We start from the raw sequence: 55,314 nt of genomic DNA on the forward strand, positions 1-55,314 counted from the left end.
AGCACGAGGCATACCCGCCAATCCCGCCGTGCCGGCGCCTCGCATGGCCTGCAGCAGGAAAGTCTCAGCCTGGTCCTGGCGGTGCTGGGCCAGCAGCAGCAGGTCGGCGCCGGCAGCGATCGCCATGTCGTGCAGCGCACGGTGCCGCCCCTCGCGGGCCCAGGCCTCGATGCTGTCGCCGCGCGTCGGCGCACCGCTCAGCCGCGTACAGGCAAAGCCGGCGCCGAATTCGCGCGCCACGCGTTCGCAATGCGCGGCCCAGTCATCGGCCTGAGGCTGCAGGCCGTGGTGGACATGAAGTGCAACGACCCTGGCACCCACCGCCGCGCGGGCGGTGGCATGCAACAGGGCCGTGGAATCGAGGCCGCCGCTGAACGCGACGGCGACCGCATCACCGGTTCTTGGTGTCGCTGAAGCGGCCATAGGCCTGGACGCGCTCATAGCGGCGGTCCAGCAGCTCGCGGGTCTTGAGGTCGCTGACCTGGCGCAGCGAGTCGCTCAGCGCGCGCTTCAGGTTGGACGCCATCTGCTTGGCATCGCGATGGGCACCACCCACCGGCTCGTTGACGATCTTGTCGATGAGTCCGAGAGCCTTCAGCCGGTGGGCCGTGATGCCCAGGGCCTCGGCCGCATCCGACGCACGCTCGCTGCTCTTCCACAGGATGGAGGCGCAGCCCTCGGGCGAGATGACGGAATAGGCCGCGAATTGCAGCATCAGCACCTGGTCGGCCACGCCGATGGCAAGCGCCCCGCCCGAGCCGCCTTCGCCAATGACGGTGGCGATGATGGGCACTTCCAACTGCGCCATCTCGAGGATGTTGCGGCCGATGGCTTCGGACTGGCCACGCTCCTCGGCGCCGATGCCGGGATAGGCGCCCATGGTGTCGATGAAGGTGAAGACGGGCAGGCCGAACTTCTCGGCCAGCTTCATCAGGCGCAGGGCCTTGCGATAGCCCTCGGGGCGCGGCATGCCAAAGTTGCGCAGCGTGCGCTCCTTGGCATCGCTGCCGCGCTGGTGGCCGATGACCATGCAGGCCTGGCCGTTGAAGCGCGCGATGCCGCCGACGATGGCCGCGTCGTCGGCGAAGTGGCGGTCGCCATGGAGTTCCTGGAACTCGGTGAAGACTTCGGCGCAGTAGTCCAGGGTCTGCGGGCGCTGCGGGTGGCGGGCCACCTGATAGACCTGCCAGGGCGCGACGTTGGAGTAGACGTCCTTGGTCAGCTGCTGGCTCTTCTTGGAGAGGCGGTCGATCTCTTCCGAGATGTCGACGGCCGACTCGCTCTGCACATAGCGCAGCTCTTCGATCTTGGTCTCGAGCTCGGCAATGGGTTGTTCGAACTCTAGGAAGTGCTTCTTGCTCATCAGTCGTCCTGATATCAAACGCCCGCCGTCTTTCTACCGCGCGGAGGCGGTAGGACGTGGGCTAGTAATCCACCGGCAGTGGATCCAGGCTGCGCCAAATGTACCAAACCGCAACCGAGCGGTAAGGTGCCCAGGCGTCGCCGACTTCGCGGGCCTCGGCTCGTGACACGGGCTCGCCGGAGAAGTAGTTCTGGCTGATGCCCTTCAGCAGGCCGATGTCGTCCAAGGGCATCACATTGGGGCGCATCAGATGAAAGATCAGGAACATCTCGGCCGTCCAGCGACCGATGCCGCGGATGGCGACCAGTTCCTCGATGATGGCTTCGTCGTCCATCTGCGCCCATTGGCGCACATGAACCTGGCCGGAGTCGAAATGCTTGGCCAGGTCCGCCAGGTACTCGACCTTGCGCGCGGACAGGCCGGCGGCACGCTGCTCCTCCACGCCCAGGCCCAGCACGGCGGCGGGCTGGAATTTGGGCATCAGTGCCATCCAGCGGGTCCAGACCGACTGGGCCGCCTTGACGGAGATCTGCTGGCCGACGATGGAACGGGCCAGCGTCGCGAAGGCATCGCCGCGGCTTTGCAGGCGGGCCTCGCCAAACTGCGGGATGAGCTTCTTCATGACCCGGTCGCGCTTGACCAGATGCTTGCAGGCCTCGTCCCAGTAGGCCGGGATCACTTCGGGCGCGACCTCGGCAGGGGTCTTCGATGCCATCAGCTCTTCACCCACGTCGTGCCGCCGGCACCGTCCTTCAGCGTGATGCCCTTGGCCGTCAGCTCGGCGCGGATGGCGTCGGCGCCGGCAAAGTCCTTGGCGGCCTTGGCGGCGGCGCGCGCCGCGATGCGCTCCTCGATCCAGGCGGCCTCGTCGCCCGAGCCGCCCTGCAGATAGGCGCGCGGGGCCTGCTGCAGGATGCCCAGCACGCCGGCCAGTGCCTTGAGCAGGCCGGCACGCTGGGGCGAGCGGTCGCGGTTGACCTCGTTGACGAGGTCGAACAGCACGGCGATGGCGCCGGGCGTGCCGAAGTCCTCGTCCATGGCCGTCTTGAAGGCCGCGGCGCTGGGTTCTGCCCAGTCGATGGCGACATCGGCGGGCGGGACGGCGTCCAGCGCCGTGTAGAGCCGCGTCAATGCCGTGCGTGCGTCCTCGAGGTGGGCGTCGCTGAAGTTGAACGGGCGGCGGTAATGGGTGCGCAGCATGAAGAAGCGCAGCGTCTCGCCGTCGAACTTCTGCAGCACGTCGCGGATGGTGAAGAAGTTGCCCAGGCTCTTGGACATCTTCTCGCCGTCGACGTTCAGGAAGCCGTTGTGCAGCCAGTACTTCGCGAAGTCATAGCCGGCACCCTGGCTCTGGGCGATCTCGTTCTCGTGGTGCGGGAACTGCAGATCGGTGCCGCCGCCATGGATGTCGAAGGCCTCGCCCAGCAGGGCGCAGCTCATGGCCGAGCACTCGATATGCCAGCCCGGGCGGCCTTCGCCGAAGGGCGCGGCCCACTTGGCGTCGGCCGGCTCCTCGGCCTTGGCGGCCTTCCACAGCACGAAGTCCAGCGGGTCGAGCTTGCCGTCGTCCACGGCCACGCGCTCGCCGGCGCGCAGGTCATCGATGCTCTTGCCGCTCAACTTGCCGTAGCCGTGGAACTTGCGCACGGCATAGTTCACGTCGCCACCTTCGGCGCGATAGGCCAGGCCGCGTTGTTCGAGGCGCTCGATCAGCGACAGCATCTGCGGCACGTATTCGGTCGCGCGCGGCTCGTGGTCGGGGCGCAGCAGGCCGACGGCGGCGAAGTCCTCATGCATCGCAGCCGACATCTCTTCGGTGAGCTGGCGGATGGTGATGCCGCGCTCGACGGCGCGCTTGATGATCTTGTCGTCGATGTCGGTGATGTTGCGAACATAGGTGACGTCAAGCCCGCTGGCGCGCAGCCAGCGGTAGATGACGTCGAAGGCCATGTTCATGCGCAGATGTCCCATATGACACAGGTCGTAGACCGTGATGCCGCAAACGTACATGCGCACTTGGCCAGGCACGAGCGGTTGGAAGTCTTCGAGAGTGCGGCTGAGGGAATTGAAAACGCGCAGGGACATGGAGAAACGGGCGGTAGCCACCAACAAGAAGCCCCGCACCGGGTCCGGCCAGGCGGGGCTCATAGAATGAATTCAGTATAGCGGCCGACCTTTGTTGCCGTCCTTTCTGCCGCCCCCCGCGTCAACCCTCATGCGCCTGCCCCTCCCCCGCCTCCTGCTGCCCGTCATGTTGGTTCTGGCGCTCACCGCTGCACCCGCCCGGGCTGACGATCTCGCCAGCGCCCAGCGCCTGTGGCTGGCCGGCCAGAAGACCCAGGCCGTCGAGCAGATCGAGCAGGCCCTGACCCGCCAGCCCGACGACCTGCAACTGCGCTTCGCCCTGGGCGTGATGCGCATGGAGCTGGGCGACCGCGCCCAGGCCATGTCCATCTTCACGCGTCTCACCCAGGACTTCCCCGACCTGGCCGACCCCTACAACAATCTGGCCGTCCTGCATGCCGCCGCAGGCGAGCTGGACGAAGCCAAGACGGCGCTGGAGCAGGCCCTGCGCGTGCACCCCGACCACGCCCAGGCACAGGAGAATCTCGGCGACGTGCTGGTGCGCCTGGCCCTGCGTGCCTACCAGCGCGCCCAGAAGGCCTCGCTGATGCCCAGCGACGCCCTGGCCGGCAAGATCAACCGCACGCTGGCCCTGACCCACGAACTGCGCACCCGCTAACCCCCCGCCTCCCATGACCAAGTTGCTTCCCCTTCTCCTCGCCGGCCTGCTGGCCACGCTGGGCGCCCAGGCCCAGACCGTCAAGCTGCAGACGACCGAGGGCGACATCCGCATCGAGCTGAATGCCGAGAAGGCGCCCAAGTCGGTGGCCAACTTCGTGCAGTACGTGAAGGCCGGCCACTACAACGGCGTCCTCTTCCATCGCGTCATCCCCAACTTCATGGTCCAGACCGGCGGCTACGACGCCAAGCTGAACCAGCGCCCCACCAAGCCGCCCATCCCGCTCGAGTCGCACAACGGCCTGTCCAACCTGCGCGGCACGGTCGCGATGGCCCGCACAGGCGACCCCAATTCCGCGACGTCGCAGTTCTTCATCAACGCCGTCGACAACTTCTTCCTGGACGGCGAACCCACCGACCCGAGGACAGGCTACGCGGTGTTCGGCCAGGTCGTCGAAGGCATGGACGTTGTCGACAAGATCCGTGCCGCCGAGACTCGCGCGGCCGGCGTGCACGAAAACCTGCCCATCAAGCCCATCTTCATCACCAAGGCTCTCGTCGAGCCCGTCAAAAAATGAGCCAAGTCAAACTCACCACCAACCACGGCGACATCCTCATCGAGCTGGACGCCGAAAAGGCGCCCCTGTCGGTCGCCAACTTCCTGCAATACGTCCGCAGCGGCCACTACGACGGCACGGTCTTCCACCGCGTCATCAAGGGTTTCATGATCCAGGGCGGCGGCTTCGAGGTCGGCATGAAGCAAAAGCCCACCGAGGCGCCGATCCAGAACGAGGCCAACAATGGCCTGAAGAATGCCCACTACACGCTGGCCATGGCGCGCACCAATGCGCCCCACTCGGCCACGGCGCAGTTCTTCATCAACACGACCAACAACGGCTTCCTGGACTTCAAGTCCGAGAGCCCGTCGGGCTGGGGCTATGCCGTCTTCGGCAAGGTCATCGAGGGCAAGGAAGTCGTCGACAAGATCGAGAAGTCCAAGACCGCCGGCCGCGGCGGCCACGGTGACGTGCCCGTCGAGGACGTCATCATCGAAAAGGCCGTCGAGGTTTGATCCACACGCTGACGGCCCCGGCGCAGTGGCAGCAGGTCGACCTGCTGTCCGACCTGCACCTCGGGCCCGACACGCCGGGCACCCTCGCCCGGCTTGAACGGCATCTCGCCGAGACACCGGCCCAGGCGGTGCTGCTGCTCGGCGACATCTTCGAGGTCTGGGTCGGCGACGACGCCCGCCACGAGCCCTTCGAGGCCGGCGTCGTGCGCCTGCTGCGCGAGGCCTCGAAGCGGCTCGACCTCTTCTTCATGCACGGCAACCGCGACTTCCTGGTCGGCGCCGAGCTGCTGCTGGACGCCGGCATGACCGCCCTGCCCGACCCGACCGTGCTGGACGCCTTTGGCCAGCGCTGGCTGCTGGTGCACGGCGATGCCCAATGCCTGCACGACACCGCCTACCAGGCCTTCCGCAAGCAGGTGCGCTCCCCCGAATGGCAGGCCCAGCTGCTGACCCAGCCCCTGGCCGCACGCCAGGCTCTCGGCCGGCAGATGCGCGAAGGCAGCAAGGCCGCCCAGGCCAAGCAGCTGATGGCGACCGACCTGGACGCCGAGGCTTGCCGCGCGCTGCTGCGTGAGGCCGGAGCCAAGACCATGATCCACGGCCACACCCACCGCCCCGCCGAGCATGATCTGGGCGATGGCCTCCAGCGCGTCGTGTTGTCCGATTGGGACTTTGACGCCACGCCGCCGCGCGGCGACGTCATCCGCCTGTCGGCTGCCGGCCTGCAACGCCTGCCGCTGTGATCCTGAAGGCCATTCGCAACTGGCGCGAGCAACGCGCCGTCGAGCGCCACACCATTCCCGATGCGTTGTGGCGGCTGACGCTGCTGCGCTACCCCTTCCTGGCCCAGCGCAGCGAGGATGACCTGGCCGAGCTGCGCCGCCTGTCCAGCCTCTTCCTGTCGACCAAGGAATTCCACGGCGTCGGCGGCTTCGAGGTCAGCGACGAGGTCGCCGTGGCCGTCGCCGCCCAGGCCTGCCTGCCGGTGCTGCGCCTGGGCCTGTCCTGGTATGACGGCTTTGTCGGCATCGTCATGCACGAGGGCGAGGTCGTTGCCCAGCGCCGCTTCGAGGACGAGGATGGTGTCGTCCACGAATACGACGAGGAACTTGCCGGCGAGGCCATGGAGGGCGGCCCGCTGATGCTGACCTGGAACGCCATCGCCGTCAGCGACGACCCGGCCGAGTTCGGCGCCGACGCCGTCTACAACGTCGTCATCCACGAGTTCGCCCATGTCATCGACATGCGCGATGGCGTCGCCGACGGCGTGCCACCTCTCGACGCCGAAGCGCGCGAGCGCTGGATTGCTGTCATCGACGCCGAGTGGGAGAAGTTCTGCACCCGCATCGACGCTGGTGAGGAGACGCTGATCGATCCCTACGGCGGCGAAGCCGTCGAGGAGTTCTTCGCCGTCGCCGCCGAAGCCTTCTTCGTCGCCCCGGCCGCGCTGCGGGCCGAGGAGCCGGCGATGTACGAGTTGCTGGCTGGCTTCTTCAGGCAGGACCCGGCAGGCTGAAAGAAAAAGGGACGCCGAGGCGTCCCTTGCTTCATGCCGTGGCGGGTTCCGCCTTGGGCTTGCCGTCCTTGCTGGGCTTGGGTGGCGTGGGGTGGATGTCCAGCACCGTCTCGCCCTTGTCGTCCACGTCCACGCTGAGGCGGCCACCGTCGACCAGCTTGCCGAACAGCAACTCGTCGGCCAGGGCGCGGCGGATGGTGTCCTGGATCAGGCGCTGCATCGGCCGCGCGCCCATCAGCGGGTCGAACCCCTTCTTGGCGAGATGCTTGCGCAGCGCGTCGGAGAAGCTGACCTCGACCTTCTTCTCCTGCAGCTGGCTTTCCAGCTGCAGCAGGAACTTGTCGACCACGCGCAGGATGATTTCCTCGTCCAGCGGGCGGAAGGACACGATGGCGTCCAGGCGGTTGCGGAACTCCGGCGTGAACAGGCGCTTGATGTCGGCCATCTCGTCGCCCTGCTGGCGTGAGTTGGTGAAGCCGATGGTGGCCTTGTTCAGCGCCTCGGCGCCCGCATTCGTCGTCATGATGATGATGACGTTGCGGAAGTCGGCCTTGCGCCCGTTGTTGTCGGTCAGCGTGCCATGGTCCATGACCTGCAGCAGCACGTTGAAGACGTCCGGGTGGGCCTTCTCGATCTCGTCCAGCAGCAGCACGGCGTGCGGCTTCTTGGTGACGGCCTCGGTCAGCAGGCCACCCTGGTCGAAGCCGACATAGCCCGGAGGCGCACCGATCAGGCGGCTGACGGCGTGGCGCTCCATGTACTCGGACATGTCGAAGCGGATCAGCTCGATGCCCAGGATGTAGGCCAGCTGCTTGGCGACTTCGGTCTTGCCGACGCCCGTGGGGCCGCTGAAGAGGAATGACCCCACCGGCTTGTCCGGCCGGCCCAGGCCCGAGCGCGCCATCTTGATGGCGGCGGCCAGCGCATCGACGGCCGGATCCTGGCCGAAGACGACGCTCTTCAGGTCGCGGTCCAGGGTCTTCAACTTGCTGCGGTCGTCGCTGTTGACCGAGGCGGGCGGGATGCGTGCGATCTTGGCGACGATGTCCTCGACCTCGGCGCGGGTGATGGTCTTCTTCTGCTTGCTCTTGGGCAGGATGCGCTGGGCGGCGCCGGCCTCGTCGATGACGTCGATGGCCTTGTCCGGCAGGTGGCGGTCGTTGATGTACTTGGCCGACAGCTCGGCCGCGGCCTGCAGGGCGCCCAGGGCGTACTTGACTGAGTGATGCTCCTCGAAGCGGCTCTTCAGGCCCTTCAGGATCTCGATGGTCTGCTCGACCGAGGGCTCGGCCACGTCGACCTTCTGGAAGCGACGGCTCAGGGCCGCATCCTTCTCGAAGATGCCGCGGTATTCGGTGAAGGTGGTGGCGCCGATGCACTTCATCGCGCCGGAGCTCAGCGCCGGCTTGAGCAGATTGCTCGCGTCCAGCGTGCCGCCCGAGGCCGCACCGGCACCGATCAGCGTGTGGATCTCGTCGATGAAGAGGATGGCGTTGGGCTGGTCCTTCAGCGCCTTCAGCACGGCCTTCAGGCGCTGCTCGAAGTCGCCGCGGTACTTGGTGCCCGCCAGCAGCGCGCCCATGTCCAGGGAATAGACGATGGCGTCGGCGAGGACCTCAGGGACTTCGCCTTCCGTGATGCGCCAGGCCAGGCCCTCGGCGATGGCCGTCTTGCCAACGCCGGCTTCGCCGACCAGAAGCGGGTTGTTCTTGCGGCGGCGGCACAGCACCTGCACCACGCGCTCGACCTCGAACTCGCGGCCGATCAGCGGGTCGATCTTGCCGTCCTTGGCGCTCTGGTTGAGGTTCTGGGTGAACTGCTCCAGCGGCGAGGCCTTGGCATTGCCGCCCTCGCCTTCCTCGCGCTCGCCCTCCTGGCCGCCGGGAGCCTGCCCTTCCGGGTTCTTGGGCGGCTCGGGATCGGTCTTCTTGATGCCGTGGGCAATGAAGTTGACGACGTCCAGGCGGGTGACGCCCTGCTGGTGCAGGTAGTAGACGGCGTGCGAGTCCTTCTCGCCGAAGATGGCCACCAGCACATTGGCGCCGGTCACTTCCTTCTTGCCGCTGCCGGTGCTCTGCACATGCATGATGGCGCGCTGGATGACGCGCTGGAAGCCCAGCGTCGGCTGGGTGTCCACCTCGTCGCTGCCGCCCACCATCGGCGTGTTTTCCTTGATGAACTGCGTCAGGCTCTTGCGCAGGTCATCCAGGTTGGCCGCGCAGGCGCGCAGCACCTCCGCGGCGCTGGGGTTGTCGAGCAAAGCGAGCAGCAGGTGCTCGACGGTGATGAATTCGTGCCGCTGCTGGCGCGCTTCGACGAACGCCATGTGCAAACTGACTTCAAGCTCTTGCGCAATCATGCGGCCTCCATAATGCACTGCAGGGGGTGGCCGGCACGCCGTGAGGCGGCCAGAACCAGCTCCACCTTGGTCGCGGCGACGTCCTTGGTGAACACACCGCAGACCCCGCGACCCTCGTGGTGGATTTTGAGCATGATCTGCGTCGCCGTATCGAGGTCATGCCGGAAAAATTCCTGCAGAACCATGACAACAAACTCCATCGGCGTGAAATCGTCGTTCAGCAGCAGGACCTGGTAGAGCCGCGGGGGCTCGGTTTTCTGGGTCTGGCGCTCGACGACGACCGCACCTTCGCCCTCGTCCTTGCCGGGCTTCAGGGGAGGCACGGGCGGGGGCGGAGCCGACTGGTTTCGCGGTAAAAAAACGGGGAGCACAGGCATGTCGGGATTCTATCGACGAGGGGTTTCCCTCGCCGACTGCGGGCAAGTGGCGACGCCACCCGAAATTGCAAGCAGCTTCGGGTGAACCCGGCCGGGAAGGTCCCGAATTGACGCTTTTGTTCACGCAACCAGAATCCACGTCCGCCTCCTCGGGAGGTGCCACAAAGAATGGAGACAAGATGATGGCGCTGGGCAAAGTCAAGTGGTTCAACGATGCCAAGGGCTTTGGTTTCATCGAGCCGGAGACCGGCGGCGATGACGTCTTCGCTCACTTTTCGGCGATCCAGATGGAGGGTTTCCGGACCCTGAAGCAAGGCAGCCAGGTGCAGTTCGACCTGGTGCAGGGCCCCAAGGGCCAGCTCGCCCAGAACATCACGCCGATGGAAGCCGCTCGCAGCATGGAGCAGCCCCAGGCTTCCTGAGCAGGACACCCCCGAAAAGCCCCGTGAGCCGCAAGGCCACGGGGCTTTCGCGTTCAAGAACCCCGCAGGCCGCCGAGCCGGCTTGCTAGAGTTACGTGTTGCGCGCAGCCGCCCCGGCCCTGTGTGCCGCACGGATTTCTCACTTACCGGACCACGCTCATGACCGCCGAAAAGACGCCCCAGATTGTTTACACCCTGACCGACGAAGCCCCCCGCCTGGCCACGGCCTCGCTGCTGCCGGTCGTCCAGGCCTTCGCGGCGCAGGCGGGCATCGACGTCGTCACCAGCGACATCTCGGTGGCCAGCCGTATCCTGGGCCAGTTCCCCGAGCTGCTGACCGAAGCGCAGCGCCAGCCCGACAACCTGGCTGCCCTGGGCAAGCTGACGCTCAAGCCCGAAGCCAACATCATCAAGCTGCCCAACATCAGCGCCTCGGTGGCCCAATTGAAGGCCGCCATCAAGGAGCTGCAGGACAAGGGCTACAAGATCCCCGACTACCCCGAGAAGCCCGAAACCGACGAGCAGAAGGACATCCGCGCCCGCTACAACAAGTGCATCGGCTCGGCCGTGAACCCGGTGCTGCGCGAAGGCAACTCCGACCGCCGCGCGCCCAAGGCCGTCAAGGAATACGCCCGCAAGAACCCGCACCGCATGGACGACTGGAGCCAGGCCTCGCGCTCCCATGTCTCGCACATGCACGATGGCGACTTCTATCACGGTGAAAAGTCCATGACGCTGGACCGCGCCCGCGACGTGAAGATGGAGCTCATCACCAAGAGCGGCAAGACCATCATCCTCAAGCCCAAGGTCTCGTTGCTGGACCGCGAGGTGGTCGACTCCATGTACATGAGCAAGAAGGCCCTGCTGGCCTTCTATGAAAAGGAGATCGAGGACGCGCGCAAGACCGGCGTGATGTTCTCCCTGCACGTCAAGGCCACCATGATGAAGGTGTCCCACCCCATCGTGTTCGGCCATTGCGTGCGCATCTTCTACCGCGACGCCTTCGAGAAGCACGGCAAGCTGTTCGACGAACTGGGCATCAACGTCAACAACGGCATGGTGGACCTGTACACCAAGATCGCCACGCTGCCGAGCGCCAAGCAGGACGAGATCAAGCGCGATCTGCACGCCTGCCACGAGCACCGCCCGGAGCTGGCCATGGTGGACTCGGCCAAGGGCATCACCAACTTCCACTCGCCCAACGACATCATCGTGGACGCCTCCATGCCGGCCATGATCCGCAGCGGCGGCAAGATGTATGGCGCCGATGGCCGCCTGAAGGACGTCAAGGCCGTGATGCCCGAGTCGACCTTCGCCCGCATCTACCAGGAGATCATCAACTTCTGCAAATGGCATGGCGCCTTCGACCCGCGCACCATGGGCACCGTGCCCAACGTCGGTCTGATGGCCCAGCAGGCCGAGGAATACGGCTCGCACGACAAGACCTTCGAGATCACCGAAGACGGCGTGGCCAACATCACCGACCTGGAGACGGGCGAGGTGCTGCTGAGCCAGAACGTCGAGCAGGGCGACATCTGGCGCATGTGCCAGTGCAAGGACGCCGCCATCCGCGACTGGGTCAAGCTGGCCGTCAACCGCGCCCGCAACTCCGGCATGCCGGTGGTCTTCTGGCTGGACAGCTATCGCCCGCACGAGGCCCAGCTGATCCGCAAGGTCAAGATGTATCTGCACGAGCACGACACGACCGGCCTGGACATCCAGATCATGAGCCAGGTGCGCGCCATGCGCTACACGCTGGAGCGCGTCATCCGCGGCCAGGACACCATCAGCGCCACCGGCAACATCCTGCGCGACTACCTGACCGACCTCTTCCCCATCATGGAGCTGGGCACCTCGGCCAAGATGCTGTCCATCGTGCCGCTGATGGCCGGCGGCGGCATGTACGAGACGGGTGCCGGCGGCTCGGCGCCCAAGCACGTGCAGCAGCTGGTGGAGGAGAACCACCTGCGCTGGGACTCCCTGGGCGAATTCCTGGCCCTGGCCGTCAGCCTGGAAGACCTGGGCCTGAAGAACAAGAACGCCAAGGCCAAGGTGCTGGCCAAGACCCTGGACGCCGCCACCGGCAAGCTGCTGGACAACGGCAAGGGCCCCAGCCCCAAGACCGGTGAGCTCGACAACCGCGGCAGCCACTTCTACTTGACGCTGTACTGGGCCCAGGAACTGGCCGCCCAGACCGAGGACGCCGACCTGGCCGCCCGCTTCAAGCCGGTTGCCGCGACGCTGACCGCCAACGAGGCCAAGATCGCCGCCGAGCTGAAGGAAGTCCAGGGCAAGCCCACCGACATCGGCGGCTACTTCCTGCCCGACACGGCCAAGCTGGACAAGGTCATGCGTCCCAGCGCGACCTTCAACGCCGCCTTGCAGGCCCTGGCCGGCTGATCCACCGCTGCCAAAGCAAAGGGGCGCCAGCGGCGCCCCTTTTTCTTCTTAGCAGCAGCGTTGCCATTTCACGCTCGGGGGAAGTCCGTAATACAACAGCAAGCCAACGGCCTGATTAATTTCATACAGTCTGATACCAGGCGTTGACCTCCTGCAATGCCACCCATCGGGCGCCGAGTGAAGCACCACAAGCGTCCCCAAACCCCGGCCCTAAGCCGGGGTTTTCCTTTGGGGGCTCAATGCGGCAGGGGCTTGCGGAACGGATCCGGCAGGGGATTCGGCTTCAAGGCGCTTCGCACCCGCTCGACGGTCTCCGGGGAGTCCTTGTCGTCGACCGCCACGATCAGCCGCAGCCAGATCGCCCGATCGAGGTCGGTCTCTCGGCGCGTCCAGCACCAGACCTGCGCACCGCGCTTGCCCGACCGATCCGCCAGCACCACCTCGTCGAAGTCCGCCCCTTCGTAGATGAGCAGCTGTTCTTCAGCCACATAGGTGTTGGCGTAATCGGGCATGCTCAGAGTCTAGGTGTTAGACGAACCGGCCGCCATGGGGCCGCAACGTCACTCCATCTGATCGATCATCACCTGCCCGAAGCCCGAGCACGAGACCTGGGTCGCACCGTCCATCAGGCGGGCGAAGTCGTAGGTGACCTTCTTGCTGAGGATGGCCTTTTCCATCGAGCTGATGATGAGGTCGGCGGCTTCCTTCCAGCCCATGTGGCGCAGCATCATCTCGGCGGACAGGATCTCGGAGCCCGGGTTCACATAGTCCTTGCCGGCGTACTTGGGCGCCGTGCCGTGGGTGGCCTCAAACATGGCGATGGAGTCGCTCATGTTGGCGCCCGGGGCGATGCCGATGCCGCCGACCTGGGCGGCCAGCGCGTCGGAGATGTAGTCGCCGTTCAGGTTCAGCGTCGCGATGACGCTGTACTCGGCCGGGCGCAGGATGATCTGCTGCAGGAAGGCGTCGGCGATGCTGTCCTTGATGGTGATGTCCTTGCCCGTCTTGGGGTTCTTGAACTTGCACCACGGGCCGCCGTCGATGGGCTGGGCGCCGAACTCCTTCTGCGCCAGGGCATAGGCCCAGTCACGGAAACCGCCTTCCGTGAACTTCATGATGTTGCCCTTGTGCACGATGGTCACGCTGGGCTTGTTGTTGTCGATGGCGTACTGGATGGCCTTGCGCACCAGGCGCTCGGTGCCTTCGCGGCTGACGGGCTTGACGCCGATGCCCGAGGTCTCGGGGAAGCGGATCTTCTTGACGCCCAGTTCGTCCTGCAGGAACTTGATGAGCTTCTTCGCCTTGTCGCTCTCGGCTTCGTACTCGATACCGGCGTAGATGTCTTCCGAGTTCTCGCGGAAGATGACCATGTCGACCTTGTGGGGCTCCTTCACGGGGCTGGGCACGCCGTCGAAGTACTGCACGGGGCGCAGGCAGACGTAGAGGTCCAGCTCCTGGCGCAGGGCCACGTTCAGCGAGCGGATGCCGCCGCCGACCGGCGTCGTCAGCGGCCCCTTGATGGAGACGATGTACTCCTTGACCGCCTGCAGCGTCTCTTCCGGCAGCCAGACATCGGGGCCGTAGACCCGGGTGCTCTTCTCGCCGGCATAGATCTCCATCCAGTGGATCTTGCGCGTGCCGCCATAGGCCTTGGCCACGGCCGCGTCCACGACTTTCAGCATCACGGGCGTGATGTCCAAGCCGGTGCCATCGCCCTCGATGTAGGGAATGATGGGGTTGTTGGGCACATTCAGCGAGAAGTCGGCATTGGCGGTGATCTTCTGGCCGCCTTCAGGCACCTTGATGTGTTGGTACATGGCTTGTGGGCTTTCGAGACAAAGACGAAACCCGGCGAGTTTATGGCCGCCTCAGCAGGCCAGCCGCAGGCTCTGCCAGACGCCGTGCGCCAGGCCCCAGGCCGCGCCCGCGGCCAGCGCGAGCCCGGCCAGGCGCAGGGCCAGCACCTCGCCGCCCGCGCCGCGCCTGAGCAGCCGCGCCCGCCACAGCGGCGCGATGACCAGGCCCGGCATGCTGGCCAGCGCGAAACCGGCCATCGCCATGGCGCCGCTCAGCGGCGATCCCGCCAGCCCCGCCAGCAGCAGGGCGGCGTGCAGCAGGCCGCAGGGCATGGCGACCCAGGCCAGGCCGGTCGCGAAGGCGTGGCGCGGCTCGGGCCGCCAGCGTACGGCGCCCAGCCATGCCGGCACACGGCCGCGTGCCAGCAGCGTCAGGCCCAGCAGCAGCAAGGCCGCTTGCAGCAGGGCCCAGGCCGGCTGCAGCAGCATGACGCTGCTTGAAGCCCTGGCCAGCGCCTGCGCCGATGCTGCGGCCACCGCGCCGCCGGCCGAGTAGCCCAGCAATCGCCCGACCAGCAGCCGAGCCGGCCGCCGGCCCGCGGCCAGCGCACAGGGCGCGCTGCACATGGCTGCGCAATGCGGCGAGCCGGCCAGGCCCATCAGCGTGGCCGAGGCGATCAGCGCGGCGTCAAGGGCCATCAGAGGATCTTGGAGAAGCGCTCGCGGTTCGCGTTGGAGGGGAGATGGCGGTCGAACGCCATCGCCACGGCCCGAACGAAATACCAGCCCAGCGGCGTGACCTGGATGGCGTCGCTCTCCAGCACGACCAGGCCCTGCTGGGCGAGAGGCGCGAGCTGCGCCAGCTCGGCCGCGAAGTAGCTGGCCACGTCGACCCGATGCTGCTGCGCGATGGCATCGAACTCCAGCCGCCCCTGGCACATCAGCGTCATGATGACGTCGCGACGCAATTCATCGTCCGCCGTCAGCGCGAGGCCACGCTGCACCGGCAACTGGCGCCGGTCCAGCGCTTCCTCGTACTCAGCCAGCGTTTTGGCGTTCTGCGCATAGGTCGCGCCGACACGGCTGATGGCCGACACGCCCAGGCCCACGAGGTCGCAGTCCGGCTGGGTCGAATAGCCCTGGAAGTTGCGATGCAGCAGGCCCTGGCGCTTGGCGACGGCCAGCGGGTCATCGGGCAGTGCGAAATGGTCCATGCCGATATAGGCATAGCCCTCGCCGAGCAAGGCGCTGATGGCACCCGACAGCATGGCCAGCTTGTCCCCGGCCGGCGGCAGCAGCTCCGCGACGATGCGCCGCTGCGGCTTGAAGCGCTGCGGCAGATGGGCATAGGCATACATCGCGATGCGGTCGGGCCGCAGCTCGGCCACCCGGGCGATGGTGCGGGCAAAGCTGGCCGGCGTCTGCAGGGGCAGGCCGTAGATGAGGTCGACGCTGATGGAGGCAAAGCCCAGCTCGCGGGCCGCGCGCATCAGCATGGCGACAGACTCGTAGGGCTGGACACGGTGCACGGCCTTCTGCACGGCGGCATCGAAGTCCTGCACGCCAAAGGACAGGCGATTGAAGCCCAGCAGGCGCAGATGGGCCAGGCGCTGCAGGTCCACGGTGCGCGGGTCGACCTCGATGGACAGCTCGGCATCGGGCAGCAACTGGAAGCGGCGGCGTAGCGCTTCCATCAAGGCGCTCAGCTCGCCGTCCGACAGGAAGGTCGGCGAGCCGCCTCCCAGATGCAGTTGCGACACCGGCGCCGGGCCGCCCAGGGCCGCGACGACCAGATCCATTTCCAGCTTCAGCGCCTCCAGATAAGGCTGGGCGCGTTCATGGTGCCTGGTGATGATCTTGTTGCAGGCGCAGTAGTAGCAGAGCTGTTCGCAAAAAGGGATGTGCACGTAGACCGACAGCGGCTGCTCCACGCCGCGCTGGACGAGGGCCTGGACGTGCTGTTGCGCAGCGTGGGACTCGACGAAACGGTCGGCCGTCGGATAGGAGGTGTAGCGCGGGCCGGCCACGTCGTGGCGGCGCAGCAAATCGGGGTCCAGCGGTCTTTCGGTCACGGCAGCCATAGGCGTACTGTGCCGATGCCAGCCACCTCCAGGCTTGATCCAGGTCAAGAACGAAAAAAGGCCCCGCGGGGGCGCGCGGGGCCTCGAGCTCAAGGTGACGGCGTCAGCCGACCTTGATCTCGCTACGCACTTCCTTCACGCCCGGCACGGCCTGCACGGCCATGACGGCCTTCTGGGCCAGATCGGCGGAGGGCGCCGCACCCTTCAGGACGATGACGCCACCGCTCGTGGTGACGGTCAGCGGCAGGGCTTGCAGCTCCTTGTCCTTTTGCAGGGCGGCCTGGGCCTGGCTGGTGATGGCCGCATCGCCGGCCGGTTGCGCCTGCGCCACTTGTTGGGCCGGGGCGTCAGCGGGCGCCGGTGCTTGGTCGGCCGCGAAGCTCGCAGTCGCGGCACCCGCCATCAGGGCGGCAGTCAGCAGTCGGGCGAAGGTCGAGGTTTGTCGCATGCAGATCTCCTGAGGATGCGTGAATCGAAAGCGATGCCGGGTGGCACCACATCCGTCTTAGCGCAAGGCCCGTGCCAGACGAGGAAATCCCTTTGGAATCAAGCGCTTGAGGCATTTTTCGCGCCGCGGCCACGAGACCTGCAGACCGTTTTTGTCGCTGGGTGGCGACAGCCCCCGCGAGTCCGGCGCTAAGCGCTTGATTCGTCTGACAATTTCTTGTCGCCGGAATCCGACGGCTGAGCTAGGGGGGCTGCATCGGCGCGGAACAGCTGGGGGTCCAGGCCATGCTTTTGCAGCAGGCGGTAGAACTCCGTGCGGTTGCGATCGGCCAGGCGCGCGGCCTCGGCCACCTGGCCCGAGGTCAGCTTCAGCAACTGGTTCAGATAGTCGCGCTCGAAGCGCTGCTTGGCATGCTGGTAGTTCAACACCTCGGCCGGCGGCATCTGCAAAGCACGCTGCACCTGGGCCAGTGGCACCAGCGGCGCCGTCGCCAGCACGCAGACCTGCTCGACGACGTTGAAGAGCTGGCGCACATTGCCCGGCCAGGGCGCCGTCACCAGGGCCTCCAGCGCATCGGGGGCAAAACCCCTGACCGGCTTGCGATGCCGCCCCGCCAGCGTCAGCAGGAAATGCTGGGCCAGCAGCGCGATGTCCTCGCGCCGCTCGGCCAGCGGCGGCAGGCCGAGCTTGACGACATTGAGCCGGTAATAGAGGTCGGGACGGAACAGGCCCTCGCTCATGGCCTGCTCGAGGTCGCGGTGGGTGGCCGACAGCACGCGCACATCCACCGCCACGGCCTCGTTGCTGCCCACGGGGCGCACGACGCGCTCCTGCAGCACGCGCAGCAGCTTGACCTGCAGGGCCAGCGGCATGTCGCCGATCTCGTCGAGGAAGACCGTGCCGCCCTCGGCGGCGGGGATCAGCCCTTGGCGATGCCCCTGGGCTCCGGTGAAGGCCCCCTTCACATGGCCGAAGAGTTCCGACTCCAGCAGCGCCTCGGGAATGGCCGCGCAGTTCACCGCGATGAAGGGCTTGCCGGCACGCGGGCTGGCCTTGTGGATGGCGCGGGCCAGCAACTCCTTGCCCGTGCCGCTGTCGCCGGCGATCAGCACGCTGGCGTCGGTGCCGGCCACCAGCCTGGCCTCGGCCAGCACCTCGGCCATGCGCGGGCTGCGGCTGAGGATCTCGCTGCGCCATTCACCATCGCCATTGAAGGGCGCCGGGCCGGGCCGGTTCAGCAGCAGGGCCTGGTTGATCTTGTCCAGCAGCTCCTTGCCGTCATAGGGCTTGGTCAGATAGGCATGGGCGCCGCGCGTCGTGGCTTCCACGGCGTCGGGAATGCTGCCGTGGGCCGTCAGCAGGATGACGGGCAGCGACGGGTGGCGGGCGCGGATCTCGTCGAACAGGGCCAGGCCGTCCAGGCCCGGCAGGCGCACGTCGGTGATGACCAGGGCGGGCAGCTTGACGGCCAGATGGGCCAGGGCGGCCTCGGCGCTGGCAACGGCCTGCACCGCATGGCCGGCGGCGGTGAGGCGCATGGTCATCAAACGCAGCAGGTCGGTGTCGTCATCGACGACCAGGATGGCGGCGGGTGTGCTCATGCCTGCCCTCCTTCAACGCGGTGCGGCGCCGGGCTTGGCCGGCAGGGTCTGTTCGATGGCCTTCAGGGCCTCGAGCTTCTCGTTGAGCTGTTCGTTGCGGCGCTGGCTGTCGCGCAACTGCTGGCCCAGCTTGTCGAGGCTGTCCTGCAGCCGGCGCTGTTCGGCCAGACGCGTGACCATCAGCGCGGCGATGGGCTTCAAGGGCTCGGCCTGCGGGTCGCCGGAATTGGCGATGGCGTCCAGTTGCGCCGCGGCCTGGGCCTGCTCGGCGGCGCTGCGGCCCTGGCCCAGTTGCAGGGCCTTTTGCAGGTCGGCAGCGTAGGCCTGCAGGGCCTTGAGCCCCTCGTCGCTGGGCGCGGCAGGCGTGGGTGGCTCGGGGCAGACCGGCGCGGGCGGCAGGGGTTGCGGCGCGGGTGCTGGCGTTTGGCAGGCCGCCAGCAGCAGCAAGGAGCTGATCTCAAAAAGTCGTCGTCGCTGAATTCGCATGGGGAATCTCGATCCGGAAATGGGCGCCGCGCTCGCTGGCCAGCAGCCGGCAGCTGCCGCCGTGGGCCTGCACCACCTCGCGCACGATGGACAGGCCGATGCCGCTGCCGCGGCGCGCGCCCGGCGGCTGGTGACGGCCCTGGTAGAAGGGGTCGAAGATGCGCTCGACGTCCTCGGCCGCCACGCCGCTGCCCTCGTCGAGACAGTCGATGCTGATACCGGCGGCGTCCTGGGCCAGCCGCCAGCTGATGGTCCCGCCTGGCGGGCTGAAGCGCACCGCGTTGACGAGCAGATTGGCCAGCACGGCGCCGAGCTTGTCGCCATCGACGGGTGCCGTGACGTCGGCGGCATCGAGCTGCACGCGCAGCCCCTTGGCCTGCCACAGCAGGCGCTGTTCGTCGACGACGCGCTCCAGCAGGGTCTTCAAGGCCGTCGGCCGGCGGCGCAGCTGCTGGGCGTCCGAGGCCAGGGCCTGGTAGCTCAGCAGTCCCTCGATCTGGTGCTGCAAGGCGGCGCTGTTGTCGCCGAGGATGCGCACGATCTCGGCCTGGTCGCTCGTCAGCGGGCCGGCCACGCCGTCGCGCAGCAGGGCCGCGCCCTCGCGGATGGAGGCCATGGGCGTCTTCAGCTCGTGCGAGATATGGCGCACGAAGCGGGTCTTGTCGGACTCCAGCGTGGCCAGGCGCTGGCGCAGCCATTCCAGCTGCCGGCCCAGGCGGCGCAGGTCGACCGGGCCGCGCACGTCGACGGGCTGGTCGAAGCGGTTGTCGCCCAGGCGGCCGATGGCGGTCTCGACATCGGCCAGCGGCCGCAGCAGCCAGCGGCCAAAGCCCAGGCCCAGCAGCACGGCCAGCACGATGGCGCCGACGACCAGGGCGCTGATGAGGCGGCGCTGCTGCTCCAGCTCGGCCAGCACCGCGTCGCTGCGGCGGTCCATGGCCTGCTGGCTCTGCTGGGTCAGCGCCTGATTGAGACTGTGCAGGCGGGAGAACAGCGGATTGAGCCGCTGCAAGGCGGCCTGGCGGGCGCGGCCGGGGTTCTGCAGGATGCGCCACGCCGCATCGGCCTGGGCGCCCCAGTCGGCGAAGAGCTGGCGCGCCGCCGACCCCGTCAAGGTCTGCCCCAGTTCGGCCTGGGTGTCGCGCGCCTCTGCCCAAGCGGCCTGGAAGCGCTCGCGCAAGGCTCCGTCATCCAGCACCAGGAACTGGCGCGCACTGCGCTCCATGGCCACGGTGCGCTCGGCCAGGCGCTGCACCTGGGCGGTCAGCGCGGCGGCGTCCTGAGAGGCCTCGCGGCCCTGCAGGGCCACATGCTCCAGCGCCAGCATGGCCTGGGCCGCGGCACCGCCCAGGGCGACGGCGATCAGCAGGAAGACGGCCAGCAGGCCCTGGCGGAAGGACAAGCCGCGCAGGCCTTCGCTGCGCAGGCGCTGCCAGGCCGAGTCGGCGGTGGACGTAGGCTCGGAGGGGATGTGGACGGGCGCAGTGAGGGATTCGAGGGACATCGTTCGGAGCACCGAGCATGCTATGAGGGCGCCCTCACCAAGCGTCTCCCCAGCTTCGCATGCATTGCAACAGCAGGAAACGACGCTTGACCCCTTCCATGCTGCGGCGCAGCAAACGAGGCGTACCATGGGTCTTATGCGTCCCCAAGTCCTCATCATCGGCTGCGGCTTCGGCGGCCTGGAGGCGGCGCGAGCCCTGCGTGCCGCCGAAGTCGACATCACCCTTGTCGACAAGACCAACCACCACCTCTTCCAGCCCCTGCTCTACCAGGTGGCCACGGCCGGCCTGTCGGCGCCCTCCATCGCGGCGCCCATCCGGCACCTGTTCCGCGGCCAGCGCAATGTGACGACGCTGCTGGGCGAGGTCACCGGCATCGATGCCAACGCCAGGACGGCCACGTTGAAGGACGGCGCGGTGCTGCGCTGGGACCATCTCATCGTCGCCGCCGGCGCCACCCACAGCTACTTCGGCCGCGACGAATGGGCCGCCCACGCGCCGGGGCTCAAGACGCTGGAAGACGCCTTCGAGATCCGCCGCCGCGTGCTGCTGGCCTTCGAGGCCGCCGAGCGCGAGGACGACCCCGCACGCCGCGCGGCGCTGATGCAGTTCGTCGTTGTCGGCGCCGGGCCGACCGGCGTCGAGCTGGCCGGCACCTTTGCCGAGATCGCCCGCCATACCCTGCCCGGCGAGTTCCGCCGCATCGACCCGCGCCAGGCCCGGGTGCTGCTCGTGGAAGGCAGCCCGCGCGTGCTGCAGGCCATGCCCGAGTCCTTGAGCGAAAGCGCCCGCGCCCAGCTCGCCGCGCTGGGTGTCGACGTGCGCCTGGGCGCCCGCGTGACCGGCATCGATGCCGAAGGCCTGGACATCACGACAAGTGCCGGCGCCGAGAGGCTGGCCAGCCGCTGCGTGGTATGGGCCGCCGGCGTGGCCGCCTCACCGTTAGGCCGTGTGCTCGCCGAGGCCACGGGCTGCACGCTGGACCGCGCGGGCCGCGTCGTTGTCGAGCCCGACCTGAGCCTGAAGGGCTTTGCCAACCTCCAGGTCATCGGCGACCTGGCCGCCGCGCAAAGCCATGCGCCCGGCCAGGATCCCAAACCCGTGCCCGGCGTGTCACCCGGCGCCAAGCAGATGGGTCGCTGCGCCGCCGCCAACATCAAGCGCCGGCTGCGCGGCGAGGTAACGCAGGCCTTCCGCTACCGCGACTACGGCAACCTCGCCACCATAGGCCGCAACAGCGCCGTCGTCGATCTCGGCACGCCGGCCGGGCCGCTGCGCTTCTCGGGCTATTTCGCCTGGCTGTTCTGGCTGTTCGCCCACGTCTACTTCCTGATCGGCTACCGCAACCGCTTCGTCGTGCTGCTGGACTGGGCCTGGGCCTACTGGACGTATGACCGAGGCGCCCGTGTTGTTGCCAATGCCGGATTGGCAGGACTCAACGAGGCCAGCCCGGTGCATGACGTGAAGGCTTGACCTGATCCTCGGGCAGGTGCACTAGCAGCAGCGCCAGGCTGGCGCCCAGCGCGATGACGCCCCAGAAGATCAGGAAGCTGACGGTGTAGACGGCCTGGGCGGACAGTTGCACCGGTGCGGCACCGAACCAGCGCAGCTCGCCCGGGTCGACGACCGCGAACACGAGGGCTTCGAGGACGCCTGCCGCAAGAAAGGACGACCAGGCCACCGCCATCGCGAAACGCGCGACGCGCGAGGGGCCGGGGGCTCGGTTCACCGCTTGGCCCCCGGCACGCCGGTGGCGGCGTGGTTGCGCGCCACCAGCGCCGGCACGTCGCCGGATTGGGCCCGCACATCGGCCGGCTCGACGTCGTCGGCGGCATGCTGGGTCGTGGCGCGGATGTCCAGCGGCGGATCCGGGTGACGCAGCGCCAGGCCCAGGGTCAGGAAGCTCGCGACCACGACGGTGGCCGGCCCGCCCACGACCAGCCACATCATGGGTTCCCGCCAGGCGGGCTTGGAGTCCAAGGTATTCATGTCGTTCTCCTGATCGTCAACGCGGCAGCACGAAGGTGGATTTCTCGACGACGGCCTCGTCGTCGCGACTGATGCGCCAGTGCATCGCGTGGGCACCGGCCTTCAGCTGGCTGGCGGCTTCAGGCGGCAAGCGCAGGGCCACGGCCACCCAGCGCGCTTCGGCGGGGCCGAGGTCGACGGTCGTCGCCTGGCTCAGCTTCAGTCCAGGCAGGCCTTCGGCCTCGAGGCGGTAGTGCTGCGGTGCTTCAGTCGCGTTCATGATCTGCAGGCGGTAGACGTTCTCGATCCAGCCGTCCTCCACGAGGCGGGCCAGTGAGGCGCGGTCGCGCACCACATCGACGCGGAAGCTGTGCCGCGAGGCCAGGCTCCACAGCACGGCAGTGCCGATCATCAGCAGCACCGCGCTGTAGATCAGCACCCGCAGCCGCAGCACGCGGCGCCAGCGCTGGGCGCGGCTGAAGCGCTGCTCCAGGCCGTTCTCGGTGTCGTAGCGGATCAGGCCGCGCGCCGTACCCATCTTGTCCATGACGCCGTTGCAGACGTCGATGCAGGCCGCGCAGCCTATGCATTCATATTGCAGGCCGTCGCGGATGTCGATGCCGGTGGGGCAGACCTGCACGCACAGCTCGCAATCGATGCAGTCGCCGACGCCGCTGGCGCGCGCCTCGCCCTTCCTGCCGCGCTGCGCGTTCTTGCCGCGCGGCTCGCCGCGCAGCGGGTCGTAGCTGACGATGAGGGTGTCGCGGTCGAACATGGCGCTCTGGAAACGCGCATAGGGGCACATGTATTTGCAGACCTGCTCGCGCATATAGCCCGCATTGCCATAGGTCGCAAAGCCGTAGAACAGCACCCAGAAGCTCTCCCACGGCCCCAGGGCCAGGCCGGCCACCTCGGCAGCCAGCGTGTGGATGGGCGTGAAGTAGCCGACGAAGGTGAAACCGGTCCATAGGCCGAGCGCGATCCAGACGACCTGCTTGCCGCTCTTGCGCCACAGCTTGCTCCAGCCCCAGGGGGCCTTGTCCAGACGCAGCCGCGCGTTGCGGTCACCCTCGAACCAGCGCTCCACGCGCATGAAGATCTCGGTGTAGACCGTCTGCGGGCAGGCATAGCCGCACCACAGTCGCCCGGCCACGGCCGTGAACAGGAACAGCGCGAACGCCGAGATCATCAGCAGGGCCGTGAGGTACACGAAATCCTGCGGATACAGCACCAGGCCGAAGACGTAGAAGCGCCGCGCCTCCAGGTCGAACAGCACGGCCTGGCGGCTGCCCCAGCTCAGCCAGGGCAGGCCGTAGAACACGAGCTGGGTCAGAGCCACGATGGCCCAGCGCCAGCGGGCGTAGAAGCCATCCACCGCCCGCGGGTGGATCTTGTCCTCGGAGCGGTAGAGCCGGATGACGGCTTCGGAATCGGCCATCTCAGTGGCTGCTCAAGCCCCAGACGTAGGCGGCCAGCACCTTGATCTGCTCCGGCGTCAGCCGCTCGCCGTGGGCCGGCATCACGTTGTGCTTGCCGTTGTTGATCATGGCCGTGACGGCCTCTTCGCCCCAGCCATGCAGCCAGACTTTGTCGCTGAGGTTGGGAGCGCCCAGGGCCGGGTTGCCCTTGCCGCCGGGGCCGTGGCAGGCCGCGCAGACAACGAACTTGGGCTTGCCGAACTGGGCGTACAGCGCATTGTGCGGGCTGCCCGACAGCGACAGCACATAGTGGGCGACGTTGCGCACATCCTCACTCGTGCCCACGGCCGGCGCCATGACGGGCATGTTGCCGTCGCGGCCCTTGGTGATGGTCTCAACGATGATGTCGTAACTGCCGCCCCACAGCCAGTCGCCGTCGGTCAGGTTGGGGAATCCCTTGGAACCCTTGGCGTCGGCACCATGGCATTGGGAGCAGTTGTTGGCGAAGAGCCTCTCGCCGATGGCGTGGGCCTTGGGATCGCTGGCGAGCTGCTCGGGCGCCATGCCGGTGAAGCCGGCATAGACGGGTGCCATGGCGGCACGCGTCTGGGCGACCTCCTGTGCGTGCTCGCCCAGGCTGGTCCAGCCCAGCTTGCCGCTGACACTGCCCAGGCCGGGGTAGAGGGCGAGATAGATGCCGGAGAAGACCACCGTCAGCACGAACAGGCCCATCCACCACAGCGGCAGCGGGTTGTTCAGTTCGCGCAGGTCCTCGTCCCAGACGTGGCCGGTGGTGTTGTCGGCGGCCGAGGGCTGGCGGCGGCTGGCGATGATCAGCAGCACGACACAGGCCAGCAGGCCGAGCACGGTGGCCGCGGCGACGAAGGTCGACCAGCCCGAGTTGAAGAAGTCGCTCATTGCTCATCCCCCTGCAGCGGCAGTTGGGCGACGGCCTCGAAGCGGCCACGCCAGGCCCAGATGACGATGCCCACGAAGACAGCCAGCGACACGAGGGTCACGGCGATGCGGAGTTCGTTGATGCCCATGGTGCGGGCTCCTTCACTTGTTCGCGGTGCCAAGCACCTGCAGATAGGCGACCAGTGCGTCGAGCTCGGTCTTGCCGGCGACCTCCTGTGCGGAGTCTTTCACCTCGGCCTCGGTGTAGGGCACGCCGAGCAGGCGCATGGCCGACAGCCGCGCCGGCATGCCGGCGGCGTCCACCGCGTTGTTGGCCAGCCACGGATAGGCGGGCATGTTGGACTCGGGAACGAGATCGCGCGGGTTGTTCAGGTGGATGCGATGCCAGTCGTCGCTGTAGCGGCCACCGACGCGATGCAGGTCCGGCCCGGTGCGCTTGCTGCCCCACTGGAAGGGGTGGTCGTAGACGAACTCGCCGGCCGTCGAGTAGTGGCCATAGCGCAGCGTCTCGGCCGCGAGCGGCCGCACCATCTGCGAGTGGCAGTTGTAGCAACCCTCGCGCAGATAGACGTCCCGCCCCGCCAGCTGCAGCGGCGTGTAGGGCTTGAGCCCAGGCGCAGCCTGCGTGGTGGAGCGCTGGAAGAACAGCGGCACGATCTCGACGATGCCGCCGACCAGCACGGTCAGCAGCACCAGCACGATCATCAGCAGGTTGCTGGTCTCGATGCGCTGGTGGCCGCTGACGGTTGTGTTTTGTGTACTCATGTTGATTGCTCCGCCGCGTGACGCGGCGCTTGAAACTTGCGGTCCGAGCGCCGGGCCGCTCCCAAGCCGGACCGCGTTGGGCGATGGGCCCGCCGGTCGAACCGGCAGGCATCGCCGTCCCCGCGGGGGACCGGCCAACGTACTCGTAGGACGAGGGGCTCCATGGCGTCAGGCGTGGGCCAGTGCGGGTGCGGGGATGCGCACGGCCTTGGTACTGCCGGCCTGCACGGTCTTGATGACGTTCCAGCTCATGACGCCCATGCCGGCGAGGTAGAGCAGGCCGCCGGCGAGGCGGATGACGTAGAAGGGCCAGGTCGCCTTGACGCTCTCGACGAAGGTGTAGACCAGGGTGCCGTCGGGGTTGACCGCGCGCCACATCAGGCCCTGCATGACGCCGGCGATCCACATCGCGGCGATGTAGAGCACGATGCCCAGGGTCGCGATCCAGAAGTGCAGCTCGATGGCGCGCTTGGAATACATCTGCGTGCGGCCGAACATGCGCGGGATCAGGTGGTACAGGCAGCCCATCGACACCAGGCCCACCCAGCCGAGGGCGCCGCTGTGCACATGGCCCACCGTCCAGTCGGTGTAGTGCGACAGCGAGTTCACCGTCTTGATCGACATCATCGGACCCTCGAAGGTCGACATGCCGTAGAAGGACAGCGACACGATGAGGAACTTCAGGATGGGGTCGTCGCGCAGCTTGTGCCAGGCGCCCGACAGCGTCATGACGCCGTTGATCATGCCGCCCCAGCTCGGCGCCAGCAGCACCAGGCTGAAGATCATGCCGATGCTCTGCGCCCAGTCTGGCAGGGCCGTGTAGTGCAGGTGGTGGGGGCCCGCCCACATATAGGTGAAGATCAGCGCCCAGAAGTGGACGATGGACAGGCGGTAGCTGTAGACGGGGCGCTCGGCCTGCTTGGGGATGTAGTAGTACATCATCCCGAGGAAGCCCGCGGTCAGGAAGAAGCCCACCGCGTTATGGCCGTACCACCACTGCACCATGGCGTCCTGCACGCCCGCGTAGGCCGAGTAGCTCTTCCAGAAGCTGACCGGAATCTCGGCGCTGTTGACGATGTGCAGCAGGGCCACGGCGATGATGAAGGCGCCGAAGAACCAGTTGGCCACGTAGATGTGGCGGATCTTGCGCGTGCCCACCGTGCCGAAGAAGACGATGGCGTAGGACACCCAGACCACCGCGATCAACAGGTCGATGGGCCACTCCAGCTCGGCGTATTCCTTGCCTGTCGTGTAGCCCAGCGGCAGCGTGATGGCGGCCAGCAGGATGACCAGCTGCCAGCCCCAGAAGGTGAACCAGCCCAGCTTCGGGCAGAACAGCCGGGTCTGGCCGGTGCGCTGCACGACGTGGTAGCTGGTGGCGAACAGCGTGCAGCCGCCGAAGGCGAAGATGACCGCGTTGGTGTGCAGTGGCCGCAGGCGCCCGTAGCTCAACCAGGGAATGCCGAAGTTCAGATCCGGCCAGGCCAGCTGGGCGGCAATCAGCACGCCCACCAGCATGCCCACCACGCCCCACAGGACAGCGGCCAGCGCGAAGGCCCGCACCGGTCCGTCCTCGTACATCGCCCCGGTGGTGGCCAGGGTTGCTTCGTTCGCCATCGCGACTCCTTCAGTCTGATGCGAACCATTCTTCGTGGGAGGGGCCTCAGGCAGCTTGATCCTCGTCAAGCAGGATGCGTTCGGCCTCGTTTTCGAAGCCGTCGAGTTGTCCAGAGTTCACGGCCCAGCCGAACACGCCCACGATGAGCAGCACCAGCACGACCGAAAAGGGGATGAGGAGATAGAGGATGTCCATCAGCGGTTCAACCTCTGGGCATTGAGCACCACGAAGAGGGAGCTCGTGGCCATGCCGATGCCGGCGGCCAGCGGCGGCAGCAGTCCAACAAGCGCCAGCGGCACGCAGGCCAGGTTGTAGAGGGCCGCCCAGGCCAGGTTCTGCCGCAGCACGCCGCGCGTCTTGCGCGCCAGTGCCAGCGCCTGCGGCAGGGCCATCAGGCGGTTGGACACCAGCAGCGCATCCGCCGTGCTGCGGGCCAGCATGGCGCCCTGCCCCATGGCGACGCGCACATCGGCCGCGGCCAGCACGGGCGCATCGTTGATGCCGTCGCCCACCATCAGCACATGCTCGCCCCGCGCCTGCCAGTCGCGCAGCGCGGCCAGCTTGGCCTCGGGTGTGGCGCCCGCGCGCCAGTGGGCGATGTCCAGTAGATGGGCCATGCGCGCGACGGCGGCGGGTTGGTCTCCCGACAGCAGCCGCAAACGCAGCCCCAGGGCGCGCAAGGCCTTGACCGCCTCGGCCGCATCGGGGCGTGGCACTTCCGCGAGCTCCAGCCACAGCACGCAGTCGCCACAGCCGAAAGCCAGCCGTGCGGCGGGGTCGGGCTGCGCGCTGACCCAGGCCGGCGCCCCCAGGCGCCACAGCTTGCCGCTCGCATCGCGCGCCTCGATGCCCCGACCCGCCACTTCTCGCACATCGGTCCAGGTGCCGGCCTCGCCCGCGATGGCCTGTGCATGCGGATGGCGCGACAGCGCGGCCAGGCTGCGCGCAACGGCCAGCAGCGCATCAGCACCGGCGCCCTCGGCCCAATGACGGCGCAATTGCAGGCGCTCCTCACTGAGGGTGCCGGTCTTGTCGAAGACGACGGTGTCGACGGCGCACAGCCTCTCCAGCGCCGACAGGTCTGCCAGCAGCAGGCCGCGTCGGGCGAGCGCGCCGCTGGCCGTGAGCCAGGCGGCCGGCGCGGCCAGTGTCAGCGCGCAGGGGCAGGTCACGATGAGGACGGCGACCGCAACCGCGATCGCGCGCGACGGATCCACCCACCACCACCCGACGCCCGCGGCCAGCGCCAACAGCAGCACGACGGCCGTGAAGCCCGCGGCCACGCGATCGACCAGGCCGTTGACCACAGGCCGCTGGCTCTGCGCCTGCTGCATCAGCCTGACGATGCCCTGGGCTGTCGTGTCGGCGCCCACGCGCTGCACGCCGACGATGAGCGAGCCGTCCAGATTGAGGCTGCCCGCCACGACCGCATCGCCGACGGACTTGGCGACCGGTGCGGACTCGCCTGTCAGCAGCGCCTCGTTCACAAAACCCTGGCCCGACAGCACGCAGCCATCGGCCGCAAAGGCCTCGCCGGCAGCCACCCGGATCCGATCCCCTACGCGCAGGGCCTCGGGCGCCACGCGCTCGCTGCTGCCGTCGTCCTGCAGCCGCTCCGCCGCCGCCGGCAAGGCGGTGGCGACCGCCTCCAGCGCCTCGGCAGCGCGATGCCTGGCCCCCAGCTCGAACCAGCGCGCCAGCAGCAGCAGCGCGATGAACATCGTCAGCGAGTCGAAATACACCTCGTGGCCGAACAGCCCGCCGGGGTCGAACAGCGCCCCGCTGCTGGCGACAAAGGTGACCGCGATGCCCAGTGCCACCGGCACGTCCATGCCCAGGCGCCCGGCGCGCAACTGCCGCCAGGCACCACCGAAGAAGGGCCCGGCCGCAAAGGCCATGACCGGCAGTGTCAGCACCCAGCTGCCCCAGCGCAGCAGGCGGTCCAGATCGGGCGCCAGCTCGCCCGCGGCGGCCACGTAGGCCGGCGTCGCCAGCATCATGACCTGCATCATCAGAAAGCCTGCGACGAACAGCCGCCACAGCGCGCGCCGCTTCTCCTGGCGGCGCAGTTCACGGGCCGGCGCGGCGACATCGGGCGTGGCGCGATAGCCCGCCGCCTGCAGCGTCGCCATCACGTCGGCCAACGCGAGCTCGGAAGGCCGCCACTGCAGGGCCAGACGCGCGGAGACCGGGTTGACGCTGGCGCTGCGCACGCCGGGCAGCTTCAGCAGGGCTGACTCGATCAGCCCCGAGCAGGCCGCGCAATGCATGCCCGCCACCTGGAACTGCGACAGGGCCACACCACCCGGGCCGTCGGGCCAGGTGGTGAAAGGGGCAAGTTGGCGGGCGTCGGCATCAGCCGCGTCCAGGCCGGGAGGTGGAGCGCTCACGCCGCGAATCTAGGCGGCCCGCCCGGCCCCACCCATGACCTGCGTCAAGCTTTTGCAGGAACGCATATTGCGTGTGCCTCCAGGCCTGCAGTTTTTCAGGAGGTCGGGTCATGTCGGATCTGTCGATACCCGTGGACGCCGCCAACGATGCGTCCGCCACGCAGTTCTCCCACGTCAAGCCCGGGGACACGCCCTGGCGCAGCGACGGCCTGAGGGATTTCTTCCTCTACCGCGACCTCGGCGTGGCCGCGGCCACCGGCGGCAAGGTCATCGCGCACCTTGTGAAGGCGAACATGGCCCCCGAAAAGGGCACGGGATGGCACCGCCATGAGGCGGAATTCCAGATCGTGCTGATGACCAAGGGCTGGGCCAAGTTCATGTATGGCGACCAGGTGACGCTGGTGGAAGCCGGCGACTGCGTGCACCAGCGCCCCGGCATCGTGCACTATCTGTTCGACTACTCGCCGGACATGGAATACCTGGAGATCGTGTCGCCGGCCGACTTCGGGACGGTGGACATGCCGGCGCCCTGCGACGTTCCCATTCCGACGCCCTGGGACTAGGGCCCGATAGCCCTAAAAGTCCATGTCCAGCTGCTCGATCTCGTCGGGTTCGAGCCTGGCCGCGGCCGTCCATTCCTTGAGCTCGGGCATGGCGCTGATGGTCTTGCAATAGGCCATGCAGGCCGGGTTCAGCGGCACGTCATAGGTCGTGAAGCGCGTGACAACCGGCGCGAAGAAGGCGTCGGCCGCGCCGCGCTTGGCGCCAAACAGATAGGGGCCACCATAGCGCGCCAGGCAATCGGTCCAGATCTCGCTGATGCGCTCGATGTCGGGCTTGGCCCCGGCCCAGATCTTGTGGCGCGGAAAGTGGCCCTTCAGATTCATCGGCAGCGAGGCGCGCAGATTGGCGAATCCCGAGTTCATCTCGCCGCAGATGGCCCGCGCGTGGGCGCGCGCAACGCGGTCGGCGGGCCACAGACCGGCTTTGGGGAAAAGCTCGTTCAGATACTCGGCAATGGCCAGGTTGTTCCACACCGTGACGCCCTCGTGGCGCAGGCAGGGCACGCGGATGGACGGCGCCAGCAGCAGCAGCTCCTTGCGCGCATCCTCGTCGTCGGGCGAGACCATGATCTCCTCGAAGGCCAGGCCGGCAAAGCGCGTCAGCAGCCAGCCGCGCAGCGACCATGACGAGTAGTTCTTGCTGCTCAGCGTCAGCGTCGCGGCGGGCGCGGCGAGCTTGGGTTTGACGGCCTTGCGGGCTGCGGGCTTGGTGGGCGTGGCAACAGGCATGGGCGTCTCCTCGAGGCTGGGGCCTGCACATCGACGCAAGGCCCATGCCATGCTGGCGCGCTCCTTGCGTTGCCTGTAGCGTCCCCGGCCTTGCAGGAGCAGCCATGTACCCCGCCTACCAGGCCCACAGCGATCTGATGTGGCCCTTGCGCACGGCCACGCGCCTGTCGACATCCTTCCTGCAGCAGTCGGCCATCGCCGACGCGGGTTGGCTGCCGGCCCGGCAGATGTCGGCGGCCGGCAAGGTCTTCGAGCTGGCCCAGATCACCCACACCCGCCCGCCCTGGCGCATCGGCGAGATCGTCAACGGCGACGAGCGCTGGGCCGTCACGGAGGAGGCCACGCTGACCACGCCCTTCGGGACGCTGCTGCGCTTTCGCAGGGAAGGCGCGCCTGCCAGCCCCAAGGTCCTGGTGGTGGCGCCGATGTCGGGCCATTTCGCGACGCTGCTGCGCGAGACCGTGCGCACCCTGCTGCAGGACCATGACGTCTATGTCACCGACTGGCACAACGTGCGCGATGTGCCGCTCTCAGCCGGCCGTTTCGGCCTGGACGAATACACCGGCCATCTGATCGACTTCCTGGCCGCCATCGGCCCCCAGGCCCATGTGGTGGCCGTCTGCCAGCCCTGCGTCAGCGCGCTGGCCGCCGTGGCCCTGATGGCCGAGGACGACCATCCGGCCACGCCGGCGAGCCTCACGCTGATGGCCGGCCCCATCGACTGCCGCGTCAGCCCCACGGCCGTCAACGAACTGGCCACCAGCAAGCCCATCGAGTGGTTCAAAAAGAACCTCATCAGCCACGTGCCCTGGCAGCACGCCGGTGCGGGGCGGCGCGTCTATCCCGGTTTTGTGCAGCTGTCGGCCTTCATGAGCATGAACAAGGACAGGCATGCCAATGCCTTCAAGGACTACTACAAGCACCTCGTGGCCGACGAGTTCGACAAGGCCGAGGTCACGCGCATGTTCTACGAGGAATACCTGGCCGTGGCCGACCTGGCGGCCGACTTCTACCTGGAGACCGTGGAGCGCGTCTTCCAGACCTATGACCTGCCGCGCGGCGAGATGATGTTCAAGGGCCGGCGCGTCAACCCGGCCGCCATCCGCCGCACCGCGCTGCTGACCGTGGAAGGCGAGCGCGACGACATCTGCTCGGTCGGCCAGACGCTGGCGGCCCAGGACCTGGCCAGCAGCCTGAAGGCCTATCTGCGCACCCATTACATCCAGCCCAATGTCGGCCACTACGGCGTGTTCAGCGGGCGACGCTGGCAGCACCAGGTCTATCCGCTGGTGAGGCACGTCATTCAAGTCTCGCAATGAATGAAGCCGGCTCAAGGCCGGCTTCGTTCATCAGGTACTCGGGCCGAGCGCTGGGCCGCTCCCGAGCCGGCTCGCGCTGGCGATGTGCTCGCGGCTCAATGCTGCGAGCATCGCCGTCCCCTCGGGGGATCGGTCAGGCGTACCCGCGTTCAGCGGGAGCACGACTGGACAAGCGGCTTGATGACTTCAGGCGAAGTTGGCTTCGGCGAACGACCAGTTGACCAGGTTCGACAGGAAGGTCTCGACGAACTTGGGACGCAGATTGCGATAGTCGATGTAGTAAGCGTGTTCCCACACGTCGACGGTCAGCAGGGCCTTGTCGGCGGTGGTCAGCGGCGTGCCGGCAGCGCCGGTGTTGACGATGTCGACCGTGCCGTCCGGCTTCTTGACCAACCAGGTCCAGCCCGAACCGAAGTTGCCGACGGCGCTCTTCACAAACGCTTCCTTGAAGGCGGCATAGCTGCCCCACTTGGCATTGATGGCCGCGGCCAGGGCGCCGCTGGGCTCGCCGCCGCCTTGCGGCTTCATGCAGTTCCAGAAGAAGGTGTGGTTCCAGATCTGGGCCGAGTTGTTGTAGATGCCGCCGGAGCTCTTCTTGATGATCTCCTCGAGCGTCATGCTCTCGAACTCGGTGCCCTTTTGCAGGTTGTTGAGGTTCACGACATAAGCGTTGTGGTGCTTGCCGTGGTGGAACTCCAGCGTTTCCTTGCTGTAGTGCGGAGCCAGCGAGTCGATGGGGTAAGGCAGCGGGGGCAGCGTGTGTTCCATGGTGTGAACCTCAAAGTGTTGGGGGGAAGGGAAACGCGGCGGATTGTAGGGAGGGCCAATCACCCTTGCGGCAAAGGCCGTACCCGCAGGATTTGCATGTCAGCGGCGCCGTCGGCCAGCACGGCACGCACTTCGCCGCCGGGCTGCAGGGCCTGCACCGACGTGATGGCCCCGCCCTGCCCGTCGTCCAGCCAGGCATAGCCGCGGGCCAGCACATGCTGGGGGTCCAGGGCCAGCAGCCGGGCCTGCAGCGAATCCAGCCGGGTGTGCTGGCGCACCAGGATCTCGCGGTGGGCGCGCTCGTGGCGCTGTTCCAGGTGGGTCAACCGCTGGCCCTGCAGTTCGATGCGACGGCGCGGTGCGGCGCTGGCGCGCTGGGCCAGCAGCTCGAGCAGGCGGCGCTGCCGGGCCAGGCTGTCGCTTGGCCGCGCCAGGCGCAGGGCCAGGCGGTCCAGGCGCTGGGCCAGGGACTGCAGGCGGTGATCGGTGCGCAGGACCAGGCTGCGCTCCAGGCTTTCCAGGCGCTGCAGCAGGTGGGCCCGCGACGGCGCGGCCAGCTCGGCAGCGGCCGTGGGCGTGGGCGCGCGCAGGTCGGCGGCCAGGTCGCACAGGGTCACATCGGTCTCGTGGCCGACGCCGCAGACGATGGGCAGGGCCGACGTCGCCACGGCCCGCACGACGCGCTCGTCGTTGAAGGCCCACAGATCTTCCAGGGAGCCGCCGCCGCGCACCAGCAGCAGCACGTCCACCTCGGCCCGCGCATTGGCCGTCTGCAGGGCCCGTACCAGGGCCGGCGGGGCCTCGGCGCCCTGCACCGGGCTGGGATAGACGACGACCTCGGCCTGGGGCGCCCGCCGCGCCAGCGCCGTCAGCACGTCGTGCAGGGCGGCGCCGGCCGCCGACGTGATGACGCCGATGCGGCGCGGGTGCGATGGCAGGGCCCGCTTGGCCTCTTCGTCGAACAGGCCCTCGGCGGCCAGGCGGGCGCGCAACTTCAGGAACTGCTCGTAAAGCGTCCCGGCGCCGGCGCGACGCATGGCCTCGACGACGAATTGCAGCTCCCCGCGCGGCTCGTAGACGGCGACCCGCCCGCGCACCTCGACCAGCACGCCCTCGCCCGGCGCAAAGTCCAGCATGGCGGCGGCGCGGCGGAACATGGCGCAGCGCAGGCTGGCGGCCTGGCCGTCGGCATCCTTCAGGCCGAAATAGCAGTGGCCGCTGGCGGCCCGCGTGAAGCCGGCGATCTCGCCCCCCACCACCACCACCGAGAAGCGCTCGGCCAGGCTCTGGCTGACGGCCTCCAGCAGCCCGGCCACACCCCAGACACGCCGATTTGAAGCGGCCTCGCGAGGATCAATCACGCGCAAACCCAATACCGGCGCGGGCCGGGAAGTCCACAGCCGCGCCAATACTGGGCTGGCGGGCAGTTGCGCCTCATTTCGCCCGTCACGGAGCTGTCATGAGCACATAAGGCCTTGTTTTTCAATTCGAATTCCACTGCTCAAATTGGAGGCAATTTGTCCAAGGCCTTGATTTGACGGCCTCTGCGGCCCGAGCGCGGGGCTTTGCCCACAAAGTTATCCACAGCAACGGTGGATTGTGAGAACGCTTTCGTGGCGCCGAGGACCGGCTGGGGCCAGCGAGGCTGGGGCCATAATCCCGCGCACTCATCCGGCCGCCTGCGGCCGTTTTTGTAGACGGCCAGCTGGCCTTTTCATCGACGGGGACGCCCTTGTTTTCGATCATACAAGCCGCCGGTTGGCCGATCTGGCCCTTGCTCCTGTGCTCCGTGGTGGCCCTGGCCCTGATCATCGAGAGGCTGTCCAGCCTGCGCGCCAGCCGCATCCTGCCCCCGCGGCTGCTGGAGGACGTCATGAACGTCAGCGCCCAGCAGCTGCCCGCCCCTGACATGGTCGACCGCCTGGCCGAGAACTCCCTGCTGGGCGAAGTGCTGGCCGCCGGCCTGCGTGCCGTGACCGCCGAGCCGCAGATGCCCGAAGGCAAGCTGCGCCTGGTGTTCGAGTTCGCCGGCCGCCGCGCCGTGCACCAGCTCGAGCGCTATATGAACACCCTGGGCACCATTGCCACGGCAGCTCCCTTGCTGGGCCTGATGGGCACCGTGGTCGGCATGATCGAGATCTTCGGCAGCCAAACGCCCGGCGGCGGCAACCCCGCCCAGCTGGCGCATGGCATCTCCATCGCCCTTTACAACACGGCCTTCGGCCTGATGATCGCCATCCCCTCGCTGATGTTCTACCGCTACTTCCGCGGCAGGATCGAGGAATACGTGCTGGAGCTCGAAGCCGCCGCCGATCGTCTCTTGGGCCAGCTGCGCCGCTACACGGCTTGAAATGGACAGCCCCTCGTCTGGTCTCGCCCCGCTGAACGCGGGCGCGCCCAACCGGTCCCCCGAGGGGACGGCGATGCTTGCGGCATCGGGCCGCAAGCACATCGCCTGCGGGCCGGCTGGGGACGGCCCGGCGCCGGTCCGCGGCGCTAAGCGCTGCACACAAGGGATGAACTGACATCATGAGATTTCGCTCCCCTCACCGCGAGCCGCCGGAGATCAACCTGATCCCCTTCATCGACGTGCTGTTGGTGATCCTGATCTTCCTGATGCTGTCGACGACCTATTCCAAGTTCACCGAGCTGCAGATCACCCTGCCGTCGGCCGATGCGGACAAGCTCAAGGACAGGCCGCAGGAGGTCATCGTCGGCATCGCCGCCGACGGCCGCTTCGTCGTCAACCGCCAGCCGGTGGAAGGCCGCTCGGTGGACATCCTGATCGCCGCGCTGCGCCAGGCCTCGGGCGGCAACGCCGATGCCTCGCTGATCATCTCGGCGGACGCCGCCACGCCCCACCAGGCCGTCGTCAACGTGATGGACGCCGCGCGCCGCGTCGGCCTGACGCGTGTCACCTTCGCCGCGCAGACCGACGCTCGCTGATCGGCTGCAGCGCGAGTGGCTGGCGGGCGGCGCGCTGTCCGCGGCGCTGCTGCCGCTGAGCGGGCTCTACCGCGGGCTGCTGGCGCTGCGCCACCTGCTCTACCGCCTCGGGCTCAAGCGGGTCCAGACGCTGCCCGTGCCCGTCATCGTCGTCGGCAACTGGATCGTCGGCGGCGCCGGCAAGACACCGACGACGCTGGCCCTGCTGGCGCTGTTGCGCGAGCGCGGCCTGCGTGCCGGTGTCGTGTCGCGCGGCTATGGGCGCGAGGGCGACGGCGTGCGCCTCGTCACGCGGGTGTCGCCGGCGCGTGAGGTGGGCGACGAGCCCCTGCTCATCCATCTGCGCAGCGGCGTGCCGGTGGCCGTGGGCAGCGATCGCGTCGCCGCCGCACGCTCGCTGCTGGCCGCCGAGCCTGGCCTGCAACTGCTGGTCAGCGACGACGGCCTGCAGCACTGGCGGCTGCCACGCAGCTTGAGCCTGCTGGTTTTCGACGAACGCGGCCTGGGCAATGGCCGGCTGCTGCCAGCCGGCCCGCTGCGCCAGCCACCGGCCCCGCTGGCAGCCGACCAGCTCGTCGTCTACAACGCGCCCCAGCCCAGCACCGCCCTGCCCGGCTTTGTCGCCGAGCGCCGCCTGGCCGGCGCCGTGACGCTGGCAGACTGGTGGGGCGGCAAGCCGGCCCGCATGGACAGCCTGCTGGCGCTGCGCGGGCGGCCCGGGCTGCTCGCCGTCGCCGGCGTCGCCAGGCCGCAGCGCTTCTTCGACATGCTGGCCGGCCTGGGCCTGAGCTTCGACACGCTAGCCCTGCCCGACCATGCCGGCTTCGAGACACTGCCCTGGCCTGCCGGCGCCGCCGCCATCGTGCTGACCGAGAAGGACGCCGTGAAGCTGGCGCCCGAGCGCGTCGGCGCCCTGCCCGTCTGGGTCGTGGCGCTAGACTTCTCGCCCGGTGCCGGCTTCGAGGCCGCGCTGGATACCCAATTGCAAAGACTCTTCCCTCCCGCCTGATGGATCAACGCCTCATCGAAATGCTGGTCTGCCCGCTGTGCAAGGGGCCGCTGACGCTGCTGCGCGAGGGCGCCGGACTGGAACTTCCGGCCCTGGCCTGCCGCGCCGACCGCCTGGCCTTCCCCATCCGCGACGGCATCCCGCTGATGCTGGAGAGCGAGGCCAAGCCCTGGGACCCCGAGGCCGCCAGCGCGCCCGTGCCGCTCGCCCCGTGAGCTTTACCGTCATCATCCCGGCGCGGCTGGCATCGACCCGGCTGCCCAACAAGCCGCTGGCCGACATCGCCGGCCTGCCCATGATCGTGCGCGTCGCGCAGCGGGCGGCCGAGTCGGGCGCCAGCCAGATCGTCGTGGCGACCGACGCGCCCGAGGTGGCCGCCGCCTGCGCCGCCCACGGCGTGCGCGCACTGATGACGCGGACCGACCATCCGTCCGGCAGCGACCGCCTCGCCGAAGCCGTCGAGCAGCTCGGCCTGGCCGACGATGCCGTCGTCGTCAACGTGCAGGGCGACGAGCCGCTGATCGCGCCGGCCATGATCGACGCCTGTGCGGCCACCCTGGCGGCACAGGCCGGCTGCGTGATGGCCACGGTCGCCCACGCGCTGACCGACCCTTCCGAGTTCGCGAACCCGAATGTCGTCAAGCTGGTCACCGACCAGGCCGGCCGGGCCCTGTATTTCTCCCGTGCGCCCATCGCCTGGTGGCGCGATGGCGGCGGCCAGCCCAAGGGCGCGCTGCGCCATGTGGGCCTGTATGCCTACCGCGCCGGCTTCCTGCGCCGCTTCCCCACGCTGGCGGTCAGCCCGCTGGAGCAGATCGAATCGCTGGAGCAGTTGCGCGTGCTCTGGCATGGCGAGCGCATCGCCGTGCATGTCAGCGCCGAACGACCCGGCCCGGGCGTCGATACGCCCGAGGATCTGGAGCGCGTCAGGCGCCTCATCGAGGGTTGACGCGGGTCTGTCATGTCAGGCCCAGATAAGGCCACATGCGATACTGACCGCTGACCCATGCAGGACTTTTTCACGGTCCTGACGAGACGAGGAGACCCATGCGACTGATCCTTCTGGGCGCACCCGGCGCCGGCAAAGGCACCCAAGCTGCCTTCATCTGCAAGCAATTCGGCATTCCGCAGATCTCCACCGGTGACATGCTGCGCGCCGCCATCAAGGCCGGCACCCCCCTGGGCCTGGCCGCCAAGGCCGTCATGGACTCGGGCGCCCTGGTCAGCGACGACATCATCATCGGCCTCGTCAAGGAACGCATCGCCCAGGAAGACTGCGCCAAGGGTTTCCTGTTCGACGGCTTCCCCCGCACCATCCCCCAGGCCGACGCGATGAAGGCCGCCGGCGTCAAGCTGGACTATGTGCTCGAGATCGATGTGCCTTTTGACGCCATCATCGAGCGCATGAGCGGCCGCCGCGTGCATGTGGCTTCTGGCCGCACCTATCACGTCAAGTTCAACCCGCCCAAGGTCGCCGGCAAGGACGACGAGACCGGCGAGGACCTGATCCAGCGCGAGGATGACAAGGAAGAGACCGTCAAGAAGCGCCTGGACGTCTACTCGGCCCAGACCCGCCCCCTGGTCGACTACTACTCGCAATGGGCCGCCACCGGCGACGCCAACGCGCCCAAGTACCGCCGCATCGAAGGCGTGGGCTCGGTCGACGACATCATGAAGAAGGCGCTGGCGGCGCTGAGCTGAGCACCCGGACTTCCGAACAAAACCGCGGCGCGCAGGCCCCGCGGTTTTTTTGTGCCTCACAATTGACGTTTACGTCAACCAATCAACTGAGGAGATCCTCATCATGGAAATCGCAGGCAAGGTGTTCATCGTCACCGGCGGCGCCTCGGGCCTCGGCGAAGGCACGGCCCGCATGCTGGCCGCCCACGGCGCCAAGGTCGTCATCGCCGATCTGCAGGTCGAGCGCGGCCAGCAGGTCGCGGCCGAGATCGGCGGGGCCTTCGTCAAGTGCGACGTCAGCCAGGAGGCCGATGGCCAGGCCGCCGTCGCCGCGGCGGTCGGCATGGGCAAGCTGATGGGCCTCGTGAACTGCGCCGGCATCGCCCCCGCCATCAAGACCGTCGGCAAGGACGGCGCGCATCCGCTGGCCTCCTTCAGCAAGACCATCACGGTCAACCTGATCGGCACGTTCAACATGATCCGCCTCGCGGCCGAAGCGATGAGCAAGAACGAGCCGGAAGCCACCGGCGAGCGCGGCGTGATGATCTCGACGGCCTCCGTCGCGGCCTATGACGGCCAGATCGGCCAGGCGGCCTATGCGGCCTCCAAGGGCGGCGTCGTCGGCATGACCCTGCCCATCGCCCGCGACCTGGCCCGCAACGGCATCCGCAACATGACCATCGCCCCCGGCATCTTCGGCACGCCGATGCTGTTCGGCATGCCCCAGGAGGTGCAGGACGCGCTGGCCGCCAGCGTGCCCTTCCCCAGCCGCCTGGGCAAGCCCGAGGACTACGCCAAGCTGGTGCACCAGATCGTCACCAATGACATGCTGAACGGTGAAGTCATCCGCCTCGACGGCGCCATCCGCATGGCACCGAAATAAGGCCCCTCGTCCAGTCCCGCACCGCAGCACGCGGGCGGGCCTGACCGGGACCACGCTGCGGTCACAGCCCGCAGCGCTTCGGCAGGCACGGCGAGTCCTCAGGACTCGCCATGTCCGGCCTCAGCCCCCGAGGGGACGGCGATGCTTGCGGCATCGAGCCGCAAGCACATCGCCAGAGCGGGCCGGCTAGGTGAACTGGAGTCGGACACAAGCAGTCCCTGCGGACTGCTTGTGCCTACGGAAGGCCATGGGCCTCTGGCCCATGGCAGGCCCAGCGCTCGGCCCGGAATACTGGTGCCGAACGGGGAGCCGAATGAAAAAGGGCCTGGTTCGCACCAGGCCCTTTTGCTTCAGCGGTTCGACGATCAGCGCTTGCGCGACTGGATCATCCACAGACGGGCCAGATCGGCGGCGCCTTCGCTGCCCTTGACCGTCTTCCAGGCGGCCAAGGCCTTGGCGTGATCGCCGCCCAGCTGGTAGGCCAGGCCGAGGTTGAGCTTGGCGTCTTCGGGGCGCTTCAGATTGCCCTTCTCGATGCCCTGCTGGATCTGCTCGACGCCCTTCTTGGCGTCGCCGCCGAAGGCGTTGGCCAGACCGAGCGTGACGAGGGCATTGCCATCCTTGGCGTCGGCCGCGGCCTTCTCGTTGGCTGCGGCATTGGCCTTGGCCTCGGCGATCTTCTTGACCATCAGGTCGGCCAGGCGCTTGTGGCGGGCGCCTTCGGCACCCTGGCCCAGCACGCCGGCGGCCAGACCCTTGTCGACGACCTGCTTGCCTTCTTCCGGATAACCGGCCTGGGCGGCCAACTGGGCCATTTCCATGTAGTCCTCGGCGCCACGCGACATATTGCCGGTGGCCAGGCGCAGGCGATACAGGTCCAGCGCGTAGCGGCTGCTGTCGAAGCTCTTCTTCTGCGGCAGGCCACCCAGGATCTGCGCCCACAGCTTGGGATCCGGGTAGTAGTTCAGCAGCTTCTCGGTCGCCACCCCTTCGGCGTTCGCGTCGCCCTTCTTCTGGGCCGCGTAGAGCAGCAGGTTGAGCTTGTCCTTGGCGGGCGCACGGCCGGCGCGCTCGTCGGCAGCGATCTCCTCCAGCGTGTCCTTGATCGCACCGCTCATGTCGCCGGAAGCGAACTGGGCGGTCTGCAGCACCTGCTTCATGGTCGGGCTGTTGCCGCCTTCCTTGAAGTAGCGCTGCGCCCAGTTCAGTGCCTTGGCGCTGTCCTTGTTGCGCAGATAGGTGCCGGCGATGGCTTCCATGTACTGCAGCTGCTGGGCCTGGCCCAGCTTGCCGGAGCCCTTGAGGGCGTCAAAGGAGCGGACCATCGTGTCGGCCTCGCCGGCGCCCATGGCGGCCGAGAAGCGGATGCCTTCGATGGCATTGTTCTCGGCAGCGGTGCGGCCACCGACGGCTTCGGCGTCGCGCAGCTTGGCCAGCGCCTCCTTGAACTTGCCGGCCTTGTAGAGCTTGGAGGCCTCGGTCAGCGGCGCGCCAACCTCCTTGCGCACGCTCTCCTGGGCAGCCGCCTGGCTGAAACCGAACTCGGCGCCGGGCGCGCCGTTCAGGGACAGGGCCAGGGCGCCAACGGCGACAGCCACCATGGTTTTCAGAGTATTCAATTTGCTCTCCTGCAAAGCAAAAGCGCGCCGCCCTTTCGGGCAGCGCGCATCACAGTATCGTGGTCAGCGGTCCCGAGGACGTCACTTGACGAATTGCTCGTTACCAACCATGCCCATCTTCTTGACGCTGTTGCGCTGGGCCGAGGCCATCACCGCAGCAACGACGCCATAGTCCACCAGCTTGTTGGGCTTGATGTGGATTTCGGGCTGATCACTGATCGGCATGGCGCCGATTTCCTGCATCTTGGCGTTCACGGCGTCGATGTTCGCCAGCGCGGTTTCGTCCCAGTAGACGGTGCCATCGAAGTCGATCATGACGGTGTGCACGACCGGGTCTTGCTGGGGCGGCTGCGTGCTCGGCGGCGGCATGTCCAGGTTGACCGTGTGCAGCTGGATGGGGATGGTGATGATGAGCATCACCAGCAGCACCAGCATCACGTCAATCAGCGGCGTCGTGTTGACGTCCATCATGACTTCGGGTTCACCGCTGCCCGACGAACTTCCGACATTCATTCCCATGTTTGACTCCTGGGATCAGTTGCGAGCCGGCGGCTCGGTGACGAAGTTGACCTTCATGATGCCGGCACGCTGGCTGGCGAAGATCACACGACCGACCGACTCGTAGCGCGCCTTGTCGTCGCCGCGAATATGCACCTCGGGCTGGGGGTTCTTGACCGATTCCTTGCCGAGGCGCTTGACCAGCTCCTCCATGTCAGGAACCAGCTTGGTACCCCAATAGACGTCGCCGTCCTTGCTGACCGAGATTTCGATGTTTTCCGGTTTCGTGACGCGGATCTGGTTGGTCTCCTTGGGGAGATTCACCGCGATCGACTGCGTCACCACCGGCACGGTGATGAGGAAGATGATCAACAACACCAACATCACGTCCACGAGGGGCGTGGTGTTGATGGTCGAGACCACCTCGTCATCGCCGGAAGAGGATCCGACGTTCATGCCCATGGCATTGGCTCCTGTGCGAGCTTCAGCTCAGGGATTAGCGCTTGGCGACCGAGCGGTTGCCCATCAGCACGCCGTGCAGATCGCCGGCGAAGGAACGGACCTGGCTCATGACGGTCTTGTTGCGGTTGACCAGCCAGTTGTAGCCGAGCACGGCCGGAACGGCGACGACCAGACCGATGGCGGTCATGATCAGCGCGGCGCCCACGGGGCCGGCCACCTTGTCGATGGAAGCCTGGCCGGCCAGACCGATGGCGGTCAGCGCGTTCAGGATGCCCCACACCGTACCGAACAGGCCGATGAAGGGAGCGGTCGAACCGACGGTGGCCAGGAAGCCCAGGCCGGCGGAGATCTTGGTGTTGACGTCGGCAACGGCGCGGTCGACGTTCATCGTCACCCAGCTGCTGTGGTCGATGTTCTCGGTCAGGGCGCCTTCATGGTGCTCCGAAGCCTCGATGGCGGCCGTGGCGATGTAGCGGAAGGCGCTTTCTTCCTTCAGGCTGCGGATGCCGTCAGCCAGGCTGGCCTTCTTGAAGAAGGTGGCGCGGACTTCCTTGGCTTCGGAGGACAGCTTGCTCGTGTCCCACAGGCGCACGATCAGGATGTACCAGGAGCCCATGGACATGATGGCCAGGATGAACAGCACGACCTGGTCGACGATGTTGCCGTGGGCAACGATGTTGGCCAGACCGTAGGGGTTGTCTTGCGGCTTGGAGGCGGCGGCGGCCGGAGCGGGGGCGGCGGCGTCAACCACGGCGGCAGAGGCAGCGTCGGCCGGCTTCTGGTCTTGGGCGTGGGCGGGCGAAACAGCCAGGGTCGCAGCCATGGCGATGGCGGCCAGGAAGCCGGTGATGCGAGAAATCATGGAGTCAACTCCTAGGAAAAATTCTGGTTTGATGCGGTTCTGAATGCGCCGGTCTGGCGCCGGGTTCGAAGCGGGGCTCTTACTCGATCTTGAACTGGAACTCCTGCTCAAACACGTGATCGCCCGGGCATTCATAGGTGTCCTGCAGCGTTTGCGTGATGGCTTGCGTCATCGCGCGCTGGGCCTTGCGGTCAACACCACCGCGCAGCGGGGTGATTTCGACAGAGGTGACGCGACCCGCCTTCACGGTGGCCACGGCCTTGTACAGAGCTTCGCCGCTCCAGTTGACGGACGGCACTTCAGGCTTGCCCATCTTGGTGCAGACCATCGCAGCGGTGGTCTTGGTCGGCTTGACGGCCGGCGGAGCCGCGGGAGCCGGCGGCGGTGCGGGACGCACTTCAGCCACGGCCGGCGGGGCCACCTGGGTCGACTGGATGGCCGGCGCCGGCGGTGCCGGGGCGGTCACCTGGAATTCGGGCGGGGGGACGAAAGGCGGAGGGGGTGCCTTGAGATCCGGCGGCGGCGGCACCACCTTCTCAGGCGGCGGCGGCGGCTTGACCTTCTCTTCGATCACCTTGACGTCGATGGGGCCGGTGACCTTCTTGACGATATCGCGCGCCAGGCCACTGGCCAGCGCGTAGATGGCCACGATGTGGATCAGGACAACGATGCCGAAGCCCGTGAACCGGGACGCGCCCTGCTTCTCCTGCGCAAAATTCATGCGCGCTCCTTCTTGCAACTACAAATCACAGTCAATGACTCTTCTCGGACAAGCGGCCACTGCCACGGAGGAAGTTGCGTTCCTGCCGTCAACTGGTTCCCGAAGGGCGTGCATTCTAGATCGCGGAGAGAACGATTCCGCCTCGTCGAAAACACGCAGTACAGCCGGCGTGTAAAGCCTCTTTACACCTGCTCGAGCCAAAAAAAACGCCCGGTGGCAAAAGCCGTCGGGCACGCGTTTCATCGCCACGAACCAGGCGCAGCGAAACCACACCTCCGGCCAAACCTGGCCATGCAGTCATCTTAGCCCCGGGTTTTCTTCACACTTCCTGGGGCTAACCCGGGCAGGTGCAACAGCGCGATTACACGCAGCAAGCCCCGCGTGAAACATCGGTTCAATGTTCAGGCGGCGATGAGCCAGCCCGTGATCGCGTTGCGCTGCCCCTGGGCGAAGGGCGGCACATAGGACACGAAATGGGTCTGCGGCACGGCAAACAGCGACAGCGAATTGAAGTGGGGGAAGTAACTGTCCCTGACCGAGCCGTCCCGATCGCTGAAGTTCAGCAGGCCGCCCCAGTCCGGCCGCCACTGCCGGGTCAGGTTGATGACATAGGCCAGGCGCCGGTCTTCGACATCGACGTGATCGTCATGGGCGAGCAGAAAGCTGCCGGGGGCGTACATGGTCGCCTGGGCGTACACCCGGTTGACGTCAGGGACGCCGGTGATGTCACGCATCACCGACAGGAAGGCTTCGTCGGCCATCCAGCGGATGAAACGCGCCAACAGCCCCGTTTCACCTCGATACATTGCGTCAGCCAGTGACTCGGTGAAGAAGGAGAACTGGAATCCGCGGCGCGCGACTTCCGTGATGCCGTTGATCAGGTGAGCCCGCTGGTCTTCTTCAAGCCCGCGCAGCTGCTCGCCCGTCAGCCGACGGTCGCCCTGGGTGTCGCGGTAGCACAGGCTCCAGTCGATGGCCTCGACGGCGCGAGCCAATGCATCGGCGACATCCGGTTTGAAAAAATCCCGGATCAGCACGCGGCGGTCGCGACCGAACCTTGCACGGATCTCGCTCAGGTCGAGGGTCGGATTGATGTAGTCCATGGAAATGCTGAACGTCAATAAAAAAGCAGGCCCGAAGGCCTGCTGGATTCTGTTCGATCGTCGCGGGATCAGAACTTGTAGTTGGCGCGCACGTAGAAGCTGCGGCCCTTGACGTCGGCATAGGTCGGGTCGAAACCGACCTGGAAGTAGTCTTCCTGGACCGTCACCGGCGGCTTCTTGTCGAGCAGGTTCAGAACGCCGGCCGTGAGGACCAGGTTCTTCACGCCCTTGTATTGACCCTGCAGACTCCACAGGTCGTACTTGGGCACGTGGCGCACTTCGTCATAGTCGCGATAGCCGCTTTGACGGAAGTAGCGCACGCCGCCGGCCCAGGCGTCGGTGTCCCAGTCCAGGCTGACGTTCTGCTTGACGCGAACCACCGGGCCGCCGCGCAGGTACTTGCCCAGCGTGTCCTCGACTTCGCCCGTCACCACATTGGTTTCGCTGCTCTTCGTGACGATGGTGGCTTCCCAGTAGGGCGTGAAATTGCCGAGTGCCGTGCGGACGCGGTAGCGGGCCGACAGATCGAAGCCCGACACCTTGGCCTGGCCGACGTTCTCCAGCGAGGCTTCGACATGGTCAAGATAGCCCTGGGCGTTCTTGATCAGGCGGTTGGCATAGACCGAAGAGCTGGTCGTGGGGCCGGTCTGATGCGAGAACCAGTCCTTCAGGATGTCGTCGCCGGTGAGCGACTTGATGCCGTCGGTGATCTTGATGTTGAAGTAACCCACCTCCATCGACAGATCCCTGATCGGCTCGAAGACGACACCCAGGGTCGCCGTCTTGGACTTCTCAGGCTTGAGGTTGCGGTTGCTGTTGTTGACCACCGTCAGCTGCGTGTCGCAGTAGTTGGTGTTGGGGAAGGCCGCGCAACCCTTGAGCGTGTTGTAGTACGGATCGGTAAAGTTGCCGCCCGTGTTGGTGCCCGCGGAAGGTGCGTAGAGGTTGTCCAGCGCGGGGGCGCGGAAGCCCTTGCCCACCGAGCCGCGCACCAGCAGTTCCTTCATCGGCGTCCAGCGCAGGCTGAACTTGGGGCTGGTGGACGACAGGTTGGGAGAGCTGAAGGCGCCATCACGCGACTCGCCGCTGGCACCGCTGTAGCGGTCGGCACGCACGGCAGCGTTCAGCTCCAGGTTCTTGATGACCGGCAGGTTCAACTCGGCATAGATACCGGTGGTCTTGCGCTCGCCGCGCACCTTGCCTGCATTGCCCGAACCGCCCACGATGTCGCCGGAGCCGGCGATGTCGGAGTAGCCGTCCAGATACTCTTCCTTGCGGATGTCCAGACCCGCAGCCATGGCGGCATTGCCGCCCGACATGGCGAACAGCTCGCGCGACATCGAAAAGTCAAAGGCGTCCAGCGTCGTCTTGGAGGCGCGGTTGTTGCCGTGCAGCTCGGCTTCCTTCAGCAGGGCCAGGCCGGTTGCATCGTTGGGGCCGAAGGGATTGACGTTGCCGGTCTTCAGCACGCGCACCAGTTGCGTGTCCGAGAAATTGCCGGTCAGGAAGTCTTCGCTGGCCTTGGACGAGGCGCGCATCAGGCCGGCCTTGTAGTCCCAGCCTGCGAAATTGCCCTCGGCGCCAACCAGGGCGCGGGTCATGTCGTTGGTCACCTTGGTCAGGCGCTGGCCGCCATCGACCATGCGCCAGGCAATCACCAGGTCGCCACGGTAGCCCTTGCTGGAGGAGGCATCGACCGCCGCGGTCGGGTAGTACTTGCCGCCAGCCGGGTAGAGGTAGTCGTCACGGCCGGTCGTGCTGGACGGCGTCTGCGACGAACCCAGCGTGATCTCGTTGCGCGAATAGGAGAGTTCGGCAAACAGCAGGTGGTCGGCGCTCAACTCCGCCGTGCCGCGCAGCAGGCCGCCAAAGCGGTTGGAGGCCGGGATGATGTCGATCTTGCTGGTGTAGTCGTAACGGCAGTTTGCGCCACCGGGGAAGCTGTCGGGCGGCTTGCAGTTCGGGAAGCCGGCGACGCCGGGGATGTAGGCGCCTGTCTGGGCGTTGTAGGCATTGGCCGGGAAGGTATTGCCCGACGACTTCACCACGCCGATGTCGGGGCGATTGCCGGTCTTGGCGAATTCACGATCCGCCGCGTGCACGACGTCGTACTCCTGGAAGCTGAAGGTGCCCAGGATGTTGAACTTGTCCTTGGCCAGATCGCCAAAGCCGATGCCGCCCTGTGCCGAGACGACGGTGCCGCCGGTGGCTTGAGGCTGCTCGTAGCCGGCCGTCACCTCGCCGCCACGGAAATCCTTGCGCGTGATGAAGTTGATGACGCCGCCGATGGCGTCGGAGCCGTAGGTCGACGAGGCGCCGTCGCGCAGGATTTCGATGCGCTCGATGGCGGCCAGCGGAATCGCGTTCAGGTCGACGCCAGCGCCGGCGAAGGGATAGATCGCCAGGCGACGGCCATTGAGCAGCACCAAGGTGCGCTCACGGCCCAGGCCGCGCAGCGAGGCGCCCGTCTGGCCGGTGGCGTTGGAGTCGCCGATGGACTCGCCCAGGGAGCGGCCGCCGCCATTGTTCGAGCTGAGCCGGTCCACGAGTTCCTGGACGTTGGAGGCGCCGGACTTGTCGATGGACTCGCGCGTGACGATGGTCAGCGGCACTGCCGTTTCAGCGTCGATGCGCTTGATGCTGGAGCCGGTGATCTCGATACGCTCAAGCTTCTGTGCGTCCTGAGCCAGCGCGCTGGTCGCGGCCAGCGCCAGGACGGCGCTCGTGATGATGGTTTTTCTGAACATTGAGACTCCTTGAGGAAGATGGGGCCCGCCGTGGATACCCGGCGGTGCTGGCCCGGATGAGGCCAATCCTTGGCCTGAGCGATCAGCTCAGATTGGGGGGTGCCGGAAGTTTGTGCGGGCGCAACATAGCGACAGCCCAAGGAAAGCCCCTAGGCCATCGGCCCCCTCAGCCAAGTCATTGATCCAAAAGGAAATTCAGCGACTCCATCGGCTAGAGTCAAACCCTAGCCGTTGTCGGCGCGCGACGCGATTACGGCGCGGGAACAAGCAATCGCGGCACCGCCGCGAGCAGATTCCTCGTGAAGCTTTCACGGGGCTGTCTGAGAACTTTGTCACAGTCCCCCTGCTCGACGATCCGCCCCCCCTGCATCACCGCAACCTCGTCGGCGATGTATTCGACGACCCCGATGTTGTGGGTGATGAAGAGATAGGCCAGGCCCTGCTCGCGCTGCAATTCGCGCAGAAGGTTGAGGATCTGGGCCTGCACGGACACGTCCAGCGCCGACGTCGGCTCGTCGCAGACGATCAGCCTGGGCTCGACGGCCAGCGCCCGGGCGATGGCGATGCGCTGGCGCTGCCCCCCGGAGAACTCGTGGGGCCAGCGCTGCAGCGCGTCGCGGCGCAGGCCGACCTGGTCGACCAGGGTGTGCAGGCGCGCGCGGCGGGCGTTGGCGTCCAGGTCGGGGCGCAGCGCGATCAACCCCTCCTCCAGCAGATCGGCGACGCGCAGGCGCGGGTTCAGCGACGCGAAGGGATCCTGGAAGATGATCTGGATCTGGCGGCGCGCCTGCAGCAGGGCCGCGCCGTTCAGCTTGAACAGGTCCCGGCCTTCGAAGAGGGCCTGGCCGCTGATGCTGGCCTGGCGGCGCAGCAGCTGCACGATGGCCTTGCCCGAGGTCGTCTTGCCGCAGCCGGACTCGCCGACCAGGGCCAGGGTGCGGCCGGCATGCAGCTGCAGGCTGATGCCGTCCACGGCATCGAAATGGCGCGGGCCGCGATGCAGGAGCGGCGCCTTCAGCGCGAAGCGCACGCGCAGATCGCGGACGTCGAGCAAGGGCGCGCCCTCCCCCGTCGCCGCCGGCGGCAGGGCTTTGGGGCTCAAGGTCTCGCGCGGCGACAAAGCATCGCCGGGCTGGCTGTAGAGCAGGCAGCGCACCTGATGGCGCGGGCCTTGCTCGGTCAGCGCGGGTGGCGTGCTCGCGCAGTGGCCCATGGCCTTGTCGCAGCGGGGCGCGAAGCGGCAGCCGGCAAATTCCAGCCACAACGGCGGCACGGTGCCGGCGATGGCGGCCAGGGGAGCGTCGCGCCGCGCCGCTTCGGGCAGAGCCTGCAGCAGCAGCCGGGCATAGGGATGCTTGGGATGGGCGAAGAACTCCGCCGCCGGCGCGACCTCGATGATCTGGCCCGCATACATCAGTGCGACCCGGTGGGCCATGCCGCTGACGACGGCCAGATCGTGGGTGATCAGCAGCACGCCGAGCTGGCGTTCGCGCTGCAGGTCGCGGATCAGGTCGAGGATCTGCGCCTGGATGGTCACGTCCAGCGCCGTCGTCGGCTCGTCGGCGATCAGATAGTCGGGCTCGGCCGCCAGCGCGATGGCGATCATGACGCGCTGCTTCTGGCCGCCGGACAGGCGAAACGGGTAGTCGTCGATGCGCCGCTGCGGTTCCGGGATGCCGACGCGCGCCAGCCAGTCGATGGCCTTGGCGCGCGCCGCCTTGCCGCGCAGTTCGGTATGCGCCTCGATGGCCTCGACGATCTGCTCGCCGACGCGCATGACGGGGTTCAGGCTGGTCGAGGGCTCCTGGAAGATCATGCCGATCCGGCCGCCGCGCACCTGGCGCATGCGGCTCTCGGGCAGGTCCAGCAGGTCCCGCCCGCCCAACAGCACGCTGCCGCCGGCGATGCGGCCGTTCTCGGGCAGCAGGCGCATCAGGGCCAGGGCCGTCATGCTCTTGCCGCAGCCGCTCTCGCCGACCAGGGCGAAGGTCTCGCCGCGCGTCAGCGCCAGATGCATGCCGGCGATGGCACGCACCAGGCCGGCATCGGCATCGAGCTGGACCTGCAGGCCAGCGATCTCAAGCATCGACGGCCTCCTTGCTGCGCCGCAAGAGACGCGGCCGCGCCGAACGCGCCTTGGGATCGAAGGCATCTCGCACGCCGTCGGCAAACAGATTGGCCGCAAGCACCAGGCCGACCATGAAGCCGAAGGCCGCCGCGAAGCTCCACCAGACCACCGGGTCGCGCGACATCTCGGCGCGGGCCAGGTTGATCATGCTGCCGAAGCTGTTCATGACCGGATCGACGCCGACGCCGACATAGGTCAGCACCGCCTCGTAGAGGATGAGTTCGGAGAAGCTCAGCACCAGCGTGACCAGCACCAGGTGCATGACATTGGGCACGATGTGGCGGGCCATGATTGCCAAGTCGCTCACGCCGAAGGCCGTCGCGGCCTGCACATAGTCGAGCTCGCGCAGCTTCAGCGTCTCGGCGCGCACCAGGCGGCACAAGCCGGCCCAGCCGGTCAGGCCGAGGATGAGGCAGAGCATCAGCATCTTGACGTCCGAGCGCTCGGCAGCCGTCTCGAAGAGCTCGGGGTTCTTGTCGAAGAAGACCTGCACCATCATCACGCAGGCGGCGATCAGCAGCACATTGGGCACCGAGCTCAGCGTCGTGTAGACGTACTGGATGAGCTCGTCCACCCAGCCCTTGTAATAGCCGGCCAGCACGCCCAGCAGCAGCGCCAGCGGCAGCGTGGCCAGGGTGGACAGCGCCCCGATGACGAAGGCCGTGCGCACGCTCTTGAGGGCCTGCACGAGGACGTCGTTGCCGGTGCGGTCGGTGCCGAACACGTGATAGTGCGGCATCAACGCGATGACGGGGCCGGCCAGCAGCGCGACGACGGCCAGCGTCAGCAGCATGGCGCGCAAGGGGTAGAAGGTGCGGTCGGCGGCCAGGTCGGCCAGGGCGTCGCGCCAGCCGCCGTGATGGCGTGCCAGCGCCGCGGCCGTCAGCGCCACCATCAGCGCCACGACGATGAAGCCGCCCGCCAGTCCGAGGCCCACCCGGCCCAGGACATCGCCGGCCCACTGCTCGGCCGGGTCGGCCAGATGGGCGCCGCCGAACTGCAGGCGCGGGAAGTCGCGCCTCACCTGGCCGCCGGCTTCGAGGATGCTTTCCTTGTTGAGGCCGTGGGCGCCCAGCGGCAGCGAATAGCTGACCTCGCGCATCTCGATCTGGCGCGCCAGCAGCAGGTCCAGCAGCGACAGGGTGCGCGTGTCATAGACGGCCGCCGCGCCTTCGCCGCTCTGCAATTCGCGGCGCAGATGGAGGCTGTCCATCAACGTGACGAGCAGGAACAAGGCCATCACGACGCCGGCGCTCGCGGCCACCGGGTCGCGCAGCACCCGCACCCAGGTCGCGCGCAGATTGGCCTGAGCCCTCACGCGCCAGGCGTAGGCGATGCCGGCCGCGGCCATCAGCCACAGCGCGAGGTCGGTCCAGAGCAGCACGAACTTCATGACCATGCCCGCCCGGCCGCCCGAAGGGCATGAGCGCCCCCTCGGGGGGCAGCGTACGAAGTGCGCGTGGGGGTCATTGGAGTCTCACCCTGGGGTCGACCCACGTGTAGGCGATATCGATCAGCGCATTGCTGGCGATGTAGAGCAGCGCGCCGAGGAAGACCATGGTGCGCACGATGGCGAAGTCCTGGCCCGTGATGGCCTCGATGACGAAGGCACCCAGGCCGGGGATGCCGAAGAAGCTCTCGAACACCAGGCTGCCCAGGAAGACATAGGGCAGATAGCTGCCGGCGCTGGTGATGATGGGGATGAGGGCGTTGCGCAGCACATGGCGGCTCAGCACCCGGCCCTCGGAGAGGCCCTTGGCGCGCGCCGTGCGTACATAGTCCTTGCCCATCTCCTCCAGGAACATGGCCCGGTACAACCGCGCCTCGCCGCCCAGGCGCGACAGCAGCGACAGCAGGATGGGCAGGGCCAGGAACTTGATGGCGTCCAGGCCCGGCGCGAAGCCGTTCATGGGCACCAGCTTGAGCAGGCGGGCGAACAGGAACTGGCCGACGATGATGTAGAACAGGCTGGAGATCGACAGCATCAGCACGCAGAGCACCACGCCCCAGAAATCGATGCGCGTGTGCCTGAAGAACACCAGCAGCAGCGAGAAGGCCACGCTGACGAGGATCTGCAGCATGAACAGAGGCAGGGCCAGCTGCAGGCTGACGCCCATGCGCACCTTGATCTCGTGGCCGATGTTGACGGCCTGGCGTGCATCGCTCTTGCCGAAGTCCAGCGCGAACAGCGACACCGAGCGCTCCCACAGGATGGTGTGCGTGACGCGCTCGCTGCCCTGCTTGCTCGCGTCGTAGTACAGCGGCTTGTCATAGCCGCGCTCGGCCTTCCATTTCTCGATCTGCTCCTGGGTGACGCGCTTGCCGCCGATGTTCAGCCGCGCCATGTCGTCGGGCGTGTTGACCGAGAAGAACAGCAGGAAGGTGAAGAGGTTGACGCCGACGAGGATGGCCAGGCCGTAGCCCAGGCGGCGCAGCACAAAGCCCAGCATCAGGCCGACTCCAGCTTGGCGGCCGTGGCGGTCTCGCGGGCGCGCCAGGCGCGGCGCGTGGCGATGAAGATGGCCAGCCCGCCGACGGCCAGCAACAGCAGTGGCCACCAGACCGGCCGGTTCCATTCGGCGATGCTGCGCGTGCGCTCCTGCGCATCCACGCGCAGGTAGCGGGCGCGGTCGCGCACGACGACGCCGGGCTTGCCGTTGTGCACCCAGCGCTGGAAGGCCAGGCCCGAATAGCTCCAGAAGCCCCAGGCCCAGGGCGCGTCCGCGCGCACGATGTCATTCATCTGCGCCATCACCTTGGCCTTCTCGGCGCCGTCCTCCAGCGACTGCAGCTTGCGGAACAGGCGGTCGAACTCGGGGTTGGCGTAGTTGGCCGTGTTCTCGCCCTCGTGCAGGCTCTTGCTGTTGGGGCCGTAGAGCAGGAAGAGAAAGTTCTCGGCGTCGGGGTAGTCGGCGAACCAGCCCCACCAGAAGATCTGGTGCTTGCCCTTGAGGATCTTTTCCTGGAACTGGTTGAAGTCGGTGGCGCGGATGTCGAGCTGGATGCCGAGCTTGGCGAACTGGCGCACCATCCAGTCGTTCTCGGCCTTGAGCTCGGGCGTGATGACGCGCTGGAAGTCGTAGTTCAGGACCAGGGGCTTGCCGGTTTTCGCGTCGCGGCCGTCCGGGTAGCCAGCCTCGGCCATCAGCTTGAAGGCGTCCTCCAGCGGACGGCGCACCGGCTTGCCATTGACGAGCCTGTGCGTGACCGGGTTGTATTCGCCGGGCTGGCCCTCCTTCGACCCGAACACGCCCGGCGGGATGGGCCCATGGGCCGCGTCGCCGCCGCGGTCGCGGAAGATGCGGCCATAGCCCTCCTCCCAGTCGATGGCGATGGAGATGGCCTGGCGCAGCGCACGGTTGCGCTTCTGCTGCTCGGGCGTGTCGCCGCGGCCAACCACCGGATCCAGCCAGTTGAAGCCGAGGTACCAGTTGCTGATGTCCACGTCCATGGGCAGCCGGAAACCGCGCTGCTCGAAGAAGGCGCGCACCTCGTCGGAGTCGTCGCGGTCGACCGCCAGGTTCACGCCCCAGTCGGCGCGGTCCATCTCGGGCAGGTCGAGATAGCCCTGCTTGAACAGCTCCTTGATCGGCACCCTCTCCTTGACGTTGATGGCCACGACCTTGTCGACAAAGGGCAGGCGCTTGCCGCAGTCCGCCAGCAGGCCCGCCTCGGCGTCGCCGGGGCTGCCGTTGCAGGGGTAGGTCTCCACCCGGTAGTTGGGGTTGCGGCTCATCACATGGCGGCGGTCCTGCACGGACTCCGTCATCATGAAGGCGCCGCTGCCGACGGGCCACTGGTTCCAGGTCAGCGAATTGGCCGCCATGCCGGGCTGGGCATAGAAGGCGTCCACCTCCCAGGGCACGGCCGCCGTGAAGTTTGTGGCCAGCCAGAAGCGCCATTGCGGATAGCGGCCCTTGAGGCGGATGCGCAGCAGATGGTCGTTGACGGCCTGGGCGCCGGCCAGGGGCCACTGGCGCAGGTCCAGAAAGGGCTTGTCGGCCAGGTTCTCGGGCCGGCCTTCCAGTTGCCTGGCGCTCTCACGCTTGATCAGCGCGACATAGTCCTTCAGGCCCAGCACATGCTCGGAGAACACCGCCTGCAACGGCGCCTCGATGCGCGGGTTGGCATGGCGCTTGAGCGCGTAGACGAAGTCCTCGGCGACGACTGCACGCGTGCCGAGCTGCTTGAAGTCGAAGGGGCTGCGCTTGTCGCCCAGCTCGCCGGGCTTGAGGTGGTGGTAGAGGTAGCCGCCCTGGGCGTCGCGGGCGAAGGCCGGGTGGGGCGACCACTTCAGGTCCGCACGCAGCGGAATGTCGTAGACGGCCTCGGCGATCTGCTCGTCCGGCGCATCGTCGGGCAGGCGCTTGCCCTGGGCGTCGAGGTAATAGGGCTGGACCAGCTCGGTGGCCGTGCGCGGGATCAGCGTATAGGGGCGCTTGAGCGGGTGGTAGCCATAGGGCGGCTCGCTGATCTCGTAGGTGTAAGTGCTCTCGGGCGCCGTATAGGACGAGGTCGGGTCCAGATAGCGGGGCGAGCGCTCCGAAAAGGCCATGTAGAGCGTGTTGTCACGCTCGGCCCCGTGCGGATGAGGGCTGTTGTCGCAGGCGGCGAGGGGCACGAGCAGCAACGCGCCCAGGCAACTCCTCATCCAACCGCCAACTGCTCCCAACTCAGACCCTCAAAAGACAAGCGCCCCGGCGCGGGCCGAGGCGATGTCGGAATGATAGTCGGGCCACTCGTCTATACAGGGCCGTACCCGAGGTAAATCCGGCGAGGAAAACCCGGGGTGACTTCAGTGATGGTCGTGCCCGCAGTCGTCGCCGCAGTCTTCATCGTGCTGGTGATGGGCCGCATGCGCCAGGCGCGGGTCCGACTGCCAGCCCAGGATGGCCTCGCGGCCTTGCACATAGAGCTCCACCGTGCCGCCCACCGGCAGGCAGATCTTGGTGCGGATATGGCCGAAAGGCAGGCCAGTCAGCACCGGCGTCCGGGTGCGGGCGCGCAGCGCGGCGACAGCATCCTTGATGCCATAGCCACGGTCCAGCGGCGATTTGGCCGCGCCGCTGAAGTCGCCCAGCAGTACCGCGGCCTGGTTGTCGATGACGCCGGCCTGCTGCAGCTGCAGCAGCATGCGCTCGACGCGGTAGGGATGCTCGTTGATGTCTTCCAGGAACAGGATGCCGCCCTTGACCTTGGGCCAGTGCGGCGTGCCCAGCAGCGAGCACAGCACCGTCAGATTGCCGCCCCAGAGCCGGCCGCGCGCTTCCAGGCCGTCGAAACCACCAGAGGGCTCGCGAAAGCCGACGGCCTCGAGCGCGCCGCTCATGGCTTCCAGGAAGCAGTCACGCGTGATCTCGTCGACACCGCCGTCAGCCTCGCTGCGACCGAAGTCATCGCAGGCGAGAGGCCCGGCCCACATCGACAGGCCTTTGTGGCGGGCGATCAGGCCGTTCTGCAGCGCTGTCAGGTCGCTGTAGCCGACCCAGCGCGTGCCCTGCTCGATGCTCTTGGCGATGCGCCCCCAGTCGAGCTGGTCCAGCAACCGCGTCAGCCCGTAGCCGCCGCGCGTGGCCATGGCGACCGAAGGCGCGGCGTCGGCAATGCGATGCAGGGCCGCAAGCCGCGTCGCGTCGTCGCCGGCAAAGCGCTGGTGCTTGGACAGCGCATCGGCGTCGATGCCGACCTCGAAGCCGAGCTGTGTCAGCCGCTTGGCCGCACGCTTCAGGTTCTCGGCCTTGGCGACCACGCCCGACGGCGTGAACAACGTGAGTGAGGTCATCAGGATTCGTCCAATTCGGTGGCTTCGCCGGTCGGGATCAGGCCCTGGCCGGATTCGGCATTGCGGGCGCGGCGCGCCCGTGCGGCCTCGCGGCGTTCGGCGAAGAAGTCGCGCAGCAGCTGGGCCGCAGGCTCGGCGAGCAAGCCGCCCTCGATGCGCGTGTGATGGTTGAGCAGGGGCTGGCCGAACAGGTCGATGACGGAACCGGCCACGCCGGTCTTGGGGTCGGCCGCGGCGAAGACGACGCGCTTGA

Annotated in this window: 56 protein-coding genes (2 of these 56 cut by a window edge); 17 read left to right on the forward strand and 39 right to left on the reverse strand. The window is 67.5% G+C overall.

The features are described from left to right. The 4 genes from tilS to cysS all read right to left on the reverse strand — a co-directional run. On the reverse strand, nt 1-441 hold the 5' portion of the coding sequence (tilS, locus tag J2X20_RS03495) for a tRNA lysidine(34) synthetase TilS (RefSeq protein ID WP_310260907.1). The gene continues 882 nt to the left of window position 1, outside the view; the window shows 441 of its 1,323 coding nt (coding positions 1-441); it begins with the start codon at nt 439-441; the stop codon falls past the left edge of the window. Next, entirely contained in the window at nt 392-1,363 is a 972-nt protein-coding gene (locus J2X20_RS03500; protein ID WP_310260911.1) for an acetyl-CoA carboxylase carboxyltransferase subunit alpha, read from the reverse strand. Before J2X20_RS03500 ends, tilS begins: the two co-directional genes overlap by 50 nt. 61 nt (nt 1,364-1,424) lie before the next feature. Continuing rightward, a complete protein-coding gene (locus tag J2X20_RS03505; RefSeq protein WP_310260914.1) occupies nt 1,425-2,078 on the reverse strand; it encodes a DNA-3-methyladenine glycosylase family protein in 654 nt (217 codons plus the stop codon). After that, nucleotides 2,078-3,448, reverse strand: coding sequence for a cysteine--tRNA ligase (gene cysS / locus J2X20_RS03510; protein WP_310260917.1), 1,371 nt, complete (start codon nt 3,446-3,448; stop codon nt 2,078-2,080). The genes J2X20_RS03505 and cysS overlap by 1 nt, the downstream gene beginning before the upstream one ends. A 166-nt stretch (nt 3,449-3,614) precedes the next feature. On the opposite strand from cysS, the gene J2X20_RS03515 reads away from it, so the two are divergent. Genes J2X20_RS03515 through J2X20_RS03535 form a run of 5 tightly spaced genes read left to right on the forward strand, consistent with a single transcriptional unit; the run spans nt 3,615 to nt 6,693 of the window. Further along, nucleotides 3,615-4,106 (forward strand): tetratricopeptide repeat protein, encoded by a 492-nt coding sequence (locus tag J2X20_RS03515; RefSeq protein WP_310260919.1) that lies wholly within the window; start codon nt 3,615-3,617, stop codon nt 4,104-4,106. A 13-nt stretch (nt 4,107-4,119) separates the two neighbouring features. Continuing rightward, complete coding sequence (locus J2X20_RS03520) at nt 4,120-4,683, forward strand: peptidylprolyl isomerase (RefSeq protein WP_310260922.1); 564 nt, start codon at nt 4,120-4,122, stop codon at nt 4,681-4,683. Next, nucleotides 4,680-5,177 carry a peptidylprolyl isomerase gene (locus tag J2X20_RS03525; RefSeq protein ID WP_025563872.1) on the forward strand — a complete coding sequence of 166 codons (498 nt, stop codon included), beginning with the start codon at nt 4,680-4,682 and terminating at the stop codon, nt 5,175-5,177. Before J2X20_RS03520 ends, J2X20_RS03525 begins: the two co-directional genes overlap by 4 nt. Continuing rightward, on the forward strand, nt 5,174-5,920 hold the full coding sequence (locus tag J2X20_RS03530; protein WP_310260927.1) for a UDP-2,3-diacylglucosamine diphosphatase: 747 nt from the start codon (nt 5,174-5,176) through the stop codon (nt 5,918-5,920). The genes J2X20_RS03525 and J2X20_RS03530 overlap by 4 nt, the downstream gene beginning before the upstream one ends. Then, nucleotides 5,920-6,693 (forward strand): M90 family metallopeptidase, encoded by a 774-nt coding sequence (locus J2X20_RS03535; RefSeq protein ID WP_409034153.1) that lies wholly within the window; start codon nt 5,920-5,922, stop codon nt 6,691-6,693. Before J2X20_RS03530 ends, J2X20_RS03535 begins: the two co-directional genes overlap by 1 nt. Nucleotides 6,694-6,724: 31 nt before the next feature. Here the strand turns inward: J2X20_RS03535 and clpA are convergent, their stop codons facing one another. Both clpA and clpS read right to left on the reverse strand, forming a co-directional pair. Further along, the gene (clpA, locus tag J2X20_RS03540; RefSeq protein ID WP_310260931.1) at nt 6,725-9,052 is read right to left on the reverse strand and encodes an ATP-dependent Clp protease ATP-binding subunit ClpA; all 2,328 of its coding nucleotides are present in this window, start codon (nt 9,050-9,052) and stop codon (nt 6,725-6,727) included. Then, nucleotides 9,049-9,429: an ATP-dependent Clp protease adapter ClpS gene (clpS, locus tag J2X20_RS03545; RefSeq protein WP_310260933.1), complete on the reverse strand. Its 381-nt coding sequence runs from the start codon at nt 9,427-9,429 to the stop codon at nt 9,049-9,051. Before clpS ends, clpA begins: the two co-directional genes overlap by 4 nt. A gap of 182 nt (nt 9,430-9,611) precedes the next feature. Between clpS and J2X20_RS03550 the strand changes: the two genes are divergently transcribed. Both J2X20_RS03550 and J2X20_RS03555 read left to right on the forward strand, forming a co-directional pair. Further along, nucleotides 9,612-9,851: a cold shock domain-containing protein gene (locus tag J2X20_RS03550; protein WP_310265092.1), complete on the forward strand. Its 240-nt coding sequence runs from the start codon at nt 9,612-9,614 to the stop codon at nt 9,849-9,851. Nucleotides 9,852-10,010: 159 nt separating this feature from the next. Next, on the forward strand, nt 10,011-12,251 hold the full coding sequence (locus tag J2X20_RS03555) for an NADP-dependent isocitrate dehydrogenase (protein ID WP_310260935.1): 2,241 nt from the start codon (nt 10,011-10,013) through the stop codon (nt 12,249-12,251). A 236-nt stretch (nt 12,252-12,487) separates the two neighbouring features. Here J2X20_RS03555 and J2X20_RS03560 read toward each other — a convergent pair whose 3' ends face one another. The 8 genes from J2X20_RS03560 to J2X20_RS03595 form a co-directional block, all read right to left on the reverse strand. Continuing rightward, on the reverse strand, nt 12,488-12,763 hold the full coding sequence (locus tag J2X20_RS03560) for a hypothetical protein (protein WP_310260937.1): 276 nt from the start codon (nt 12,761-12,763) through the stop codon (nt 12,488-12,490). Between the two features lie 48 nt (nt 12,764-12,811). Next, nucleotides 12,812-14,068, reverse strand: coding sequence for an NADP-dependent isocitrate dehydrogenase (gene icd, locus J2X20_RS03565; protein ID WP_310260939.1), 1,257 nt, complete (start codon nt 14,066-14,068; stop codon nt 12,812-12,814). 51 nt (nt 14,069-14,119) lie between these two features. Then, nucleotides 14,120-14,746, reverse strand: a complete 627-nt coding sequence (locus J2X20_RS03570) for an urease accessory protein UreH domain-containing protein (protein ID WP_310260941.1) — start codon at nt 14,744-14,746, stop codon at nt 14,120-14,122. Further along, complete coding sequence (gene hemN, locus J2X20_RS03575; protein ID WP_310260943.1) at nt 14,746-16,128, reverse strand: oxygen-independent coproporphyrinogen III oxidase; 1,383 nt, start codon at nt 16,126-16,128, stop codon at nt 14,746-14,748. Before hemN ends, J2X20_RS03570 begins: the two co-directional genes overlap by 1 nt. A 103-nt stretch (nt 16,129-16,231) precedes the next feature. Next, entirely contained in the window at nt 16,232-16,576 is a 345-nt protein-coding gene (locus tag J2X20_RS03580; RefSeq protein ID WP_310260945.1) for a BON domain-containing protein, read from the reverse strand. A gap of 188 nt (nt 16,577-16,764) precedes the next feature. Then, nucleotides 16,765-18,177, reverse strand: coding sequence for a sigma 54-interacting transcriptional regulator (locus tag J2X20_RS03585; protein ID WP_310260948.1), 1,413 nt, complete (start codon nt 18,175-18,177; stop codon nt 16,765-16,767). 12 nt (nt 18,178-18,189) lie between these two features. Then, complete coding sequence (locus J2X20_RS03590; RefSeq protein ID WP_310260950.1) at nt 18,190-18,624, reverse strand: hypothetical protein; 435 nt, start codon at nt 18,622-18,624, stop codon at nt 18,190-18,192. Nucleotides 18,625-18,634: 10 nt separating this feature from the next. Continuing rightward, the gene (locus tag J2X20_RS03595) at nt 18,635-20,167 is read right to left on the reverse strand and encodes a sensor histidine kinase (RefSeq protein ID WP_310260953.1); all 1,533 of its coding nucleotides are present in this window, start codon (nt 20,165-20,167) and stop codon (nt 18,635-18,637) included. A 127-nt stretch (nt 20,168-20,294) separates the two neighbouring features. Here J2X20_RS03595 and J2X20_RS03600 point away from each other — a divergent pair, with 127 nt between their 5' ends. Beyond that, nucleotides 20,295-21,638 (forward strand): NAD(P)/FAD-dependent oxidoreductase, encoded by a 1,344-nt coding sequence (locus J2X20_RS03600; RefSeq protein ID WP_310260956.1) that lies wholly within the window; start codon nt 20,295-20,297, stop codon nt 21,636-21,638. On the opposite strand, the gene J2X20_RS03605 is transcribed toward J2X20_RS03600, so the two are convergent. The 9 genes from J2X20_RS03605 to J2X20_RS03645 form a co-directional block, all read right to left on the reverse strand. Then, complete coding sequence (locus J2X20_RS03605) at nt 21,601-21,894, reverse strand: hypothetical protein (RefSeq protein WP_310260958.1); 294 nt, start codon at nt 21,892-21,894, stop codon at nt 21,601-21,603. The genes J2X20_RS03600 and J2X20_RS03605 overlap by 38 nt on opposite strands. Further along, nucleotides 21,891-22,154, reverse strand: coding sequence for a nitrogen fixation protein FixH (locus tag J2X20_RS03610; RefSeq protein WP_310260961.1), 264 nt, complete (start codon nt 22,152-22,154; stop codon nt 21,891-21,893). Before J2X20_RS03610 ends, J2X20_RS03605 begins: the two co-directional genes overlap by 4 nt. 16 nt (nt 22,155-22,170) lie before the next feature. Beyond that, the gene (gene ccoG, locus J2X20_RS03615) at nt 22,171-23,571 is read right to left on the reverse strand and encodes a cytochrome c oxidase accessory protein CcoG (protein ID WP_310260964.1); all 1,401 of its coding nucleotides are present in this window, start codon (nt 23,569-23,571) and stop codon (nt 22,171-22,173) included. Between the two features lies 1 nt (nt 23,572). Next, nucleotides 23,573-24,469, reverse strand: a complete 897-nt coding sequence (ccoP, locus tag J2X20_RS03620) for a cytochrome-c oxidase, cbb3-type subunit III (RefSeq protein WP_310260968.1) — start codon at nt 24,467-24,469, stop codon at nt 23,573-23,575. After that, nucleotides 24,466-24,597, reverse strand: coding sequence for a cbb3-type cytochrome oxidase subunit 3 (locus J2X20_RS03625; protein WP_310260971.1), 132 nt, complete (start codon nt 24,595-24,597; stop codon nt 24,466-24,468). Before J2X20_RS03625 ends, ccoP begins: the two co-directional genes overlap by 4 nt. 13 nt (nt 24,598-24,610) lie before the next feature. Continuing rightward, on the reverse strand, nt 24,611-25,234 hold the full coding sequence (ccoO, locus tag J2X20_RS03630; protein ID WP_310260974.1) for a cytochrome-c oxidase, cbb3-type subunit II: 624 nt from the start codon (nt 25,232-25,234) through the stop codon (nt 24,611-24,613). 168 nt (nt 25,235-25,402) lie between these two features. Then, nucleotides 25,403-26,851, reverse strand: a complete 1,449-nt coding sequence (ccoN, locus tag J2X20_RS03635) for a cytochrome-c oxidase, cbb3-type subunit I (protein WP_310260977.1) — start codon at nt 26,849-26,851, stop codon at nt 25,403-25,405. Nucleotides 26,852-26,897: 46 nt separating this feature from the next. Next, nucleotides 26,898-27,047 (reverse strand): cbb3-type cytochrome oxidase assembly protein CcoS, encoded by a 150-nt coding sequence (ccoS, locus tag J2X20_RS03640; protein ID WP_310260980.1) that lies wholly within the window; start codon nt 27,045-27,047, stop codon nt 26,898-26,900. Further along, complete coding sequence (locus J2X20_RS03645; RefSeq protein WP_310260983.1) at nt 27,047-29,242, reverse strand: heavy metal translocating P-type ATPase; 2,196 nt, start codon at nt 29,240-29,242, stop codon at nt 27,047-27,049. The genes ccoS and J2X20_RS03645 overlap by 1 nt, the downstream gene beginning before the upstream one ends. A gap of 110 nt (nt 29,243-29,352) precedes the next feature. Here J2X20_RS03645 and J2X20_RS03650 point away from each other — a divergent pair, with 110 nt between their 5' ends. After that, nucleotides 29,353-29,805 (forward strand): cupin domain-containing protein, encoded by a 453-nt coding sequence (locus tag J2X20_RS03650; protein WP_310260984.1) that lies wholly within the window; start codon nt 29,353-29,355, stop codon nt 29,803-29,805. Between the two features lie 12 nt (nt 29,806-29,817). Here the strand turns inward: J2X20_RS03650 and J2X20_RS03655 are convergent, their stop codons facing one another. Next, nucleotides 29,818-30,534: a glutathione S-transferase family protein gene (locus J2X20_RS03655; RefSeq protein ID WP_310260987.1), complete on the reverse strand. Its 717-nt coding sequence runs from the start codon at nt 30,532-30,534 to the stop codon at nt 29,818-29,820. 104 nt (nt 30,535-30,638) lie between these two features. On the opposite strand from J2X20_RS03655, the gene J2X20_RS03660 reads away from it, so the two are divergent. Beyond that, nucleotides 30,639-31,853 carry a polyhydroxyalkanoate depolymerase gene (locus tag J2X20_RS03660; RefSeq protein ID WP_310260990.1) on the forward strand — a complete coding sequence of 405 codons (1,215 nt, stop codon included), beginning with the start codon at nt 30,639-30,641 and terminating at the stop codon, nt 31,851-31,853. A gap of 186 nt (nt 31,854-32,039) precedes the next feature. Here J2X20_RS03660 and J2X20_RS03665 read toward each other — a convergent pair whose 3' ends face one another. Further along, nucleotides 32,040-32,621, reverse strand: coding sequence for a superoxide dismutase (locus J2X20_RS03665; protein ID WP_310260992.1), 582 nt, complete (start codon nt 32,619-32,621; stop codon nt 32,040-32,042). A 59-nt stretch (nt 32,622-32,680) separates the two neighbouring features. Continuing rightward, nucleotides 32,681-33,982 carry an exodeoxyribonuclease VII large subunit gene (gene xseA / locus J2X20_RS03670; protein ID WP_310260995.1) on the reverse strand — a complete coding sequence of 434 codons (1,302 nt, stop codon included), beginning with the start codon at nt 33,980-33,982 and terminating at the stop codon, nt 32,681-32,683. Nucleotides 33,983-34,353: 371 nt separating this feature from the next. On the opposite strand from xseA, the gene J2X20_RS03675 reads away from it, so the two are divergent. The 7 genes from J2X20_RS03675 to J2X20_RS03705 all read left to right on the forward strand — a co-directional run bounded on the left by J2X20_RS03675 (nt 34,354) and on the right by J2X20_RS03705 (nt 39,139). After that, nucleotides 34,354-34,971 (forward strand): MotA/TolQ/ExbB proton channel family protein, encoded by a 618-nt coding sequence (locus J2X20_RS03675; RefSeq protein ID WP_057297034.1) that lies wholly within the window; start codon nt 34,354-34,356, stop codon nt 34,969-34,971. Nucleotides 34,972-35,150: 179 nt separating this feature from the next. Next, on the forward strand, nt 35,151-35,567 hold the full coding sequence (locus tag J2X20_RS03680) for an ExbD/TolR family protein (protein WP_310261000.1): 417 nt from the start codon (nt 35,151-35,153) through the stop codon (nt 35,565-35,567). Beyond that, nucleotides 35,533-36,576: a tetraacyldisaccharide 4'-kinase gene (lpxK, locus tag J2X20_RS03685; RefSeq protein WP_310261001.1), complete on the forward strand. Its 1,044-nt coding sequence runs from the start codon at nt 35,533-35,535 to the stop codon at nt 36,574-36,576. Before J2X20_RS03680 ends, lpxK begins: the two co-directional genes overlap by 35 nt. Further along, the gene (locus tag J2X20_RS03690; protein ID WP_310261003.1) at nt 36,576-36,791 is read left to right on the forward strand and encodes a Trm112 family protein; all 216 of its coding nucleotides are present in this window, start codon (nt 36,576-36,578) and stop codon (nt 36,789-36,791) included. The genes lpxK and J2X20_RS03690 overlap by 1 nt, the downstream gene beginning before the upstream one ends. Next, a complete protein-coding gene (kdsB, locus tag J2X20_RS03695) occupies nt 36,788-37,525 on the forward strand; it encodes a 3-deoxy-manno-octulosonate cytidylyltransferase (protein ID WP_310261006.1) in 738 nt (245 codons plus the stop codon). Before J2X20_RS03690 ends, kdsB begins: the two co-directional genes overlap by 4 nt. A 98-nt stretch (nt 37,526-37,623) precedes the next feature. Then, nucleotides 37,624-38,277 (forward strand): adenylate kinase, encoded by a 654-nt coding sequence (adk, locus tag J2X20_RS03700; protein ID WP_310261008.1) that lies wholly within the window; start codon nt 37,624-37,626, stop codon nt 38,275-38,277. Nucleotides 38,278-38,380: 103 nt separating this feature from the next. Continuing rightward, nucleotides 38,381-39,139 carry a 3-hydroxyacyl-CoA dehydrogenase gene (locus J2X20_RS03705; protein ID WP_310261011.1) on the forward strand — a complete coding sequence of 253 codons (759 nt, stop codon included), beginning with the start codon at nt 38,381-38,383 and terminating at the stop codon, nt 39,137-39,139. A 365-nt stretch (nt 39,140-39,504) separates the two neighbouring features. On the opposite strand, the gene J2X20_RS03710 is transcribed toward J2X20_RS03705, so the two are convergent. The 13 genes from J2X20_RS03710 to tadA form a co-directional block, all read right to left on the reverse strand. Further along, on the reverse strand, nt 39,505-40,758 hold the full coding sequence (locus J2X20_RS03710) for a hypothetical protein (protein WP_310261013.1): 1,254 nt from the start codon (nt 40,756-40,758) through the stop codon (nt 39,505-39,507). Between the two features lie 81 nt (nt 40,759-40,839). After that, nucleotides 40,840-41,277, reverse strand: coding sequence for an ExbD/TolR family protein (locus tag J2X20_RS03715; RefSeq protein ID WP_310261015.1), 438 nt, complete (start codon nt 41,275-41,277; stop codon nt 40,840-40,842). A gap of 15 nt (nt 41,278-41,292) precedes the next feature. Beyond that, nucleotides 41,293-41,718, reverse strand: coding sequence for an ExbD/TolR family protein (locus tag J2X20_RS03720; RefSeq protein WP_310261018.1), 426 nt, complete (start codon nt 41,716-41,718; stop codon nt 41,293-41,295). 34 nt (nt 41,719-41,752) lie between these two features. Beyond that, nucleotides 41,753-42,580, reverse strand: coding sequence for a MotA/TolQ/ExbB proton channel family protein (locus J2X20_RS03725; RefSeq protein WP_310261021.1), 828 nt, complete (start codon nt 42,578-42,580; stop codon nt 41,753-41,755). A gap of 79 nt (nt 42,581-42,659) precedes the next feature. Continuing rightward, nucleotides 42,660-43,301 carry an ABC transporter substrate-binding protein gene (locus J2X20_RS03730; RefSeq protein ID WP_310261024.1) on the reverse strand — a complete coding sequence of 214 codons (642 nt, stop codon included), beginning with the start codon at nt 43,299-43,301 and terminating at the stop codon, nt 42,660-42,662. A gap of 401 nt (nt 43,302-43,702) precedes the next feature. Beyond that, on the reverse strand, nt 43,703-44,404 hold the full coding sequence (locus J2X20_RS03735) for a 2OG-Fe(II) oxygenase (protein ID WP_310261027.1): 702 nt from the start codon (nt 44,402-44,404) through the stop codon (nt 43,703-43,705). A gap of 68 nt (nt 44,405-44,472) precedes the next feature. After that, nucleotides 44,473-47,151 carry a TonB-dependent receptor gene (locus tag J2X20_RS03740; protein ID WP_310261030.1) on the reverse strand — a complete coding sequence of 893 codons (2,679 nt, stop codon included), beginning with the start codon at nt 47,149-47,151 and terminating at the stop codon, nt 44,473-44,475. Between the two features lie 250 nt (nt 47,152-47,401). Beyond that, nucleotides 47,402-49,237, reverse strand: coding sequence for an ABC transporter ATP-binding protein (locus J2X20_RS03745; protein ID WP_310261033.1), 1,836 nt, complete (start codon nt 49,235-49,237; stop codon nt 47,402-47,404). Further along, nucleotides 49,230-50,678, reverse strand: a complete 1,449-nt coding sequence (locus J2X20_RS03750) for an ABC transporter permease (RefSeq protein ID WP_310261035.1) — start codon at nt 50,676-50,678, stop codon at nt 49,230-49,232. The genes J2X20_RS03745 and J2X20_RS03750 overlap by 8 nt, the downstream gene beginning before the upstream one ends. A gap of 67 nt (nt 50,679-50,745) precedes the next feature. After that, nucleotides 50,746-51,729, reverse strand: coding sequence for an ABC transporter permease (locus J2X20_RS03755; protein ID WP_310261037.1), 984 nt, complete (start codon nt 51,727-51,729; stop codon nt 50,746-50,748). Beyond that, nucleotides 51,729-53,930 (reverse strand): ABC transporter substrate-binding protein, encoded by a 2,202-nt coding sequence (locus J2X20_RS03760; protein WP_310261039.1) that lies wholly within the window; start codon nt 53,928-53,930, stop codon nt 51,729-51,731. Before J2X20_RS03760 ends, J2X20_RS03755 begins: the two co-directional genes overlap by 1 nt. Before the next feature lie 144 nt (nt 53,931-54,074). Then, nucleotides 54,075-55,061, reverse strand: coding sequence for an LD-carboxypeptidase (locus J2X20_RS03765; protein WP_310261042.1), 987 nt, complete (start codon nt 55,059-55,061; stop codon nt 54,075-54,077). Continuing rightward, a protein-coding gene (tadA, locus tag J2X20_RS03770) for a tRNA adenosine(34) deaminase TadA (RefSeq protein ID WP_310261044.1) crosses the window boundary here: on the reverse strand, nt 55,061-55,314 show its end. Its footprint extends 307 nt past the window's final position; only the last 254 of its 561 coding nucleotides appear in the window; its start codon lies beyond the right edge, outside the window; it ends in the stop codon at nt 55,061-55,063. Before tadA ends, J2X20_RS03765 begins: the two co-directional genes overlap by 1 nt.

Origin of the sequence: Roseateles saccharophilus (assembly GCF_031458095.1) — a bacterium.
Lineage (GTDB): Bacteria > Pseudomonadota > Gammaproteobacteria > Burkholderiales > Burkholderiaceae_C > Pelomonas > Pelomonas saccharophila_A.

Excerpts from the sequence above, each read along its gene's own strand:
- J2X20_RS03500 (WP_310260911.1), bottom strand. The coding sequence starts at position 1,363 with ATGAGCAAGAAGCACTTCCTAGAGTTCGAACAACCCATTGCCGAGCTC.
- J2X20_RS03505 (WP_310260914.1), bottom strand. The coding sequence starts at position 2,078 with ATGGCATCGAAGACCCCTGCCGAGGTCGCGCCCGAAGTGATCCCGGCC.
- cysS (WP_310260917.1), bottom strand. The coding sequence starts at position 3,448 with ATGTCCCTGCGCGTTTTCAATTCCCTCAGCCGCACTCTCGAAGACTTC.
- J2X20_RS03515 (WP_310260919.1), top strand. The coding sequence starts at position 3,615 with ATGTTGGTTCTGGCGCTCACCGCTGCACCCGCCCGGGCTGACGATCTC.
- J2X20_RS03520 (WP_310260922.1), top strand. The coding sequence starts at position 4,120 with ATGACCAAGTTGCTTCCCCTTCTCCTCGCCGGCCTGCTGGCCACGCTG.
- J2X20_RS03525 (WP_025563872.1), top strand. The coding sequence starts at position 4,680 with ATGAGCCAAGTCAAACTCACCACCAACCACGGCGACATCCTCATCGAG.
- clpA (WP_310260931.1), bottom strand. The coding sequence starts at position 9,052 with ATGATTGCGCAAGAGCTTGAAGTCAGTTTGCACATGGCGTTCGTCGAA.
- clpS (WP_310260933.1), bottom strand. The coding sequence starts at position 9,429 with ATGCCTGTGCTCCCCGTTTTTTTACCGCGAAACCAGTCGGCTCCGCCC.
- J2X20_RS03550 (WP_310265092.1), top strand. The coding sequence starts at position 9,612 with ATGGCGCTGGGCAAAGTCAAGTGGTTCAACGATGCCAAGGGCTTTGGT.
- J2X20_RS03555 (WP_310260935.1), top strand. The coding sequence starts at position 10,011 with ATGACCGCCGAAAAGACGCCCCAGATTGTTTACACCCTGACCGACGAA.
- J2X20_RS03560 (WP_310260937.1), bottom strand. The coding sequence starts at position 12,763 with ATGCCCGATTACGCCAACACCTATGTGGCTGAAGAACAGCTGCTCATC.
- icd (WP_310260939.1), bottom strand. The coding sequence starts at position 14,068 with ATGTACCAACACATCAAGGTGCCTGAAGGCGGCCAGAAGATCACCGCC.
- J2X20_RS03570 (WP_310260941.1), bottom strand. The coding sequence starts at position 14,746 with ATGGCCCTTGACGCCGCGCTGATCGCCTCGGCCACGCTGATGGGCCTG.
- hemN (WP_310260943.1), bottom strand. The coding sequence starts at position 16,128 with ATGGCTGCCGTGACCGAAAGACCGCTGGACCCCGATTTGCTGCGCCGC.
- J2X20_RS03580 (WP_310260945.1), bottom strand. The coding sequence starts at position 16,576 with ATGCGACAAACCTCGACCTTCGCCCGACTGCTGACTGCCGCCCTGATG.
- J2X20_RS03585 (WP_310260948.1), bottom strand. The coding sequence starts at position 18,177 with ATGAGCACACCCGCCGCCATCCTGGTCGTCGATGACGACACCGACCTG.
- J2X20_RS03595 (WP_310260953.1), bottom strand. The coding sequence starts at position 20,167 with ATGTCCCTCGAATCCCTCACTGCGCCCGTCCACATCCCCTCCGAGCCT.
- J2X20_RS03600 (WP_310260956.1), top strand. The coding sequence starts at position 20,295 with ATGGGTCTTATGCGTCCCCAAGTCCTCATCATCGGCTGCGGCTTCGGC.
- J2X20_RS03610 (WP_310260961.1), bottom strand. The coding sequence starts at position 22,154 with ATGAATACCTTGGACTCCAAGCCCGCCTGGCGGGAACCCATGATGTGG.
- ccoG (WP_310260964.1), bottom strand. The coding sequence starts at position 23,571 with ATGGCCGATTCCGAAGCCGTCATCCGGCTCTACCGCTCCGAGGACAAG.
- ccoP (WP_310260968.1), bottom strand. The coding sequence starts at position 24,469 with ATGAGCGACTTCTTCAACTCGGGCTGGTCGACCTTCGTCGCCGCGGCC.
- J2X20_RS03625 (WP_310260971.1), bottom strand. The coding sequence starts at position 24,597 with ATGGGCATCAACGAACTCCGCATCGCCGTGACCCTCGTGTCGCTGGCT.
- ccoO (WP_310260974.1), bottom strand. The coding sequence starts at position 25,234 with ATGAGTACACAAAACACAACCGTCAGCGGCCACCAGCGCATCGAGACC.
- ccoN (WP_310260977.1), bottom strand. The coding sequence starts at position 26,851 with ATGGCGAACGAAGCAACCCTGGCCACCACCGGGGCGATGTACGAGGAC.
- ccoS (WP_310260980.1), bottom strand. The coding sequence starts at position 27,047 with ATGGACATCCTCTATCTCCTCATCCCCTTTTCGGTCGTGCTGGTGCTG.
- J2X20_RS03650 (WP_310260984.1), top strand. The coding sequence starts at position 29,353 with ATGTCGGATCTGTCGATACCCGTGGACGCCGCCAACGATGCGTCCGCC.
- J2X20_RS03655 (WP_310260987.1), bottom strand. The coding sequence starts at position 30,534 with ATGCCTGTTGCCACGCCCACCAAGCCCGCAGCCCGCAAGGCCGTCAAA.
- J2X20_RS03660 (WP_310260990.1), top strand. The coding sequence starts at position 30,639 with ATGTACCCCGCCTACCAGGCCCACAGCGATCTGATGTGGCCCTTGCGC.
- J2X20_RS03665 (WP_310260992.1), bottom strand. The coding sequence starts at position 32,621 with ATGGAACACACGCTGCCCCCGCTGCCTTACCCCATCGACTCGCTGGCT.
- J2X20_RS03680 (WP_310261000.1), top strand. The coding sequence starts at position 35,151 with ATGAGATTTCGCTCCCCTCACCGCGAGCCGCCGGAGATCAACCTGATC.
- J2X20_RS03690 (WP_310261003.1), top strand. The coding sequence starts at position 36,576 with ATGGATCAACGCCTCATCGAAATGCTGGTCTGCCCGCTGTGCAAGGGG.
- adk (WP_310261008.1), top strand. The coding sequence starts at position 37,624 with ATGCGACTGATCCTTCTGGGCGCACCCGGCGCCGGCAAAGGCACCCAA.
- J2X20_RS03705 (WP_310261011.1), top strand. The coding sequence starts at position 38,381 with ATGGAAATCGCAGGCAAGGTGTTCATCGTCACCGGCGGCGCCTCGGGC.
- J2X20_RS03715 (WP_310261015.1), bottom strand. The coding sequence starts at position 41,277 with ATGGGAATGAATGTCGGAAGTTCGTCGGGCAGCGGTGAACCCGAAGTC.
- J2X20_RS03720 (WP_310261018.1), bottom strand. The coding sequence starts at position 41,718 with ATGGGCATGAACGTCGGATCCTCTTCCGGCGATGACGAGGTGGTCTCG.
- J2X20_RS03725 (WP_310261021.1), bottom strand. The coding sequence starts at position 42,580 with ATGATTTCTCGCATCACCGGCTTCCTGGCCGCCATCGCCATGGCTGCG.
- J2X20_RS03730 (WP_310261024.1), bottom strand. The coding sequence starts at position 43,301 with ATGAATTTTGCGCAGGAGAAGCAGGGCGCGTCCCGGTTCACGGGCTTC.
- J2X20_RS03735 (WP_310261027.1), bottom strand. The coding sequence starts at position 44,404 with ATGGACTACATCAATCCGACCCTCGACCTGAGCGAGATCCGTGCAAGG.
- J2X20_RS03740 (WP_310261030.1), bottom strand. The coding sequence starts at position 47,151 with ATGTTCAGAAAAACCATCATCACGAGCGCCGTCCTGGCGCTGGCCGCG.
- J2X20_RS03745 (WP_310261033.1), bottom strand. The coding sequence starts at position 49,237 with ATGCTTGAGATCGCTGGCCTGCAGGTCCAGCTCGATGCCGATGCCGGC.
- J2X20_RS03750 (WP_310261035.1), bottom strand. The coding sequence starts at position 50,678 with ATGGTCATGAAGTTCGTGCTGCTCTGGACCGACCTCGCGCTGTGGCTG.
- J2X20_RS03755 (WP_310261037.1), bottom strand. The coding sequence starts at position 51,729 with ATGCTGGGCTTTGTGCTGCGCCGCCTGGGCTACGGCCTGGCCATCCTC.
- J2X20_RS03760 (WP_310261039.1), bottom strand. The coding sequence starts at position 53,930 with ATGAGGAGTTGCCTGGGCGCGTTGCTGCTCGTGCCCCTCGCCGCCTGC.
- J2X20_RS03765 (WP_310261042.1), bottom strand. The coding sequence starts at position 55,061 with ATGACCTCACTCACGTTGTTCACGCCGTCGGGCGTGGTCGCCAAGGCC.